The sequence below is a fragment of the Microbacterium sp. NPDC056003 genome (assembly GCF_042274785.1).
In the GTDB taxonomy this organism is placed as follows: Bacteria; Actinomycetota; Actinomycetes; order Actinomycetales; family Microbacteriaceae; genus Microbacterium.
In genome coordinates this window covers 798916-856586 of the sequence record NZ_JBHJXQ010000001.1, presented here as the reverse complement: position 1 = coordinate 856586, position 57671 = coordinate 798916, and the positions used below count along the sequence as shown (strand labels likewise).

43 protein-coding genes (2 of these 43 only partly in view) are annotated in these 57671 nt (G+C 71.4%); 34 read left to right on the top strand and 9 right to left on the bottom strand.

Annotated features, from left to right (window positions below; genetic code table 11):
• Positions 1 to 1191: the 3' portion of an FtsX-like permease family protein gene (locus ACFC1W_RS03950; RefSeq protein ID WP_375988873.1), read on the top strand. Its footprint begins 279 nt before the window's first position; the window shows 1191 of its 1470 coding nt (coding positions 280-1470); its start codon lies beyond the left edge, outside the window; it ends in the stop codon at positions 1189 to 1191.
• Positions 1192 to 1271: 80 nt separating this feature from the next.
• Here ACFC1W_RS03950 and ACFC1W_RS03945 read toward each other — a convergent pair whose 3' ends face one another.
• Positions 1272 to 1796: a hypothetical protein gene (locus tag ACFC1W_RS03945; RefSeq protein WP_375988870.1), complete on the bottom strand. Its 525-nt coding sequence runs from the start codon at positions 1794 to 1796 to the stop codon at positions 1272 to 1274.
• A 75-nt stretch (positions 1797 to 1871) separates the two neighbouring features.
• On the opposite strand from ACFC1W_RS03945, the gene ACFC1W_RS03940 reads away from it, so the two are divergent.
• Positions 1872 to 2513 carry a 2-phosphosulfolactate phosphatase gene (locus ACFC1W_RS03940; protein ID WP_375988867.1) on the top strand — a complete coding sequence of 214 codons (642 nt, stop codon included), beginning with the start codon at positions 1872 to 1874 and terminating at the stop codon, positions 2511 to 2513.
• 57 nt (positions 2514 to 2570) lie between these two features.
• Here ACFC1W_RS03940 and ACFC1W_RS03935 read toward each other — a convergent pair whose 3' ends face one another.
• From ACFC1W_RS03935 to ACFC1W_RS03925, 3 genes are all read right to left on the bottom strand, one after another.
• Entirely contained in the window at positions 2571 to 3059 is a 489-nt protein-coding gene (locus tag ACFC1W_RS03935) for a SprT-like domain-containing protein (RefSeq protein ID WP_375988864.1), read from the bottom strand.
• A gap of 30 nt (positions 3060 to 3089) precedes the next feature.
• Positions 3090 to 3617 carry a tetratricopeptide repeat protein gene (locus ACFC1W_RS03930; protein WP_241112999.1) on the bottom strand — a complete coding sequence of 176 codons (528 nt, stop codon included), beginning with the start codon at positions 3615 to 3617 and terminating at the stop codon, positions 3090 to 3092.
• Between the two features lie 112 nt (positions 3618 to 3729).
• Positions 3730 to 4593: a spermidine synthase gene (locus tag ACFC1W_RS03925; RefSeq protein ID WP_375988861.1), complete on the bottom strand. Its 864-nt coding sequence runs from the start codon at positions 4591 to 4593 to the stop codon at positions 3730 to 3732.
• A gap of 256 nt (positions 4594 to 4849) precedes the next feature.
• On the opposite strand from ACFC1W_RS03925, the gene ACFC1W_RS03920 reads away from it, so the two are divergent.
• The 3 genes from ACFC1W_RS03920 to ACFC1W_RS03910 all read left to right on the top strand — a co-directional run bounded on the left by ACFC1W_RS03920 (position 4850) and on the right by ACFC1W_RS03910 (position 8633).
• A complete protein-coding gene (locus ACFC1W_RS03920) occupies positions 4850 to 6517 on the top strand; it encodes an ABC transporter substrate-binding protein (protein WP_375988859.1) in 1668 nt (555 codons plus the stop codon).
• A gap of 87 nt (positions 6518 to 6604) precedes the next feature.
• Positions 6605 to 7609, top strand: a complete 1005-nt coding sequence (locus ACFC1W_RS03915; protein ID WP_241113002.1) for an ABC transporter permease — start codon at positions 6605 to 6607, stop codon at positions 7607 to 7609.
• A 61-nt stretch (positions 7610 to 7670) separates the two neighbouring features.
• On the top strand, positions 7671 to 8633 hold the full coding sequence (locus ACFC1W_RS03910) for an ABC transporter permease (RefSeq protein WP_375988856.1): 963 nt from the start codon (positions 7671 to 7673) through the stop codon (positions 8631 to 8633).
• 63 nt (positions 8634 to 8696) lie between these two features.
• On the opposite strand, the gene ACFC1W_RS03905 is transcribed toward ACFC1W_RS03910, so the two are convergent.
• Complete coding sequence (locus ACFC1W_RS03905; protein WP_375988853.1) at positions 8697 to 10433, bottom strand: ABC transporter ATP-binding protein; 1737 nt, start codon at positions 10431 to 10433, stop codon at positions 8697 to 8699.
• A gap of 106 nt (positions 10434 to 10539) precedes the next feature.
• Here ACFC1W_RS03905 and ACFC1W_RS03900 point away from each other — a divergent pair, with 106 nt between their 5' ends.
• Entirely contained in the window at positions 10540 to 11295 is a 756-nt protein-coding gene (locus ACFC1W_RS03900) for a LamB/YcsF family protein (protein WP_375988850.1), read from the top strand.
• Positions 11289 to 12833 (top strand): 5-oxoprolinase/urea amidolyase family protein, encoded by a 1545-nt coding sequence (locus ACFC1W_RS03895; protein ID WP_375988847.1) that lies wholly within the window; start codon positions 11289 to 11291, stop codon positions 12831 to 12833. The genes ACFC1W_RS03900 and ACFC1W_RS03895 overlap by 7 nt, the downstream gene beginning before the upstream one ends.
• An 11-nt stretch (positions 12834 to 12844) precedes the next feature.
• Here ACFC1W_RS03895 and ACFC1W_RS03890 read toward each other — a convergent pair whose 3' ends face one another.
• The 3 genes from ACFC1W_RS03890 to ACFC1W_RS03880 form a co-directional block, all read right to left on the bottom strand.
• Entirely contained in the window at positions 12845 to 15484 is a 2640-nt protein-coding gene (locus tag ACFC1W_RS03890) for a DUF4062 domain-containing protein (protein ID WP_375988844.1), read from the bottom strand.
• A complete protein-coding gene (locus tag ACFC1W_RS03885; protein WP_375988841.1) occupies positions 15478 to 15603 on the bottom strand; it encodes a hypothetical protein in 126 nt (41 codons plus the stop codon). The genes ACFC1W_RS03890 and ACFC1W_RS03885 overlap by 7 nt, the downstream gene beginning before the upstream one ends.
• A gap of 93 nt (positions 15604 to 15696) precedes the next feature.
• Entirely contained in the window at positions 15697 to 18417 is a 2721-nt protein-coding gene (locus tag ACFC1W_RS03880) for a DUF4062 domain-containing protein (protein WP_375988839.1), read from the bottom strand.
• A 219-nt stretch (positions 18418 to 18636) separates the two neighbouring features.
• On the opposite strand from ACFC1W_RS03880, the gene rpoB reads away from it, so the two are divergent.
• The 3 genes from rpoB to ACFC1W_RS03865 all read left to right on the top strand — a co-directional run bounded on the left by rpoB (position 18637) and on the right by ACFC1W_RS03865 (position 26905).
• Positions 18637 to 22134, top strand: a complete 3498-nt coding sequence (gene rpoB / locus ACFC1W_RS03875) for a DNA-directed RNA polymerase subunit beta (RefSeq protein WP_375988836.1) — start codon at positions 18637 to 18639, stop codon at positions 22132 to 22134.
• A gap of 41 nt (positions 22135 to 22175) precedes the next feature.
• Entirely contained in the window at positions 22176 to 26066 is a 3891-nt protein-coding gene (locus ACFC1W_RS03870; RefSeq protein ID WP_241113011.1) for a DNA-directed RNA polymerase subunit beta', read from the top strand.
• Positions 26067 to 26287: 221 nt separating this feature from the next.
• Positions 26288 to 26905 (top strand): hypothetical protein, encoded by a 618-nt coding sequence (locus ACFC1W_RS03865; protein WP_375988834.1) that lies wholly within the window; start codon positions 26288 to 26290, stop codon positions 26903 to 26905.
• Positions 26906 to 27010: 105 nt separating this feature from the next.
• Here the strand turns inward: ACFC1W_RS03865 and ACFC1W_RS03860 are convergent, their stop codons facing one another.
• Positions 27011 to 27604, bottom strand: a complete 594-nt coding sequence (locus ACFC1W_RS03860) for a hypothetical protein (protein WP_375988831.1) — start codon at positions 27602 to 27604, stop codon at positions 27011 to 27013.
• A 173-nt stretch (positions 27605 to 27777) separates the two neighbouring features.
• On the opposite strand from ACFC1W_RS03860, the gene ACFC1W_RS03855 reads away from it, so the two are divergent.
• The 24 genes from ACFC1W_RS03855 to ACFC1W_RS03740 all read left to right on the top strand — a co-directional run.
• Entirely contained in the window at positions 27778 to 28713 is a 936-nt protein-coding gene (locus ACFC1W_RS03855) for an ABC transporter (protein ID WP_375988828.1), read from the top strand.
• The gene (locus tag ACFC1W_RS03850; protein WP_375988826.1) at positions 28714 to 29199 is read left to right on the top strand and encodes a hypothetical protein; all 486 of its coding nucleotides are present in this window, start codon (positions 28714 to 28716) and stop codon (positions 29197 to 29199) included.
• A gap of 61 nt (positions 29200 to 29260) precedes the next feature.
• On the top strand, positions 29261 to 29917 hold the full coding sequence (locus tag ACFC1W_RS03845) for a spermidine/putrescine ABC transporter substrate-binding protein (RefSeq protein ID WP_241113016.1): 657 nt from the start codon (positions 29261 to 29263) through the stop codon (positions 29915 to 29917).
• A gap of 136 nt (positions 29918 to 30053) precedes the next feature.
• Positions 30054 to 31190, top strand: coding sequence for a serine/threonine-protein kinase (locus tag ACFC1W_RS03840; protein ID WP_375988823.1), 1137 nt, complete (start codon positions 30054 to 30056; stop codon positions 31188 to 31190).
• The gene (locus ACFC1W_RS03835) at positions 31190 to 37138 is read left to right on the top strand and encodes an Ig-like domain-containing protein (RefSeq protein WP_375988821.1); all 5949 of its coding nucleotides are present in this window, start codon (positions 31190 to 31192) and stop codon (positions 37136 to 37138) included. The genes ACFC1W_RS03840 and ACFC1W_RS03835 overlap by 1 nt, the downstream gene beginning before the upstream one ends.
• Before the next feature lie 35 nt (positions 37139 to 37173).
• Positions 37174 to 38139, top strand: coding sequence for a MoxR family ATPase (locus ACFC1W_RS03830; RefSeq protein ID WP_241113018.1), 966 nt, complete (start codon positions 37174 to 37176; stop codon positions 38137 to 38139).
• Positions 38136 to 39509 carry a DUF58 domain-containing protein gene (locus tag ACFC1W_RS03825; protein ID WP_375988818.1) on the top strand — a complete coding sequence of 458 codons (1374 nt, stop codon included), beginning with the start codon at positions 38136 to 38138 and terminating at the stop codon, positions 39507 to 39509. The genes ACFC1W_RS03830 and ACFC1W_RS03825 overlap by 4 nt, the downstream gene beginning before the upstream one ends.
• Positions 39506 to 42025 carry a transglutaminaseTgpA domain-containing protein gene (locus tag ACFC1W_RS03820; protein ID WP_375988816.1) on the top strand — a complete coding sequence of 840 codons (2520 nt, stop codon included), beginning with the start codon at positions 39506 to 39508 and terminating at the stop codon, positions 42023 to 42025. The genes ACFC1W_RS03825 and ACFC1W_RS03820 overlap by 4 nt, the downstream gene beginning before the upstream one ends.
• The gene (locus tag ACFC1W_RS03815) at positions 42022 to 43518 is read left to right on the top strand and encodes a DUF5684 domain-containing protein (RefSeq protein ID WP_375988813.1); all 1497 of its coding nucleotides are present in this window, start codon (positions 42022 to 42024) and stop codon (positions 43516 to 43518) included. The genes ACFC1W_RS03820 and ACFC1W_RS03815 overlap by 4 nt, the downstream gene beginning before the upstream one ends.
• The gene (locus ACFC1W_RS03810) at positions 43515 to 44207 is read left to right on the top strand and encodes a hypothetical protein (RefSeq protein WP_375988810.1); all 693 of its coding nucleotides are present in this window, start codon (positions 43515 to 43517) and stop codon (positions 44205 to 44207) included. Before ACFC1W_RS03815 ends, ACFC1W_RS03810 begins: the two co-directional genes overlap by 4 nt.
• Positions 44208 to 44233: 26 nt before the next feature.
• On the top strand, positions 44234 to 45559 hold the full coding sequence (locus ACFC1W_RS03805; RefSeq protein ID WP_375988808.1) for an RDD family protein: 1326 nt from the start codon (positions 44234 to 44236) through the stop codon (positions 45557 to 45559).
• On the top strand, positions 45556 to 50043 hold the full coding sequence (locus tag ACFC1W_RS03800; RefSeq protein ID WP_375988805.1) for an FtsK/SpoIIIE domain-containing protein: 4488 nt from the start codon (positions 45556 to 45558) through the stop codon (positions 50041 to 50043). The genes ACFC1W_RS03805 and ACFC1W_RS03800 overlap by 4 nt, the downstream gene beginning before the upstream one ends.
• Positions 50044 to 50150: 107 nt before the next feature.
• Positions 50151 to 50438 (top strand): WXG100 family type VII secretion target, encoded by a 288-nt coding sequence (locus tag ACFC1W_RS03795; RefSeq protein ID WP_169580731.1) that lies wholly within the window; start codon positions 50151 to 50153, stop codon positions 50436 to 50438.
• A 59-nt stretch (positions 50439 to 50497) separates the two neighbouring features.
• Positions 50498 to 50812: a hypothetical protein gene (locus ACFC1W_RS03790; RefSeq protein WP_375988803.1), complete on the top strand. Its 315-nt coding sequence runs from the start codon at positions 50498 to 50500 to the stop codon at positions 50810 to 50812.
• Between the two features lie 7 nt (positions 50813 to 50819).
• Positions 50820 to 52172: a hypothetical protein gene (locus tag ACFC1W_RS03785; protein WP_375988801.1), complete on the top strand. Its 1353-nt coding sequence runs from the start codon at positions 50820 to 50822 to the stop codon at positions 52170 to 52172.
• Positions 52169 to 52879, top strand: a complete 711-nt coding sequence (locus ACFC1W_RS03780; RefSeq protein ID WP_375988799.1) for a hypothetical protein — start codon at positions 52169 to 52171, stop codon at positions 52877 to 52879. Before ACFC1W_RS03785 ends, ACFC1W_RS03780 begins: the two co-directional genes overlap by 4 nt.
• A complete protein-coding gene (locus tag ACFC1W_RS03775; RefSeq protein ID WP_375988797.1) occupies positions 52876 to 53466 on the top strand; it encodes a hypothetical protein in 591 nt (196 codons plus the stop codon). Before ACFC1W_RS03780 ends, ACFC1W_RS03775 begins: the two co-directional genes overlap by 4 nt.
• Positions 53463 to 54077 (top strand): hypothetical protein, encoded by a 615-nt coding sequence (locus ACFC1W_RS03770; protein ID WP_375988794.1) that lies wholly within the window; start codon positions 53463 to 53465, stop codon positions 54075 to 54077. The genes ACFC1W_RS03775 and ACFC1W_RS03770 overlap by 4 nt, the downstream gene beginning before the upstream one ends.
• A gap of 105 nt (positions 54078 to 54182) precedes the next feature.
• The gene (locus tag ACFC1W_RS03765; protein ID WP_191766954.1) at positions 54183 to 54470 is read left to right on the top strand and encodes a WXG100 family type VII secretion target; all 288 of its coding nucleotides are present in this window, start codon (positions 54183 to 54185) and stop codon (positions 54468 to 54470) included.
• Positions 54471 to 54530: 60 nt separating this feature from the next.
• A complete protein-coding gene (locus ACFC1W_RS03760; protein WP_191766111.1) occupies positions 54531 to 54860 on the top strand; it encodes a flagellar protein FlgN in 330 nt (109 codons plus the stop codon).
• Entirely contained in the window at positions 54860 to 56146 is a 1287-nt protein-coding gene (locus ACFC1W_RS03755) for a hypothetical protein (RefSeq protein ID WP_375988792.1), read from the top strand. The genes ACFC1W_RS03760 and ACFC1W_RS03755 overlap by 1 nt, the downstream gene beginning before the upstream one ends.
• A complete protein-coding gene (locus ACFC1W_RS03750) occupies positions 56143 to 56631 on the top strand; it encodes a hypothetical protein (protein ID WP_375988790.1) in 489 nt (162 codons plus the stop codon). The genes ACFC1W_RS03755 and ACFC1W_RS03750 overlap by 4 nt, the downstream gene beginning before the upstream one ends.
• On the top strand, positions 56628 to 57206 hold the full coding sequence (locus ACFC1W_RS03745) for a hypothetical protein (RefSeq protein WP_241112718.1): 579 nt from the start codon (positions 56628 to 56630) through the stop codon (positions 57204 to 57206). Before ACFC1W_RS03750 ends, ACFC1W_RS03745 begins: the two co-directional genes overlap by 4 nt.
• Positions 57197 to 57671: the 5' portion of a hypothetical protein gene (locus ACFC1W_RS03740; RefSeq protein ID WP_375988788.1), read on the top strand. 140 nt of this gene lie beyond the right edge of the window; 475 of the gene's 615 nt are visible here — the first part of the coding sequence; its start codon is at positions 57197 to 57199; its stop codon lies beyond the right edge, outside the window. Before ACFC1W_RS03745 ends, ACFC1W_RS03740 begins: the two co-directional genes overlap by 10 nt.

Genomic DNA, 57671 nt, shown 5'->3' with positions numbered 1-57671 from the left:
GCCAACACGTTCTCGACGATCGTGGCGGGCCGCACCCGGCGCATCGCCTTGATGCGTCTGATCGGAGCATCGGCGTACTCGCAGCGCAACGAGATCGCCCGTCAGGGTCTCGTCATCGGCGCGATCGGCGCCGTCGTCGGCCTCCTCGCCGGGATGCTCGCGGCGGCCGCGGGCATCGCGCTCGCCGAGGCGGTCCTCGGGGTTCCCGACGTCGGCTACTCGGTCGTGCAGGCGGTGCTCGCCATCCCGGCGATCATCGTGGTGCTCACCACGTGGGCCGCGGCCTGGGTGGGGTCGCGACGTGTGCTGACCGTGACGCCGCTGCAGGCGCTCGGTGGGTCGGTCGAGGCATCCCACGACTCGTACGCCCGCCGCAGGGGGCGCAACGGAGCCGCGATCGGCCTGTTCGCCTCGGGCGCTGCGCTGCTGGCGGCGGGCATCGTGCTCGGTCTGGTCTCGCCCCTCGGCGTGGTGGTCGCGTTCTTCGGCGGGCTGCTGTCGTTCACCGGCCTCGTGCTGGGTTCGACGATGGTCATGCCGCCGGTGCTGCGCCTGGTCGGCCGCCTGTTCGGCGACTCGGCGACCTCGCGACTCGCGGCCGAGAACGCCCTGCGCTACCCGGAGCGATCGAGCCGCATGGCGATCGGCGTCGTCATCGGTGTGACGCTCGTCACGATGTTCGCGGTGGCTCTCGAGACAGTGAAGGCGGTCGTCGCCGCGTCCGGCGGCGGCGAGATCGATCGCGACTTCGAGGCTCTGCTCGACATGTTCGCCGGCATCATGATGGGTCTCGTCGCCGTCTCGGCGGTCATCGCCGCCGTGGGACTCGTCAACCTCCTGACGATCGGCGTCGTGCAGCGCCGCCGCGAGCTCGGGCTGCTGCGCTCGCTCGGCGTCTCGACCAGTCAGGTGCGTCGCATGGTGATGCTCGAGGCCGCGCACATCACGATCGCGGCCGTCGTCACCGGGCTGGTGCTGGGCACGGTCTACGGATGGGCCGGAGCGCAGTCCGTGCTCGGCTCGGTCGCCGTCCCCCCGGCGTGGCAGTCGCCCACGTTCGTCGCCCCGGCGGTGCCGTGGCTGCCCATCGCGCTCATCGTGGTCGCGACCGCCGTGCTCACACTCGTCGCCGCGGTCGTTCCGACGCGCCTGGCGACGCGGGTCGCCCCGATCGAGGCGCTCGCCGACTGAGCCGTCCGCGAGGGACCCCGGATGCCGCGGCCAGGCTTCGGCCGCGGCATCCGCTCGCCTCGTTCCGGGAGCCGGCGCTGTCAGATCGCGGCGTCGGCGTCGGCGTCGGCCTCGGCCTCGGGGTCGTGGGCCCAGCTCGGAGCGAGGGTGCGGATGCGGGCGGCGCGCCACTGCCACATGCCCCACAGAACCGGCCAGAGCGCGGGGGCCGTCGGCCCGCCGATCACGAGCCGGTCGCGCCAGAGTGTCTTGGACGGTTCGCCCGGCGCGGGCGAGACCGCCATCTGGTGGTCCCACACGTCGAGGCTGGCGAGGGGACCGGTGAGCGGGATGCCGCTGTCACGGAAGATACGCACCGGGCCCGCCGCCTCGTCGACCATGCGCTCGCTCACGTGGATCAGCTGGCGGCCGGACGGCACACCGAAGGCCGAGAGCTGCACGGGCACGTCGTCGCCCGGCGACCATGCCGTCGGCAGCCCGTCGGGTACGAGCGGCTCGAACCCGAGCGCGGGGCCGTAGAGCTCCGCCACCGCGCGGGGCGAGTGGAGGGCCCGCCACGCGGCGTCGGCGTCGCAGTCGATCACGAGCTTGAGCAGAATGCGCATGCTCCAGTCTCGCACCGTGCACCGCGGGCGCCCCGGCGGGCGGAGGTGCGACACGCGCCGCCGTACGCTGGAGGGATGCCCGGGCACCTGTTCGACCAGTCCTCCTACCAGGTGCGTCTCGATTGGGGCGTCGACGGTCTCGTGCGCGTCGCGCCCAGCGACGTCATCGTGGTGGTCGACGTGCTCCGGTTCTCGTCGACGGTCATCCAGGCCGTCGAGAACGGCAGGACGGTGGAACTGGATGCCGCGGCCCACGCCGTCTCCATCAACGGCGCGGCCGTCGCCGAGGCCGCGGCCGGATCGGGCGCCACCGTGCTCCTGGGCGGCCTGCGCAACGCGTCCGCCGTGGCGCGCGCGATCATGGCGATCCAGTACGAGCGCGGGGACCGCACGAGCATCGCCGTCATCCCCTGCGGGGAGCGGGTCTCGGCCGACGCCGTCGCCCCGTTGCGCTTCGCCGTCGAAGACCTGCTCGGCGCGGGAGCCGTCGTCGACGCGCTCGCCGACCTCGGCATCGATCACTCATCGCCCGACGCCGCGGTCGCGGGCGAGGGGTTCCGGGCGCTGCGCGGCGCCGCACGGCACCTCGTCACCGCGAGCGGCTCCGGCCGCGAGCTCGAGGCGGCGGGACGGCGGGACGAGGTGCTCGCCGCAGCCGCCGTGGACGCGGCATCCGTCGTGCCCGTCCTTCGCGAGGGCGCGTTCGGAGCCTTCTGACACCAGGACCCCGCGCCTGGGCGCCCGCCGCCGCGACTCCCGCCGCGCCCTCCCGGGTCAGCGCGGGGTCATCGCCGCCAGGCGCGTCGCGGGGGTGATCTCGCGCCGCGTCCATGTGAAGGCGAACCGCTCGTCGAAGCGCGGCGCGCACTTCGCGCACGAGGTCGGACGGGTGGCGCGGCGGTGCCGGTACGCGACGTGCCCGGCCGGGCACACGCCCACCCACGGCGCGAGCTCGGTGGCCGTCTCGCCGTGGTGGGTGGTGCCGCCCACATAGCCGAGGTCGCGGGCGACGGCCTTCCACTTGGCGCCGTGACCCGCGGCCGGCCCGGCGAGCGCGTGGGCCACCTCGTGCAGCAGCGTCTGGTGGTTGGTGTCGTCGTCGTGGCGTGCCGCGAGGTAGCGCGAGACGCTGATGCGACGGCTCGTGTAGTCGCACAGTCCGGCACGGCGCTTGGCGTTGTCGAACCCGAACGACCATGAGTCGTCGAGGTGGGTCGAGATGAGCGCCTCAGCCCAGAGACGCACGCGATGCAGGTCCGACATGAACGCGAGAGTAGGGGGTGGCTGCGACAGTCAGCTGGCGACGGATGCCGCGGCCCGGCGCCGGTCGGCGGCATCGATGGCGAGCAGCGTGGACTCGAGCTGGTCGTCGGGCGCTCCGGACTCCTGGCGCAGGAACAGCGCCCGCTTGAAGTCCCGTCGCGCCGACTCGTAGTCGCCGGCTTCGTAGTGCGTGCGGCCGCGGTGCTGGTAGGCGAACGCGGCGATGCCGGCCCAGCCCTGGCCGTCAGCCTCTTCGGCGCAGGTCGTGAGCTCCTGGTCGGCCGCGGCGTACGCACCGCGCGTCTGCAGCACCGAGGCGTGCAGGATGCGGGCGCGCAGGAGGTCCTTGCGGGTGCCGGCCATGCGGGCGACGCGCACCGACTGCTCCGAGACGACGAGGGCGTCCTCGGTGCGGTCGAGCACCTTCAGCAGCCACACGCGCTCGAGCAGGGCCGGAAGGCTGCGCTGCTCGCCGATCTCGTCGAGGCGCTCCTTGCACTGACGGGGATCCACCTTCTCGCGGAGGGTGTCGGGGTCGTACCCGCGGATGTAGCTCACAGCGACTCCCTTCGCACACGGTCAGCTCGCTGGATCCAGTGTGCCGCCGGGGGAGCGCTGTCCGGCCGTGCCACGCCGGGGCGCGGCATCCCACCGCCGTCGAAAGCGACGGTCAGCGGTCGAACAGCGACGACGACGGCTTCGGCGAGTCCGTCGCGTCGCCGTCGGTCGCGACCCGGGCGCCGCGGGCGAACTCGACGACCTCGGCGCCCTGTGCCACCTTCGCGGGGTGGGGACCGGCCGCCATGAGGCGCGGCAGCCACTCCGTGGGGAGGGGAGCTCGGGATGCCGCGATCACGAGGTTGCCGAAGCGACGACCCTTCAGCGTCTGCACCTCGGCGAGCACGATGACGTGATCGAGCACCGCCGCGACCGTCGCGACCTGGCGGCGGGCGAAGGCGAGCCCGGCGCCGTCGGCGACGTTGACCAGCAGCACGCCGTCGGGCGCGAGGAAGCGCGCAGCCTCGGTGTAGAACTCCACGGTGGTGAGGTGGGCGGGCGTCTGGGCGCCCGAGTAGACGTCGGACACGACGAGGTCGGCCGCGCCGACCAGCCCCGCGGGCAGGCGGCCCAGCACCGCGCGGGCGTCGCCGATCCGCACGCGGATCGATGCCCCGCGCGGGAGCGGAAGATTCTCGCGCACGAGGTCCCACAGCGCCGGCTCGAGCTCGGCGACCTGCTGCCGCGAGCCCGGCCGCGTCGCCTCGACGTACCGGGGGATCGTGAGGGCGCCGGCACCGAGATGGATCGCGGTGAGTGGCTGGCCCGGCATGCGCAGTCTGTCGATCACCGCGCCCATGCGCGCCACGTACTCGAAGTGCAGGTGGGTGGGGTCGTCGAGGTCGACATGCGACTGGGGCGTGCCGTCGACGTCGAGCTCCCATCCGCCGCCGAACGCCGAGGGGACGACCGAGGCGATGGTCCCGTCGAGCAGACGCGCCGAGGGAGCGGATGCCTCGTTCCCCCCGCGTGCCATGACCCTCACGTTAGCGCGGTCCGACCGCGGCTCCGGGTCCGGATTGACACATCTGCACCCACGACGGCGTCGCCCCCGAGCACATCGCTGAGCCGCTGGACGTCTGCGCGGTCGAAACATAATCGAGACATAGGTGTAATCGCCGCAGCGTCCGCGTCCAGGTAGCGTCGATGCATCACACCCCCTGAGGGCACCCCACGCCTCGCCTGCACGAAGTCGTGAGCGGCGCCCACATGACCTGGAAGGTGCACAGCACATGCTCCACACTTCGAAGAGGCGCCTTCTCGCGGGCGCCGCGGCGGTCGCCATCGGCGCCGTCGTCCTCACCGCCTGCGCCAGCGAGCGCGGCGGCGGCGGCGAGACCGGCGAGGCGAGCGACGTCGACTCGACGTTCGTCTTCGCGGCATCCAACGACCCCTCGGGTCTCGACCCCGCCTTCGCCAGCGACGGCGAGACCTTCCGCGTCGCGCGTCAGATCTTCGAGGGACTCGTGGGTGTCGAGCCGGGAACGGCCGACCCCGCCCCGCTCCTCGCCGAGAGCTGGGAGCAGTCCGAGGACGGTCTGTCGTACACCTTCACGCTGAAGGAGGGTGTCACCTTCCACGACGGCACCGACTTCAACGCCGAAGCCGTCTGCGCGAACTTCGAGCGCTGGTACAACTGGACCGGCCTCGCCCAGTCCGAGAGCCTGTCGTACTACTACGGCTCGCTCTTCAAGGGCTTCGCCGACTCGCCCGAGACCGCGGTCTACGAGTCCTGCACGGCCGACGACGAGACGCACGCGACGGTCACGCTCACGCAGCCGTTCGCCGGCTTCATCGCGGCCCTCTCGCTCCCCGCCTTCTCGATGCAGAGCCCGACGGCTCTCACCGAGTACGACGCCGACGGCGTGGGCGGCACCGAGGAGTCCCCCACGCTCAGCGAGTACGCCAACGCGCACCCGACCGGCACCGGTCCGTTCGTCTTCGACGAGTGGGCGCCGGGCGAGCAGGTCACCCTCACGGCTTACCCCGACTACTGGGGCGAGCAGGGTCAGGTGCAGGAGATCATTTTCCGCACCATCAGCGACACCACCGCGCGCCGTCAGGCGCTCGAGTCGGGCAGCATCGACGGCTACGACCTCGTCGCCCCCGCTGACACAGCCGCCCTCGAGGAGGCCGGCTACAACGTCATGCAGCGCGACCCGTTCACGATCCTCTACCTCGGCATGAACCAGGCCGTTCCGGAGCTCGCGAACCCGCTCGTGCGCGAGGCGATCCACCACGCCATCGACAAGGAGGCCCTGGTCACCCAGGTCCTGCCCGAGGGCACCGAGGTCGCGACGCAGTTCATCCCGCCGGTGGTCACGGGCTGGAACGAGGACGTCACGACGTACGACTACGACCCGGAGCGCGCCAAGGAGCTGCTCGCCGAGGCGGGCTACCCCGACGGTCTGACCCTCATGTTCAACTACCCGACGAACGTGTCGCGTCCGTACATGCCCAACCCGGAGCAGATCTTCACCAACCTGGCCTCGCAGCTCGAGGCCGTGGGCATCACGGTCACTCCGGCGGGCAACGAGTGGAACCCGGCGTACCTCGACCGCATCCAGGGCGGCGCGGACCACGGTCTGCACCTGCTCGGCTGGACCGGTGACTACAACGACACCGACAACTTCGTCGGCGTCTTCTTCGGACAGGCCTCGAACGAGTGGGGCTTCGACAACCCCGAGCTGTTCGATGCGCTCACCGAGGCCCGCGGCACAGCCGACATCGAGGAGCAGACGGCGCAGTACCTGGCCATCAACGAGATGATCGCGGAGTTCAACCCCGGCGTCCCGCTGGCCCACCCCGCTCCGTCGCTGGCCTTCGACCCGCGCGTCGAGTCGTACCCGGCCAGCCCGGTCAACGACGAGGTGTTCAACCAGATCGTCCTCACCGAGTGACGAACTGACGGATGCCGCGGGTCGGGCACACGCCTGACCCGCGGCATCCGCGTTCCCCTCTCATCCTGGAACCCGGAGTCTTGTGTAGTGCTGCGCGTCATCGGCAAACGAGTCCTGTATCTCATCCCCACCCTGTTCGGCCTGTCGATCCTGCTGTTCCTCTGGGTGCGCTCCCTCCCGGGCGGCCCGGCGGTCGCCATCCTCGGTGAGAAGGCGACGCCCGAGGCCATCGAGCGGATCAACGAGCTCTACGGGTTCGACCGGCCCCTGATCGAGCAGTACTTCACCTGGATCGCCTCGCTGTTCCAGGGCAACTTCGGCGCGTCGATCATGTCGGGCAGGCTCGTGCTCGAGGAGTTCGCGCTCCGTTTCCCGGCGACGCTCGAGCTCGCGATCGCGGCGCTCATCTTCGCCGTCGGGTTCGGCATCCCGCTCGGGTACTGGGCCGCCCGACGCCACGGCAAGGCCGCCGACCACTTCGCCGTCGTCGCGAGCCTCATCGGCATCACGATCCCGGTGTTCTTCCTGGCCTTCATCCTCAAGTACGTCTTCGCCGTGCAGCTGGGCTGGCTCCCGTCCGACGGACGCCAGAACCCCCGCATCGACGCGACGCATCCCACGGGCTTCTACGTCCTCGACGGCATCCTCACGGGAGAGTTCGACGCCGCCTGGGACGCGATCCTCCACCTGATCCTCCCGGCGATCGCGCTGGGCACGATCCCGCTCGCGATCATCGTGCGCATCACCCGCGCCTCGGTGCTCGAGGTGCAGAACTCCGACTACGTGCGCACCGGCCGCGCGAAGGGCGTCTCGCAGGGCACGATCCGCAATCGCTTCATCCTCCGCAACGCGATGCTCCCCGTGGTGACGACCGTCGGCCTGCAGACCGGCCTGCTGATCTCCGGCGCGGTCCTCACCGAGAAGGTGTTCGCCTATCCCGGCGTCGGGCAGTTCATGGCCGATGCGATCTTCGAGCGCGACTACGCCGTGCTGCAGGGCTTCATCATCTTCATCGCGATCGGCTACGCCCTCATCAACCTGGCGGTAGACGTGTCGTACAGCTTCATCGATCCGAGAGTGAGGGTCTCATGATCGCGCTCCATGGCGGGAGGTCCCGCATGACCACGATGATCCCCGCGGCGGGAGGTCTCGCATGACCTCCGCAATGCTGCCTCCTGCACCGTCCGGCGGTCCCGTCGACGACACTGCGATCACGGACGGTGAACTGCTCGGCGCCCGCACGGGCGGCGGTGGCTTCTGGCGCGACGTCTTCCGTCGCTTGATGCACAACCCCTCGGCCTGGGTCGGTGGGGTCATCGTCTTCTTCTTCGTCCTCGTCGCCGTCCTGGCGCCGTGGCTCGCCCCGTATCCCCCGAATGCGCTCCCGGGACAGGCCTACATCACGCCCACCCACATCCCGGGCCCGGGGGATCTGCCGCAGTTCCCGCTCGGCCTCGACCGCTTCGGCGGCGATGTGCTGTCGAAGCTCATCTGGGGTGCTCAGGCGTCGCTGATCATCGGCGTCGTGTCGACGACGTTCGGCCTGATCGGCGGCATACTGATCGGGTTCATCGCCGGTATGTTCGGCGGACAGGTCGACAACATCCTGATGCGCTTCGTCGACATCCTGCTGTCGGTGCCGAGCCTTCTGCTCGCCGTCTCCATCGCCGCACTTCTCGGCCAGACGCCGTTCTCGGTCATGATCGCCATCGGTGTCGCGCAGGTCCCCGTGTTCGCGCGTCTCCTGCGGTCGTCGATGCTGCAGCAGCGGAGCGCCGACTACGTGCTCTCGGCGCAGACCCTGGGTCTCGGCCGCGGCCGGATCACGATGAGCCACGTGATGCCCAACTCTGTAGGCCCCGTCATCGTGCAGGGCACGCTGAGTCTCGCGACCGCGGTCATCGAGGCGGCGGCCCTGTCGTTCCTCGGTCTCGGCGGCGGCCGCCCCGAGACGGCCGAGTGGGGACGCATGCTCACGTACGCGCAGGCGGAGCTCGCGATCGCGCCGTGGCTCGCCTTCCTGCCCGGCATCTGCATCATGATCACCGCGCTCGGCTTCACGCTGCTCGGCGAGGCGCTCCGCGAGGCTATGGACCCCCGCACCCGCAAGCGCTGACCCCGACGCGAACGGCCCCCGGAACCGCTGCGGTTCCGGGGGCCGTGTCGCAGGCGAGAGGCGTCAGACGGCGATGTCGAGCTCGTTGCCGGGGATCGACGCGAGCAGCCGGCGCGTGTACGGGTCGCGCGGGTTGGTGAAGATCTCCTCGCTGGACGCGGCCTCGACCAGCGCGCCGTCCTTCATGACGCAGACGTAGTCGCTGATCAGGCGCACCACCGCGAGGTCGTGCGAGATGAACAGGTAGCTCAGGCCGTACTCCTGCTGGAGGTCGCGCAGCAGGCGCAGGACCTGGTCCTGCACGAGCACATCGAGGGCCGACACCGGCTCGTCGCACACGATCAGGTCGGGCGAGAGCGCGAGTGCGCGGGCGATCGCGACGCGCTGCCGCTGGCCGCCCGACAGCTCGGACGGGTACCGCCGGAGCATCGACTGCGGCAGCGCGACGTCGTCGAGCAGCTGACGCACGCGCGCCGCCCGCTCCTTGCCCGACCCGCGCCGGTAGAACTCGAGCGGCTCGGAGATGATGCGCTCGATCGAGAACATCGGGTTGAGCGAAGAGTACGGATCCTGGAAGATCGGCTGCACGCGCTGGCGGAACTGCCGCAGGTCGCGGCCCTTGAGCGCGGCGACGTCCTGGCCGTCGAAGCGGATCGACCCGCTGGTCGGCTCGACCACCTTGAGCATCATGCGCGCGGTCGTGGTCTTGCCCGAGCCGGACTCGCCCACGATCGCCACGGTCTCGCCGCGGGGGATCGCGAAGGACACGTCGTCGACGGCGGTGAAGTCGTCCTTGCTGCCGCGCACCTTGTAGACCTTGGTCAGTCCCTCGACCTCGACGATGTTGTCGGGGGCGGATGCCGCGGCCGCGGGCTCTTCCGGACGGCGCGGCTCGGTCGTCCCGGCGGGCGCGGCATCGGGCCCCGCGGTGTCGGCGGGCGACGTCGTCGTCTTCCGGAACACCTCCGGCCGCAGTCGCACGGCCGCCACGGAGGGTGCCGCCTTCACGAGCGCCTGCGTGTACGGCTGCTGCGGATCCTCGAGGATCTGACGGGCGGGGCCCTGCTCGACGATGCGGCCGCGGTTCATCACGACCACGCGCGAGGCGCGCTCGGCGGCGAGCCCCAGGTCGTGGGTGATGAGCAGGACGGCCGTGCCGAGGTCGCTCGTCATGCGGTCGAGCTGGTCGAGGATGGTCTTCTGCACCGTCACGTCGAGGGCGCTCGTCGGCTCGTCGGCGATGAGCAGCTTGGGGTTGCAGGCCAGGCCGATCGCGATGAGCGCGCGCTGGCGCATGCCGCCGGAGAACTCGTGGGGGTACTGCTTCGCCCGGTCGGCGGCGTTGGGCAGGCCGGCGGCGGCGAGGGTCTCCACGACGCGCTGGTCGACGTTCTTGCGTGTGGCGAGCCCGTGGGCGAGAAGCGTCTCGGCGATCTGCGTGCCGATCTTGACGACCGGGTTGAGGTTCGACATCGGGTCCTGCGGCACCAGGCCGATCGAACCGCCCCGCACGGTGCGCATGACGCTCTCGGGCGCCCCGACGAGGTCTTCGCCCTCGAACAGGATGCTGCCCTTGGTGACCTTGCCGTTGCCGGGGAGGAGTCCGATGATCGCCATCGCGGTCGTCGACTTGCCCGATCCCGACTCGCCCACGATGGCGAGGGTCTCACCTGCGGCGAGGTCGAGGTCGACCTCCTCGACGGCGTGCACCGGGCCATCGATGGTGCGGAACTCGACGCCGACGTCGCGGACCTGGAGGAGCGGCGTCCCGGCCGCGGGACGTTCGGTGGAGCGGGCCATTCGTCCATCCTGCCTTCCGCGGGCCCGTCGTGCACGCGTCCGTGCACAGCCTTTACGGAGTCGTAACGCCCGGCGCGGCGGGATCCGGCGGGGTTACCGTGGAGGCATGGCGGCCATCGACCTGAACGCCGACCTCGGCGAGACCGTCGACGGCGTGCCCACTGCGGACGACGAGGCGATGTTCGCGGTGATCTCGAGCGCGAGCGTCGCCTGCGGCGGGCATGCGGGGGATGCCGCCTCCATGCGCGAGGCGGTCGTGCGGGCCGCTCGCTTCGGCGTCGCCGTCGGCGCACATCCGGCCTACCCCGACCGCGCCGACTTCGGTCGCACGGCGATCGCGATCGCCCCCGACCTGCTCGCGGCGGAGGTCGCCGTGCAGCTCGGCGCGCTCGTCGCCGCCGGTGCCGACGTGCGGTACGTCAAGCCGCACGGCGCGCTGTACCACGCCGTCACCGCAGACCGCCGGCAGGCCGATGCGGTGGTCCGCGCCGTCGCCGACCAGTCCGACCTGATCGGGCGCGCGCTGCCCGTGCTGGGTCTGGGTGGCGAGATCGCGACGGCCGCGGCATCCGTGGGTCTTCCGTTCGTCCGTGAGGCGTTTCTCGACCGCGGCTACGCGCCTGACGGCGGGCTCGTCGCCCGCACGTCGCCGGGCGCCCTGCTCGACGACGCCTACGCGGTCGCCGATCGCGCCGTCCGCCTCGTGCGTCACGGCGTCGTGCAGGCCGTCGACGGCTCGCTCATCGAGGCGGACGCCGTGTCGCTGTGCCTGCACGGCGACTCGCCGTCCGCGGTCGAGATGGCCCGGGCGGTGCGGGCCGCACTCGACGACGCCGGCATCGAGGTGCGCGCGCCGTGGTGAGCGTGCGGGTGCGGCCGGTCGGCGAGCGCGCGTTCCTGCTCGAGACCGCGACACTCGACGACGTGCTGGCCCTGCACGCCGGGCTCGAGGCATCCCGTCCCGACGGCGTGATCGACCTCGTCCCCGCCGCCCGCACCGTGCTGGTGCGGGTCGACCCCCGCGCGATCCCCCTGTCGGCAGCGCGGGCGTGGGCCGAGCGCACCGCCGCGGCCGCGGAGCATCGCACGGCGGGGGACGGCCCGACCGTCGAGATCGACGTCGCGTACGACGGCGACGACCTCACCGGCACCGCCGCCCTGCTGGGCCTGACGGCCGATGAGCTCGTCCGCCGGCACACGGATGCCGCCTGGACCGTGGCCTTCACCGGCTTCGCGCCGGGATTCGGGTACCTCGTCAGCGACGACTGGCCGTACGACGTCCCGCGCCTGGACACTCCCCGCACGCGCGTGCCCGCCGGCGCGGTCGGCCTCGCCGCGGGCTTCGCAGGAGCGTACCCGCGCGAGACCCCCGGCGGCTGGAGGCTGATCGGTCGCACGGCAGCACCGCTGTTCGATCCGGATGCCGCGTCCCCCGCGCTGCTCACCCCGGGCATGCGCGTGCGGTTCCGCGCTGCGCCGGACGTCCCGCCCGCAGCGTCGCGCGCGACAGCCCCGCCGGAGGCGGTGGCCCCCGGCTTCGTCGTCACCGAGCCGGGACTGCTGGCGACCCTGCAGGACGCCGGCCGATCCGGCGCCGCGTCGCTGGGCGTCGCGGGCTCGGGCGCGCTGGATCGCACTGCGCTGCGGACCGCGCATCGGCTGATCGGCAATCCCGAGGATGCGACCGGCATCGAGATCACGATGGGCGGCTTCCGCGCGGTCGCCCGGCGGGACCTGTGGTTCGCGGTGACGGGCGCATGGGGACCCGTCTTCCTGGACGGGCGCGAGGTCGATCCGTACGACGCGCATGAGTGGCCGAGCGGCGCCGAGCTGCACCTCGACTGGTTCGCTCACGGCGCGCGGGCGTACCTCGCCGTCCGCGGCGGGCTGGAGGGTCGCACCGTACTCGGCTCCCGGTCGACCGATGTGATGGCCGGGCTCGGGCCCGAGCCGCTGCGCGCGGGGACCGCGGTGGGCGTCGCGGACGCGGCATCCAATCCGATCCCCCCCAGCCTGGTCGCACCCTGGGGCGCGCCGCACGACGATGAGCTGGAGATCGAACTCGCGCCCGGGCCGCGCGAGGACTGGTTCACGCGCGATGCGCTGACGACGCTGTACGAGTCGGTCTGGACGGTGTCGAACCACGCCGACCGCGTGGGTGCGCGGCTCGACGGTCCCGAGTTGGTGCGTGCGCGCACGGGAGAGCTGCCCAGCGAGGGCATGGTCACGGGGGCGCTGCAGGTGCCGCCGAGCGGCCGGCCGACGGTCCTCCTCGCCGATGGTCCGGTCACGGGCGGCTACCCCGTCATCGCGGTGGTGACGGATGCCTCGCTCGACCTCGTCGCGCAGGCCCGGCCCGGAACCCGTATCCGCTTCCGCCACGCACGTCGAACCGAGTAGCGGCCCCCGCGTCACCAGTGACGGAGCGCGTCGGCCACGCCCTGGTGCTCGCTCTGGGGGAGGGCGAGCCGCACCGCCTCGGGCACGCTCAGCTCGGCCCCCGCCGCCTCTCCGGCGGCGACGCTGTCGGGATCGCGACCGCGCAGGATGTCGAGGTACGGCGTGTGCACCGTGAAGGCGCCGACGTCGAAGATGCCGATGCGCCGGCGGATCACCCCGGCGGCGACGGCCAGGGCGGACGCGCGCCAGGCCTCGCCATGGGCGGCGGCCACCGCGCAGATGCCTTCGAGGCTGTACGCGACGCCCTCCTCGTAGTGCAGGCGCACCGACAGCAGGAGCGTCAGGATGAACTCGCGCTCGGCCTCCTCGATGTTGCCCAGCTGGAAGTTCAGGCGGGACCGGAGATTGCCCGCGACGGAGGTCGTGAAGATGTCGCCGCCCGCCGAGGCGAGCTCGGTCGCCCGGTCGAAGTGCCCGAGGGCGGTGTCGGTCTCTCCCCGCACCCAGGCGAGGCGGCCGAGGGACACCTCGGTGATCGCCTCCGCCCAGTCGTTGCCGAACTCCCGCAGCTTCGCGACCGCCTTGCGGAGCTCCTTCTCGGCCTTGGCGATGTTCGGGTCGCGCAGCTGCACGCGCGCCGTCGCCCGGGCGGCGAGGGCCATCGCCGCAGCGCCTTCGTCACCGCTCTCGGTGAAGAGCCGCACGCACTCGCCGAGCCCGGCGACCACCTGCTCGCTCGGCCGCTGCCACATCTCGCCCCACAGCGCGAGGAACCACGCCACCGCGCGCGTGTGCTGCGTGATGGGGCGGTCATGCTGCTTGTCGAGCAGCTCGAGCATCCACAGTCTCACCTCGGCGAAGAACCCCGAGATCCACCAGTAGATGAGCAGGCACCACGCGAAGTCAGCCGCGTCGTCGAGGCGGTCGGTGTAGATCAGATGCCGCACGGCGGCCCGCAGGTTGGGCAGCTCGAGGCCGAGCTGCACGACCGCCTCCGCCTGCGCCTGGCCCCCCAGGCCGGGAGCCACGCGGCGCACGAGGTCGAAGTAGTAGTCGGCGTGTGCGGCGCGCACCCGGTCCGCTTCACCGCGCGCTTTGAGGCGTCCGAGCGAGTACTCGCGCACGATCGCGAGCAGCGAGAACACCGACCGACCGCCCATCTCGGTCTGCTTCACGAGCGACGCGTCGACCAGCGCCGCCAGGGCGTCGATCTCGAGCCCTTCCCACGACCGGCCGACACCCAGCGCCTCGACGGCGTCGAGCGTGAAACGCGTCGCGAACACCCCGAGATCCTCGAGCAGCTCGCGCTGCTCGTCGGGGAGCAGGCTCACGCTCCAGTCGATGGTCGCCCGCATGGTGCGATGCCGTTCAGGCAGATCGCGCACGGCGGCGGTGAGGAGGGGGAGGCTCTGCCCGAGCCGCTGGGAGATGCCGGCGGGTGTGAGGATGCGCACCTTCGCGGCCGCGAGCTCGATCGCCAACGGCAGTCCGTCGAGCTGCCGGCAGATGTCGGCGAGGTCGGCGGCATTCTCCTCCGTCACCTCGAACCCGGGCTTCACGGCCTGGGCGCGATCGAGGAAGAGCGAGACCGCGGCGGAGCGGGTGGCGCGGTCGACGCTCGCAGGGTTGTTGCCGGGCGGGGTCGAGAGCGGTGGCACCTCGTACACGCGCTCGCCGCGGATGCGCAGGACGACACGGCTCGTCACCAGGAAGGTCGCCGTCGGCGCGACCGTGTACAGCCGCACCAGCACCGGCGCGGCCTCGACGATCTGCTCGAAGTTGTCGAGCACGACGAGCACCTTGCGCTCCTCGAGCGCATGCGAGATGCGCTCCTCGAGCGCCGCTTCGCCGTTGTCGCGGATGCCGAGGTGGTAGGCGATCGTGGGGAGCAGCAGGCCCGGCTCGAGCACGCCCTCGAGCAGCACGAAGTAGATGCCGTCGGGGAAGAGGTCCTCGGTGGCGAGCGCCGTCTCGATCGCCAGACGGCTCTTGCCGATTCCGCCGGGACCGATGAGGCTCACGACCCGGTCGGTGCCGCGGGCGAGCAGGTCGCGCACGGCCGCGATGTCGTCGTCGCGTCCGATCGTGGTCGTGTACGGCACGGGGACGCGCGCGACGAGCGCGGCCGCGGCCGCCTCCGGGTCGATGTCCTCCGCGATCTGCGACTCATCGAAGCGCTCGGCGAGGAGCATGGCGAGGTCGTCGGCGACCTGGTCTTCGAGGTCTTCGGGTGAGTGGAAGTGGAGGTAGGCGGCGGTGTCGTCGGCTTGGATGCGCGCGATGAGGTCGGCGAGGCGTTCGTCTCGGGTATCGGCGTTCTTGATGTAGATGAGCTTGGGCATCGTCTTGGGGGCGAGGTTGTACTCGTCCTCGAGGCCGGAGATCTCTTCGTCGGGCGCGACCCAGCCGTAGCTGGAGCCGTAGATGCCGACGAACACGTCGCTCTGGGAGAGGTAGGAGCGGTAGAGCTCGCGGGGAGGGTGGGGGCGTGCGCCGAGTTCGAACATGACGGGGGCGAGGCGCATCCGCTCGATCGCGGCGCGGACCGCGCGACGTTCGTCGGCCAGCTCGCGCAGGGTCGAACTGACGAACACCCGGATCCGCTGATCGGGAGTGCGGATGACGGGATGCGGCTGCTGCAGGTTCACCATCGCTGCAGGGCCTCTCCCGCGGCGCGACGTTCGTCGGTCAGTTCGCGCAGGGTCGAACTGACGAACACCCGGATCCGCTGATCGGGAGTGCGGATCGCGGGGAACGACTCCCCAGTCATGACGACATCTTGGACCCTGAACCGCCGGTCGCGCCAGACATTCGTGCGGTGCCGCAGCCGGGCCTTCGATCTGCGCGCACCGGCCGGATCGCGCTATCCGGCTTCCGCGGCAGCCCGCGCAGACTCGGTGCCCGACTCCCGGCCGGTGGGCACGACGGCCGGCACGCGGCGCACCGCGAACGAGGCGGCTTCGCGGGCCGACCAGGTGCGTCCGCGCGCGACCGCCTCGTCTACCTGCGGCCCTTCGCCGCCGGCGGCGGCGAGATAGCGCAGGTGGAAGACGAACTGGGGTGCGTCGAACATCGTCAGCCGCTCGCGCGTGCTCTCCGCGGCGCCGGCGAGCAGGGCGGCGGTCTCGACATCTCCGCGCAGGGAGGCGATCGCCGACAGGCCTTCGATGGCGTAGGCGATGCCCTCGTCGTGATCCAGCTCCATCGACATGCGCATCGCCTCCGTGAAGCCGAAGGCCGCGGCATCCGTCTCCCCCGCCAGCAGGCGCGCGCGGGCCAGATGGTGCGTGGCGACCGAGAGCCCGAAGATGCCTCCGCCCTCGCGCGCAGCCGTGGCTGCCTCGGCGAACCGCCGCGCCGCTCCCTCGGGGTCGTCCAGCGCCCACTCGAGCCGGCCGAGCGCGATGAGGGCGAGCACCTCGCCCCAGCGCTGGCCGCCCTCGCGGAACCGGCCGGCGCATCGTTCGAGCGTGACGGCCGTCGATGCCACGTCGGGATCGCCCATCGTGATCCGGGCGAGCCCCGCGGTCGCCTCGGCCATGGTCACCCCGAAGTCGTCACCGGCCTCGTCGAAGAGCGCGGCCGACTCGAGCAGGCCGCCCACGACGCCGTCGCGCTCGTCGGTGCGCCACATCTCCGACCAGAGGAAGTAGAAGCGGGCGACCGCTCTGGCGTGAGGAGACATATCGGATGCTGCGCCCAGCAGCTCCTCCATCCACACCCGCACCTCGTAGAAGTACCCGCGCAGCCACCAGTAGATGTAGAGCCGCCACGCGATCTCGGTCGCGGCGTCGGCGTCGCCGACCGAGATCAGGTGGCGGACGGCGGTGCGGAGGTTGCCGCGCTCCAGGTCGAGCCGGCGGGTCGCGCTGCGCTGATCGGCGCCCCCGAGGGAGGGGGCGACGCGTCGGGCGAGCTCGAGGAAGTACCGGGCGTGCGAGTCGCGCATCCGGCGCTCGTCGCCCGTCTCGCGCAGGTGGTCCACGGCGTACTCGCGCACGGTGACGAGCATCGTGAAGACCGCATGGCCGTCGACCTCCGACTGGGCGACGAGCGAGTTGTCGATGAGGACTTCGAGGGCGTCCACGGCGCGCGGCTCCCAGGGGCGGCCCGCCGCCACCGACTCCACCGCCTCGAGCGTGAACCCCGCGGAGAACACCCCCAGATCGCACAGCATCGCGCGCTCGTCCGGCTGCAGCAGCCCCGCCGACCAGTCGATCGTGGCGCGCAGCGTGCGCTGACGCTCCGGCACATCGCGCGCCGCATCGCGCAGGACGGAGCGGGGGCCGTGGAGACGCTCCAGCACGATCTCGGGTGTCAGCAGGCGCATGCGGGCGGCGGCGAGCTCGATCGCCAGCGGCAGGCCGTCGAGCGCCCGGCACAGCGAGACGACGGCCGACGTGCTCTCGTCGGTGAGGGCGAAGTCGGGCTTCACAGCGCGCGCCCGCTCGACGAAGAGCTGGACCGCGGCGGAGCGCGCCGCCCGCGTGATCGAGCGCGGCGCGCCCGCGTCGGCCGTCTGCAGCGGCGGCACGTCGTAGACGCGCTCGCCGCGCACGCGCAGCACCGCGCGGCTGGTGACGAGGAACGTCGTGTGCGGTGCGACGGTGTAGAGCGCGACCAGCTGGGCGGCCGCATCCACGAGCTGTTCGAAATTGTCCAGCACGAGCAGCATGCGCTTCGTCGACAGCGCCCGCGCGAGCCTCTCCTCGACGGGGAGGTCGCCGCTGTCGCGGATGCCGAGCGCGTACGCGATCGTCGGCAGGAGGAGGCGCTCCTCGAACACGTTCTCGAGGGCGACGAACACGGCGCCGTCGGGGAAGTGCGCGCGGGCGGCCTCCGCCACCTCCAGCGACAGGCGGCTCTTTCCGATGCCGCCGGGACCGAGCAGCGTCACGACGCGGTGGGCGCCCGAGGCCAGCAGCTCGACGACCTCCGCCACTTCGCGCTCGCGGCCGATGATGCGCGTGTAGGCGGCGGGAATCGGCGTCGCCGGCGTCGGCGCGGGGGAGGGCTCGCCGCGCCGCGACGCGTCGAACCGCTCGGCGAGAAGAACGGCCAGGTCGGCCTCGACCAGCCGCGCGAGCTCGTCGGGTGACGAGAAGCCCTTGTACGAGGCGGTGTCGTCCTCCTGGATGCGCCGGACGAGCTCGGCGAGGCGCTCGTCGCGGCCCGCCGACTCGCGCAGGTAGATGAGCTTCGGCATGCCGGGCGGGGCCAGCCGGTACTCGTCCTCGAGTCCCGAGATCTCCTCGCCCGGCGCCACCCAGCCGTAGCTGTCGGCGTAGATGCCGACGAACACGTCGCTCTGCGCCAGGTACGACCGGTAGAGGTCGCGCGGGGGATGCGGGCGGGCGCCCAGTTCGAACATCACCGGGGCGAGGTGGAGCGCTTCGACGGACGCGCGGACGGCACTCCGCTCGTTCTCGAGCTCCTTGAGCGTCGAGCTCACGAACACGCGCAGACGCTGGTCGGGCGTGCGGATCGCCGTCCCCGAGCCCCCTCGACTCCCCAGCGTCATCCGCTCATTGTGGGGGTGGGATGCCGCATCCGTCCACCGTCCGGCGCGGTTATACCGCAGCATCCGAAGCTCGTCAAGGATCCGGCTGGACATGGCGCGTCATCCGGCGTATAGTGGGTCCTTGCGCTCTTGGATTCCCCCTGCCCTCATATGGTGGTCGGCTGTGCCTGCGCGCCCTCGCTTCACGGCGAGGCGTGACGCGCGGGCAATCGGGGACGACTGAGCACTCCACACCTGACGACAAGGAAACGAGCCCTACCCGGGCCCACGGAGGTAATCCCCTTGGCTGCTGCGCGCAACGCATCCACCACCACCACCCCCAAGAACGGCCGCGGAGCATCCCGCCTCTCGTTCGCCAAGATCTCCGACACGCTGACGGTCCCCGACCTGCTGGCGCTTCAGACCGAGTCCTTCGACTGGCTGGTCGGCAACGACGCGTGGAAGACGCGCGTCGCCGAGGCCCAGGCGGCCGGTCGTGCGGATGTCCCCGAGGTCAGCGGCCTCGAGGAGATCTTCGAGGAGATCAGCCCCATCGAGGACCTGAGCGAGACGATGCAGCTCTCGTTCACGAACCCGTACCTCGAGCCCGAGAAGTACTCCATCGAGGAGTGCAAGGAGCGCGGCAAGACGTACGCGGCCCCGCTCTACGTCGAGGCCGAGTTCATGAACCACCAGACCGGTGAGATCAAGACCCAGACGGTCTTCATGGGCGACTTCCCGCTCCAGACCGACAAGGGCACGTTCATCATCAACGGCACCGAGCGCGTCGTCGTGTCGCAGCTCGTCCGTTCGCCCGGCGTCTACTTCGACAAGACCCCCGACAAGACGTCCGACAAGGACATCGTGTCGGCGCGCGTCATCCCGAGCCGCGGTGCGTGGCTCGAGTTCGAGATCGACAAGCGCGACCAGGTCGGTGTGCGCATCGACCGCAAGCGCAAGCAGTCGGTGACCGTCTTCCTCAAGGCGCTCGGCCTCACCAGCGAAGACATCCTCACCGAGTTCGCGGGCTTCGAGTCGATCGAGGAGACGCTGTCGAAGGACACGATCCTCACCAAGGAAGACGCGCTCCGCGACATCTACCGCAAGCTCCGTCCGGGCGAGCAGGTCGCCGCCGAGGCCGCCCGCGCGCTGCTCGACAACTTCTACTTCAACCCGAAGCGCTACGACCTGGCCAAGGTGGGTCGCTACAAGATCAACCAGAAGCTGGGCCTCGACAAGCCGCTGACCGACTCGGTGCTCACGGTCGACGACATCGTCGCGACCATCAAGTACCTCGTCCGCCTCCACCGCGGCGACGTCACGTTCGACGGCATCCGCGCCGGCAAGCCCGCCGAGATCCGGCTCGACGTCGACGACATCGACAACTTCGGCAACCGTCGCATCCGCGCGGTCGGCGAGCTCATCCAGAACCAGGTCCGCACCGGTCTGTCGCGCATGGAGCGCGTCGTCCGCGAGCGCATGACCACGCAGGACATCGAGGCGATCACGCCGCAGACCCTGATCAACGTCCGCCCCGTCGTGGCAGCGATCAAGGAGTTCTTCGGAACCTCGCAGCTCTCGCAGTTCATGGACCAGAACAACCCGCTCGCGGGCCTGACCCACAAGCGCCGCCTGTCGGCGCTCGGCCCTGGCGGCCTGTCGCGTGAGCGTGCCGGCGTCGAGGTCCGTGACGTCCACCCCTCGCACTACGGCCGCATGTGCCCGATCGAGACGCCGGAAGGCCCGAACATCGGTCTGATCGGCTCGCTCGCATCGTTCGCGCGCATCAACGCGTTCGGCTTCATCGAGACGCCGTACCGCAAGGTCGTCGACGGCAAGGTCACCGACCAGATCGACTACCTCACTGCCAGCGAGGAGAGCGACTACATCGTCGCTCAGGCGGGCGTCGAGCTGAAGGCCGACGGCCACTTCGCGCAGGACCGCATCCTGGCCCGCCGCGGCCAGGGTGGCGAGGTCGACCTGTTCCACGCCGAGGAGATCGGCTACATGGACGTCTCGCCGCGCCAGATGGTGTCGGTCGCGACCTCGCTCATCCCCTTCCTCGAGCACGACGACGCCAACCGCGCGCTCATGGGTGCGAACATGCAGCGCCAGGCTGTTCCGCTGCTGCGCTCGGAGTCGCCCGTGGTCGGCACCGGCATGGAGGGCTTCGCGGCCATCGACGCCGGTGACGTGGTCACCGCCGAGAAGGCCGGTGTGGTCCTCGAGGTCTCGGCCGATGTGGTCACCGTGCAGCTCGACGAGGGCGGCACCCAGGACTACTTCCTGCGCAAGTTCGACCGCTCCAACCAGGGCACGAGCTACAACCAGCGCGTCGTGGTCTCGGCCGGCGACCGCGTCGAGGTCGGCGAGGTCATCGCCGACGGCCCGGCGACGGAGAACGGCGAGCTCGCGCTCGGCAAGAACCTCCTCGTCGCGTTCATGACGTGGGAGGGTCACAACTTCGAGGACGCCATCATCCTCAGCCAGGACCTCGTGAAGGACGACACCCTGTCCTCGATCCACATCGAGGAGTACGAGGTCGACGCCCGCGACACGAAGCTCGGCAAGGAGGAGATCACGCGCGACCTCCCCAACGTGAGCCCCGACCTGCTGAAGGACCTCGACGAGCGCGGCATCATCCGCATCGGCGCCGAGGTGCGTCCCGGCGACATCCTCGTCGGCAAGGTCACGCCCAAGGGTGAGACCGAGCTGTCGGCCGAGGAGCGTCTGCTCCGCGCGATCTTCAACGAGAAGAGCCGCGAGGTGCGCGACACGTCGCTGAAGGTCCCCCACGGTGAGCAGGGCACGATCATCGCGGTCAAGGAGTTCAACGCCGAGGACGGCGACGACGAGCTCGGCTCGGGCGTCAACCGCCGCGTCGTGGTCTACATCGCCCAGAAGCGCAAGATCACCGAGGGCGACAAGCTGGCCGGCCGTCACGGCAACAAGGGCGTCATCGCGAAGATCCTCCCGATCGAGGACATGCCGTTCCTCGCGGACGGCACCCCGGTCGACGTGATCCTCAACCCGCTCGGCATCCCGGGTCGAATGAACTTCGGCCAGGTCCTCGAGACCCACCTCGGGTGGATCGCGAAGCAGGGCTGGAAGGTCGAGGGCACCCCCGAGTGGGCCGCCCGTCTGCCCGAGCAGGCGCTCGAGGCTCCGGCCGGCACCAAGGTCGCCACGCCGGTGTTCGACGGTGCCTTCGAGGAGGAGATCGCCGGTCTGCTCGACTCGACGACCCCGACCCGCGACGGCGTGCGCCTGATCGACTCGAGCGGAAAGACGCAGCTGTTCGACGGCCGCTCCGGCGAGCCGTTCCCGGCGCCGATCTCGGTGGGCTACATGTACATCCTGAAGCTGCACCACCTCGTGGACGACAAGATCCACGCGCGGTCGACGGGCCCGTACTCGATGATCACCCAGCAGCCGCTCGGTGGTAAGGCCCAGTTCGGCGGTCAGCGCTTCGGTGAGATGGAGGTGTGGGCCCTCGAGGCCTACGGCGCCGCGTACGCGCTCCAGGAGCTCCTCACGATCAAGTCCGACGACATCCTCGGCCGCGTCAAGGTGTACGAGGCGATCGTCAAGGGCGAGAACATCCAGGAGCCCGGGATCCCCGAGTCGTTCAAGGTCCTCATGAAGGAGATGCAGTCGCTCTGCCTGAACGTCGAGGTGCTCTCGGCCGACGGCACGGCGGTCAACCTCCGTGACACCGACGACGACGCCTTCCGCGCCGCAGAAGAGCTCGGTATCAACATCTCCAGCCGCTTCGAGTCCTCGTCGATCGACGAGATCTAAGCGCGCCAGGTAACGAACGAATTTCCGACACAGGAGAACCAGTGCTCGAATCAACCACTTTCGATCAGCTTCGCATCGGCCTGGCCACTGCCGACGACATCCGTCGTTGGTCGTTCGGTGAGGTCAAGAAGCCCGAAACCATCAACTACCGCACGCTGAAGCCCGAGAAGGACGGCCTCTTCGGAGAGCAGATCTTCGGGCCCTCGCGTGACTGGGAGTGCGCGTGCGGCAAGTACAAGCGCGTGCGCTTCAAGGGCATCGTCTGCGAGCGCTGCGGCGTCGAGGTCACCAAGTCCTCGGTCCGCCGCGAGCGCATGGGCCACATCGAGCTCGCCGCGCCCGTCACCCACATCTGGTACTTCAAGGGCGTCCCGTCACGCCTGGGCTACCTGCTCGACATGGCGCCGAAGGACCTCGAGAAGGTCATCTACTTCGCCGCGTACATGGTGATCTCCGTCGACGAGGAGGCGCGCCACCGCGACCTCCCGACGCAGGAGAACAACATCCGTCTCGAGCTGAAGACGCTGGCCGACCGCCGCGACTCGCGCATCGCGACCCGCCTCCAGAAGCTGGAGGAGGAGCTCGCCGCGCTCGAGGAGGAAGGCGCCAAGGCCGACCAGAAGAAGAAGGTCAAGGACGCCGCCGAGAAGGAGATGGCCTCGATCCGCAAGAACGCGGACGACCAGATCGCCCGTCTCGAGCGCGTGTGGGAGGACTTCCGCACGCTCGAGGTCGGCGCGCTCAAGGGCGAGGACGAGATCTTCCACGAGCTTCAGGACCGCTTCGGTCAGTACTTCGAGGCCCACATGGGCGCCGAGTCGATCAAGCGCCGCCTCGAGGCCTTCGACCTGGCGGCCGAGTCCGAGAACCTGCACCTGCAGATCTCGGAGGGCAAGGGTCAGCGCAAGATCCGTGCGATCAAGCGTCTCAAGGTCGTCAACTCGTTCCTGCAGACCGGTATGAGCCCGGCCTCGATGGTGCTCGACGTCGTCCCGGTGATCCCGCCGGAGCTGCGCCCGATGGTGCAGCTGGACGGTGGCCGCTTCGCGACCTCCGACCTCAACGACCTCTACCGTCGCGTGATCAACCGCAACAACCGCCTCCGTCGCCTGATCGACCTCGGTGCTCCCGAGATCATCGTCAACAACGAGAAGCGGATGCTGCAGGAGGCCGTCGACGCGCTGTTCGACAACGGCCGCCGCGGTCGTCCCGTCACCGGCACCGGCAACCGCGCCCTCAAGTCCCTGAGCGACATGCTCAAGGGAAAGCAGGGCCGGTTCCGCCAGAACCTGCTCGGCAAGCGCGTGGACTACTCGGGTCGTTCGGTCATCATCGTCGGACCCCAGCTCAAGCTCCACCAGTGCGGTCTGCCCAAGCAGATGGCCCTCGAGCTGTTCAAGCCGTTCGTGATCAAGCGCCTGATCGACCTCGGTCACTCGCAGAACATCAAGGCCGCCAAGCGCGCCGTCGAGCGCACCCGTCCCGAGGTGTGGGACGTGCTCGAGGAGATCATCCGCGAGCGTCCCGTGCTGCTCAACCGTGCGCCCACGCTGCACCGTCTCGGCATCCAGGCCTTCGAGCCCCAGCTGGTCGAGGGCAAGGCCATCCAGCTGCACCCGCTCGTCTGCGCGGCGTTCAACGCCGACTTCGACGGTGACCAGATGGCCGTGCACCTGCCGCTGTCGGTCGAGGCCCAGGCCGAGGCACGCATCCTGATGCTCGCCTCGAACAACATCCTGAAGCCGTCGGACGGCCGCCCGGTGACCCTGCCCTCGCAGGACATGATCATCGGTCTGCACCACCTGACCACGGTCAAGGAGGGCGCGAAGGGTGAGGGCCGCGTGTTCGGCTCGGTCGGCGAGGCGATCCTGGCCAAGGACGAGGGCACCCTCGACCTGCAGGCCAAGGTCCGCATCCGCATCCCCGGCATGACGTTCCTCGAGTCCGAGGGCGAGACGGCCGAGAGCATCGCCGCGTACGAGCGCAACGGCCTCGTCGAGACCTCGCTGGGTCAGGCGATCTTCAACGACACGCTCCCCAAGGGCTACCCGTTCGTCCGCGAGCAGGCAGACAAGGGCAAGCTGTCGCAGATCGTCAACAAGCTGGCCGAGGAGTACCCAAAGGTGGAGGTCGCTGCTTCGCTCGACCGCATCAAGGACGCCGGCTTCTACTGGGCCACCCGCTCGGGTGTCACCGTGGCGCTGAGCGACATCCTCACCCCGCCGAACAAGGGCGAGATCGTCGCCGGCTTCGAGAAGCAGGCCGCGAAGGTCCAGGCGCAGTTCGAGAAGGGTCTCACGACCGACGCCGAGCGTCGCCAGGAGCTCATCAAGATCTGGACCGAGGCGACCGACGCCGTCCAGAAGGCGATGCGCGACAACTTCCCGGAGGACAACACCATCAACCGCATGGTGTCGTCGGGTGCTCGTGGTAACTGGCTGCAGATCCGCAACATCGCGGGCATGCGAGGCCTGGTGAACAACCCCAAGGGTGAGATCATCCCCCGTCCGATCATCTCCTCGTACCGCGAGGGTCTGTCGGTGGCGGAGTACTTCATCGCGACGCACGGTGCCCGCAAGGGTCTGGCCGACACGGCCCTCCGTACGGCCGACTCGGGTTACCTCACGCGTCGTCTCGTGGACGTCTCGCAGGATGTCATCATCCGCGAGGAGGACTGCGGCACGACCAAGGGCCTCGAGCTGCCGATCGCGGCTGTGGGCTCGGACGGCACGCTGCTGCGTGACGCGAACGTCGAGAACTCGGTGTTCGCCCGCACGCTGGCCGCTGAGGTCGTCAGCCCCCAGGGCGAGGTCCTCGCCGCGGCGGGCGACGACGTGGGCGACGTGCTCATCGACAAGCTGGTCGCCGGTGGCGTCGAGTCCATCAAGGTGCGCTCGGTGCTCACGTGCGAGTCCGCCGTCGGCGTCTGCGCGAAGTGCTACGGCCGGTCGCTGGCCACCGGCAAGATCGTCGACATCGGCGAGGCGGTCGGCATCATCGCCGCCCAGTCGATCGGTGAGCCCGGTACCCAGCTGACGATGCGCACCTTCCACACCGGTGGCTCGGCGTCGGCCGACGACATCACGCAGGGTCTGCCCCGCGTGCAGGAGCTGTTCGAGGCGCGCACCCCGAAGGGTGCCTCCCCGATCGCCGAGTCGGACGGCCGCATCACGATCGACGAGACCGACAAGGCGAAGAAGGTCATCCTCACGCCCGACAACGGCGACGAGCCGCACGTCTACCCGGTCCTGAAGCGCGCGACGCTCCTGGTCGAGGACGGACAGCACGTCACGGTCGGTCAGCCGATCCTGGTGGGCACGCTCGACCCCAAGGAGGTCATGCGCGTCATGGGCGCCCGCGAGGTGCAGCGTTACCTCGTGAACGGCGTGCAGGGCGTGTACCGCTCGCAGGGTGTGCCGATCCACGACAAGCACATCGAGGTCATCGTCCGCCAGATGCTGCGCAAGGTCACCGTGGTCGACCACGGCGAGACCACGCTGCTCCCGGGCGAGCTGGTCGACTTCAAGCGCTACCAGAGCATGAACCGCGAGGCCGTGGCCGAGGGCAAGCGCCCCGCGTCGGGTCGCCCGGAGCTCATGGGCATCACGAAGGCGTCGCTTGCGACGGAGTCGTGGCTGTCGGCCGCATCGTTCCAGGAGACGACCCGCGTCCTGACGCAGGCCGCCATGGAGGGCAAGAGCGACCCGCTCCTCGGCCTCAAGGAGAACGTCATCATCGGAAAGCTCATCCCCGCCGGAACCGGACTTGCGAAGTACCGCAACGTCTCGGTCGAGGCGACGGAGGAGGCCAAGAGCGAGCGGTACCCCAACCGCATCTTCGCCTCGGACGGCGCCTACTCGGACGCCGACCTCAGCTACGTCGACTTCGACAGCTTCTCCACGGACGGCGACTTCAGCGGCAACTACAACTGAGTCGATGCGGATCAATGCGAGCGAAGCCCGCGTTGATGCGCGATCGACTCAGATCGAGTAGGCGCTCCAGCGCCGTATCGAGATCTAAACGCTGAGTGGTAGCGAAGGGCCCCGGTTCGCCGGGGCCCTTCGTCGTTTCCGGGGGCTTTGACGTCCGCTGCGCGCCGCGCCGCGGCATCCGTCCCCCGGCGCTTACCGTGGACAGGGAGGTGGTGGGGGCCATGGCACGGGTGGGTGGACGCAACTCGTGGATCGCCGTGCCCGTCGGCCTCGGGTGCGCGGCGATCGTGGGCGCGCTGGTCTGGCTCTCTCTGCCGATGGTGCCGGTCACCGTGGCGTGGGCCGGCGACATGCTCCGAAACGCGACCTCGCCGCGCCCGCAGCCGACGCAGGTCGACACGCCCGCGCGACAGGCGGCGGAGGGGAACCGCCTGGACTGTCGCACGCTCTACTCGGACAGCCTGTGGAACGAGATGACCTGGACCGGCCGCACGGTCCTCGACCAGGACCTCGACCCGCCGTCGACGACCGTGCCCACGCTCCTCGAGGTGCTCACCCCCGACGTGCGCGTGACGTGCCACTGGGCTGCGCCCGACGGGGGCACGGTCGTGTCGACGCTCGCCGCCGTCGACGAGGCGGCGCCCGCGCTCGCCGAGGCGGCGCTGCGAGGGCAGGGCTTCTCGTGCGCGATGAGCGACGCGGGGCTCCACTGCGCAGGACGCGCCGGGCGCGAGACGGAGACCCACGTCTTCCGCGACGGGCTGTGGCTGGCGAGCGTCGAGTCGGCGTGGCATCCCGAGGACTACGGTGCCCGCTTGGAGCGCCAGGTCTTCGGGTGACCGGCGCGAGCCGAGCACCCGAAGCGGTTGTCGAGTGGGCGCTCAGCGGCGTGACGAGACACGGGTGACCGGCGCGAGCCGGATCGAGACACGGGGGAGCGGGGGTCAGCCGAAGATGCTCGACACGATCGCCGAGGTGTAGCCCGCGGGCGCGAGGTTGGAGAACTGCGTATCGATGAGGATGCCGTCGCGCCAGAACAGAGTGCGGCCGTCGGTCACCGGATACGTCTCGTTCTCCCACGTCTTCTCGCATCGCGTGCCGCCGTCGGGGGTGTAGCAGGTGAAGTCCTCGTCGTCGGCGAGCCCGTTCAGAAGGTCGAGCGCCGGGCCCCGCGAGACGTAGGCGACCGTCGTGATGAGGCCGGTCGTGTCGGCGGCCGGGTCGCGCCACACGCAGATCAGGCTGCCGTCGCTCTGGAGGCCGGAAGGGCCGAACGCAGGGTCGTTCAGCGGCACATCGGCGAGCTCGGCGAGCACCGAGGCGTTGAGGATCGCGCGGCAGTCGTCGGGGATCTCGACCTGCGCCGCCGTGGGACTGGCGGTGACCGTCGGAATGGGGGTCGCGTCCGTCGTCTCGGCCTGCGTGGTCGGAGTCGGGTCGGCGCCGCCGGTCGTCTCGGCGGCGCAGGCGGAGAGCGCGGCCATCGCGAGGAGGAGGGATGCCGCTGCGGCGGCGAGCCGCGACGTTCGGTGGGCCATGCGCCCACCCTAGGTCGTCGTCCCGGCGTGCGACGGCCAGCGCGCCGACCAGGCGCCGTCACCGGAACCGTGTGAAACAGTGCGGAATCGCGTCGGCATGGCTTCCGGCCGCGAGGCGCACCCCGGGCTACTCTCGCTGTGCGGGACCGAACCCCGCGTGAGGAGTGCCTGCGATGAGTGACTCGAAGTCGACCTACGGCGAGCCGGTCGAAGAGCCCACGCCCGAGGGTGATGTCGTCGGCCGTGCGCATGAGGGGCTGGCAGAGGCGGAGGCCGTTCGGGCCGAGTCCGCCGATCCCGGCGTGGCCGCACCGGCTGTTCCACCGTCGGACGCTCCCGCCGAGCCGGCCGCGGCGGCCGCACCGGCCGAGCCCGACCCGTGGGACTCCGCCGAGGCGGCGTCGCTGCAGTACGACCGGGCTCCCGCGCCGGCAGCCGATACCGCCGTCTACGACTCGAGCGCCGAGACGGTCGCGGTGGCCCCTGCGGTCACCCCGAGCGAGCCCGTCGCCGAGACCGTCGTCGCCTCTCCGGTGGCACCGCAGCCGATCTTCGTCCAGGCGCCGGAGGCGCCGCGCCCGCGCGGCAACCGAGCCGCTGCGGGAGCGATCGGCCTCGTCGCCGCGCTCGGGTTCGCTGTGCTCTACTTCGGGGTGTGGCTCGCACTGGCGGGCATCGCGGGCGAGCTGAACGTAGACGACATCGCCGGGCACGCGCTCGCCGCACTGTCGTCCTGGGTGCTGTGGGTTCCCGTCATCGTCTTCTTCCTCTCGTTCTGGCTGCTCGGCGCGATCATCAACCGCGGCCGCTGGGGCTCCTGGGTGATCTTCGGGCTGCTCGTCGGCTTCGCCTCGTGGGGCGGATACCTGCTGGGCCAGCTGTTCCAGGAGCAGTTCTGGAACATCACCGCCTCGCAGGGGGCGGAGCTCATGGAGCAGCACATCCTCGCCCCGCTCGCGATCGCCGCCTTCATCATCGGTCGGGAGCTCACGATCTGGTTCGGCGCCTGGGCGGCCTCGCGCGGCAAGCGCGTCACCGAGCTCAACGTCGAAGCCCAGCGCGAGTACGAGCGCACCCTCGAGGCGGGGCCACAGCTCGTCCGGCAGTAGATGTCCACTGAGCCGCAGTCGACGGGCGGTCCGGTCCGCCCGGTGACGGCGCTCGTCTTCGCGACCGTCGGCTACATCGCGCTCCTGATCTTCGGGCTCGGGATGACCAGCCTCGCGACCGGACAGGACGTCATCGCCACGCCCGGACTCGGTCAGGCTCCGGGCATCGTCGCCAGCCTCGTGTCGACGGCGGCGTTCGCCGGAGCACTCTGGGCGACGGTGCGTCGTCGGCCCGCCTCGTTCTGGGGCGCGGCCTGGACCGCGATCGCGTGCTTCGCAGGCTATGTGGGCGGGGTGTGGATCGGGGCCCTCGCGACGGGGACGGACCTTGCGATCGCCTCCGCCGTCGCCGGCCGCATCGCCACCTCGTGGTTCGGACTCGTCATCGGGGCGGCGGGATTCGTCGCAGGGTGGGCGGGTATCGCGCTCGTCCGCACGCGCGCACAGCGTCCGCGCTGGCCGTGGGAGGACGAGTTCGACGAATGACCGGCTACACGGGATCCGCGGAATCCCGGCACAGGCGGTCGTGCGGTACTACCGTGGACTCGTGGAGCGCTCGCTCGAGACGCAGGTCAGCCAGGCGGTGGACGCCTGGCTGGCGTGGCTGCCTCGGTGGGAGCCCGCCACGCACCGCGGCCGGGTCGCCCCGTGCCGCCGCTGCTTCGGGTCGCCGGTGCTGTCGGCTGCGGGTCTCGGGGCCGACGTCCCGCACGGGGTGCAGCACGGCCTTTCGACGCGCATCAAGACCATCGTCGACCGCGCGGTGGCGGAGTACACCTCGCTGAACCTGCCGATGCTGCAGGCCGAGCTCGACCAGCAGGCCGCGCGCAACCGATCCCGCAGCTATCGGCCGGCCGAGAACCTCGAGCCCGAGTACGAAGGACTGCCGCTCGACCCCGACCCGGTGCCCGGTGCCCCCTTCCTGTTCACGATCTCCGGGCTGGCGGAGGAGGCGGACGCGCACATCCCGGCGCTGCCACCGCTGAGCGATGAGGCGAAGGCTGCTCTGCGGCAGGAGGTCGGACTCGCCGACGACTACGCCAACATGGTCGGCCGCGAGGTGTGCACGATCCTGCTGCACCACCGCCTGCGCATCCAGGCGGCGATCACCGAATACGTCGAGCCGCAGATAGAGGCGATGCTCGAGGACCTCGCGCGGTCGCTCGACGCGCCGTTCGACCCGCACGATCCGTCGACGGGCTAGCCCCGCAGAGACCGTCTGCCGTCCACAGCATCAGGGTGTGCACAGGCTCATGGAGACGACTTTGTTAGCATGGCCGAGTTTGCTGTGCGATCGGCATGCCGGCTCTTTCGGCGGCAGGACAACCGAAGGAGGGGTCGTGGCCACCAGGCTCCCCTCCGCGCCGCCGATTCTGCCGGGACTCGCGTACATCCGTCCCCTCGGTTCGGGCGGTTTCGCCGACGTCTTCCTCTACGAGCAGGACATGCCCCGCCGCAACGTCGCCGTGAAGGTGCTGCCCAGCGACGTGCGCGATCCCGACCTGCGTCGCATGTTCAACGCCGAGGCCGACGTGCTCGCGCACCTCTCGGCGCACCCCTCCATCGTGACTGTCTACCAGGCGGGGATCTCGGCCGACGGCCGTCCCTACATCGTGATGGAGTACTGCCCCGGGTCACTGGCCCAGCGGTACCGCATCGAGCGCATCCCGGTCGACGAGGTCCTCACGATCGGCGTGCGCATGGCGGGTGCCCTCGAGTCGGCGCACCGCGCCGGACTGGTGCACCGCGACGTCAAGCCGAGCAACATCCTCATCACGACGTTCGGCACGCCGGTGCTGGCCGACTTCGGCATCTCGTCGTCGCTCATCCAGAAGAGCGCCGACGAAGTCCTGGCCATGTCGATCCCGTGGAGCGCGCCCGAGGTCGTGGCCGAGCAGACAGCCGGCTCCATCGCCAGCGAGGTCTGGAGCCTGGGCGCCACGGTGTACTCCCTGCTCGCCGGGCACAGTCCGTTCGAGCGGCGTGAGCGCGGCCAGAACACGAAGGACCTGCTCCGCCGCCGCATCGCACGCGCAAGCTACACCGAGATCGCGCGCGCCGACGTGCCGGCATCGCTGCAGACGGTGCTGGCGACTGCGATGAACCGCGACCCCGCCCGCCGATACGCCTCGGCGCGCGCCTTCGCCGAGGCGCTGCGCGACGTGCAGGCGGAGCTGGGGCTGTCGCCGACCTCACTCGAGATCCCCGAGGAGGAGTGGGCGCCCGCATCCGCCGGCGTCGACTTCACCGATTCCGCACTCCGCGGTCCCGCGCGCTCGCACCTGGAGCGCGACTCGGTGCGGAAGCGCCGTGCCACGACGGGGGTCTCGGGGCTCGCCCGCGACGAGGACACCGAGTTCTCGGCGCCCGGACCCGCGCGGCGCAGCGCCGTGCCGTGGATCGTCGGCGGAGTGTTCGGACTCACCGTGGCGGGTGCCGCCGTGCTCGTCGCGCTGTTCGCGACGGGGGTGCTGTGATGCGCCGCCGCACGGTCGCCGGTCTGGTCGCTTCGGTCTCGGTCGCCGCCGTGGTCATCGGGGCGAGTGTGATCTGGCCCGGTCTCGATGCGCAGGAGACCCCCGACGTCGACACCGCCGTGTGGGCGCTGCAGACGGGCGACGGTCGCCAGTACGCGCGCGTGAACACCTCCGTGCGGGAGCTCGATACCGTGCGCGGGATCAGCAATCCCGACCGCGTCGTGCAGAGCGGCGATGCCGCCTACATCTTCAGCGACAGCCTCAGCAAGGTCACCCGCATCGACGAGTCGCTGCCGACCGATCTCGATGACGAGGCCCTGCGCGCGTCGGCGTCCACGCCCGCAGGCACGACCGAGGTGGCCACCGCGGGCGACTTCGTCGCCTACCGTACCGACGCCGGCGTGGTGTTCGCGGGGCTGCTGTCCGCCGGGGACCCGGCCCGGCTCGACCCCTTCCCCTCGGAGGACGAGGATGCGCCGCAGTACAGCGCGGACGCGATCGTCGTCGACGACCGCGGCATCCTCTTCGCCTACTCCCGAGAGGACGCCTCCGTGCTTCGGTACGACATCGAGGCCGGCGAGGTGGCGGGCCGCGACCCGATCGAGGCAGACGACATCGCCGCGCCGGCGATCACCGCGGCCGGAGACGTGTGGGCGGTCGCCGACACCGAGAGCGGCGACGTGTGGCTGCGTGGAGCGGAAGGCCCCACGCAGACCGTGGCGAGTGGCGGTCTGATCGTCGGCGAGCCCGATCCGGCCGGCGAGAGCGTCTACCTCGCCGACGACTCGGTGCTGGTGCGCGTGCCCGCCGACGGCACGGCCCCGCAGACCGAGGCCGGCGACCCGGACGCGCCGCTGGGCGTTCCGGCGCGGCCGATCGTCCAGGACGGCACCGTCTATGCCGCGTGGCTCGGGGCGGGTGCGGAGGGCGGGTCGCTGTGGAGGTCGGACGGCGGGTCCACCACGCTGGACTACGGCGGCGAAGAGCTCGCCGACGAACGGCGCCCGACGTTCGTCGCGAGCGACCGCGCCGTCATCCTCAACGACACCCGGTCGGGCTGGGCGTGGACCGTCCCCGACGGCCGGCTCATCGAGTCGAGCCAGGACTGGTCGCTCGACGACCGCACCGAGTCCGACGCCGTGCCGAGCGACGATCAGCTGGCGGTCGTCATCGACCCGAAGCCCCCGATCGCCGAGCCCGATGCGTTCGGGGTGCGCGCGGGGAGCCTCACCACTCTGCCGGTGCTGATGAACGACCACGACCCGAACGAGGACGTGCTGAGCATCGACCCCGCATCGGTCTCGGGCCTCGATCCCGCCTTCGGCACGGTGTCCATCACCGACAACGGGCAGCGGCTGGCGGTGCGCACGACGCCGGAGGCGACCGGCTCGGCGACATTCTCATATGCGGTGACCGACGGAACCGCCACGTCCGGTCTCTTCTCCGACGCGACGACGGTCACGCTGACGGCGGCCGCGGCATCCGTCAACACGGCTCCGCAGTGGTGCGGCGTCGAACGCTGCCTCGTCGAATGGCCCGAGCCCGAGGTCGCGCGCGGAGGCACCATCACCGTGCCGGTGCTGCCCGGCTGGGTCGACCCCGAGGGCGACCCGCTCCTCCTGCTGTCGGTCGAGAACACGAGCGCGGTGGGCAGCGTGGCCGCGACGCCGTCGGGCGACGTCGTCTACCAGCACAGCGACGACGGGAGCGGGGCCGAGCAGCAGGTCGAGCTCGTCGTCACGATCGCCGACACCGAAGGGGCGACCACCCGGAAGTCCCTCGTCGTGACGGTGTCGCCCGAGCCGTTGCTTGAGGTGCACTCCTTCGCGGTCGTCGACACGGTCGACACCGCGCTGACCGTCGACATCGCGCCGCACGTGACGGGCACGGCCGGCCTGCTGAGGCTCGACTCGGTGCGCGTGCTCGACGACGCGGAGGCCACGGCCACGGCGGCCGACGGCACGACCGAGTTCGACTTCTCGGCGAAGGAACCCGGCACCTTCCGCGTCGACTTCACCGTCACCGACGGCACGAGCGAAGCGACCGGCACGGCCCGCATCACCCTGCTGCCGGCGGATGCCCCGGCCGACCTGGCGACGTCGCCCGTGGTCGCCTTCGTCCACCCCCAGCAGGATGCGACGCTCGACGTCTTTGCGGCGGTCTCGAACCCCACGCGGCGCGTCCTGCTGCTCAGCGATGTCGTCGCGGATGCCGAAGAGGGTGCCTCGCTGACCGTCGACACCGTCGGTCAGAGCAACCTCCGCGTTTCGGGCACGACGGTGACCGGCGAGCCCGGCCGCCTCGGCACGGTGAGCTATGTCGTCAGCGACGGCACCGAGGACGCCGGCTCACGAGTCGTGGGCGAGGCGACCGTCTATCTGCTTCCGCTCGCCCCCGAGCTCGCGCCCATCGCCGTCGACGACACCGTCGTCGTGCGTGCCGGCGCCCAGATCGACATCCCCGTCCTGGAGAACGACATCTCGCCCGCGGGCGGACGCCCCACGCTGAACCCGGCCTCCGTCGTCTCCTCGACCGACGATGCGCTCGCGTTCGCCTCCGGCGACCTGCTGCGCTACCTCGCGCCCGACGAGCCGGGCGAGTACGCGGTCGACTACAGCGTCTTCACGACCGGCGCTCCGGCACTCGCCGACGACGCGGTCGTGCGCATCCGCGTGCTCGAAGACGAGGTGAACCGGGCGCCCGTTCCCGACCGGCTCGAGGGCCGCGTGCTCAGCGGGGCGTCGGCGCTCATCGAGTTCGACGGCTTCGGCATGGACCCCGATGGCGATGTCGTCACGCTGGACCGCATCGTCACGCAGCCGGAGCGCGGTGCGGCGACGATCTCGGCGGACGGCAAGTCGATCGTCTACTCGAGCGTTCCCGGCGACAAGGGTCAGGTGACGTTCCGGTACAGCGTCGTCGACGCCTTCGGGGACACCGGCGAGGCCCGAGTGCGCATCGGCGTGCTGGACGGCGAATCGAACCCCAGCCCCGTGACATTCACCGACTACGTCCAGGTGCAGGCGGGCGACGGCAACACCATCCGAGTCAGCCCGCTGGCCAACGACGTCGACCCGACTCTCGGCACGCTGTCGGTGACCGCGGTGCGTCCCGACCTTCCCGAGACGCTTCTGGACGGCACCGACAACCCCGAGTTCGACCGGCTCGAGGATCGCGTCCGCCGCACCGACGGCGCGACCGTCGTCATCGAAGCAGGCGAGGAGCCGACGACGATGTCGTTCCTCTACGACGTCGAATCGAGCTCCGGCAACACCGGTCGCGGTCTGATCGTGGTCAAGGTCGTCCGCGAGAACGTGCCCGATTACCCGGTCGTCGCCGACACGATCCTCACCGCCGAGACGCGCGAGGACTTCCCGGACGGCGTCGACGTGCTGGACGAGAAGGCCACCTGGTCGGGCGGTGACGTCTCGGACCTCGAGGTGTCGCTGTGGGGCGATCCGCCCGGCATCGACGTCGACGGCTGGGACATCAGCGGCGCGCTGCCTGCGAAGACCCGCCTGATCCCCTTCGCCGTGACCGGCGAGGGCATCAACGGTCCAGTGACCACGTACGCATTCCTGCGCGTGCCGGGCGACGACGACCTGGCGCTCTCGATCCGCTCCGGGGCGGCCGCGCCGGAGGTGACGGAGCTCGAGTCGGTGACGTTCGACATGGCCGACCTGGTGGCCAAGCCCCGCGGCACCACGCTCGAAGTCGGCCGTGACGTGCGCGCGTCGGGCGCGCGCGCGGAGGCGGCGTGCGTCGCCGAGGACGGCACGTCCGTGCGGTACGACTCCGGTCCCGGCGGTCCGTGGGCCGACTCGTGCCAGGTGCCGGTCAGGCTCGAGGGTCAGGACGACTGGACCTATCTCTCCGTGCCCATCGTCGTGAACGCGCTCGACCCGCAGCCGGTGCTGAGGGCCGGCTCGATGACCGTCGGGCCGGGCGAGACCTCGACGTTCGACCTGCGCGACATGACCTCGTGGCAGCTGCGGCAGGACTGGGAGGGCATCCGGTACGACCTCGACTACCCGGACGCGACGTTCGACGTGTCGCTCGAGGGATCGATCGTCACGGTGACCGGACGCGACACCGCGGTTCCCGGCTCGGAGGAGGCGGCGATCGTGTCGGTGACGAGCCACGAGGAGGTCGCCCCGGTGCGACTCATCCTGCGGGTCGGCGCGGCTCCGTCGACGCTCCCGCAGGGCGGCTCGACCACCCAGCAGTGCTCGCAGGCGAGCGGCACCTCGTGCACCATCTCGGTGGTCGGCGTCGGCGGCGAGGTCAACCCGCTGCCGCGCACTCCGCTCGAGGTCGTCGATGTGCGTGCGACCGGCGCCTGCGTCGGTGTGACGTTCGAGATCGCCTCCCCGACGTCCGTCGTGGCGTCGTGGAGCGGCGACGCCCCCGGTGCGACGTGCTCGGCGACGTTCTCCGTGCGCGACGCGCAGAACCGCACCACGAGCGGCGAGCGCGACGGCCGGCTGCTCCTCGACCTGCTCGGGTACCCCAAGGCGCCGGCGAGCGTCGTGCAGACCGCCTACGCGGACCAGACGGTGACGCTGCGCGTCGACCCGGGCGAGTCCCGCCTCGCGTACCCGGCGCTGTCGGGCTTCGTCGTCCGCTGGAACGGGCAGAAGGTCAGCGACTGCTCCGCCGACGGCGTGTGCGCGCCCATCACCGCGCCCAACGGCGAGGAGCGCACGTACGAAGCGATCGCGGTCAACGGCGTGGGCGAGTCGCGCACCGGCGTGCGCACCGTCGCGTGGGCGTACGACACCCCGTCCGCGCCGACGCGGATCACCTGGGCGCCGGTCGCGACGGCGACGGGAGAGGGCGGCATCATCTCGCTGCTCGTCGAGGGTGTGGATGCCGCAGAGACGGGCACTCTCGAGATCGTGAGCGCGGTCGGCGAGACGCAGCGCGTCGCCGTCGGCCGTAACGACGTCACCGTGCGCGTCCCGAGCTTCCGCGTCGGATCGAATGCGGCCAACCCCGTCACGATCACGCCCCTCTCTCGTTTCGCACTCCCGCCCGGGCTCGGCGGACAGCCCAACGGCACGGCGACGACGATCACGGCCAACGGCGTGGGCGCGCCCCTCAACGTCACTCTTTCGCTCGTCTCGCGGTCGACGGGCGACGGACGGTCGACCATCGACGCCGTGGCGACGGCCCAGCCCAACGGCACCGGGTCGCAGCTGCGCTTCGGCATCGTCCCCTACGACGAGCGGGGGTCCTGCACCCCGGTCGCGGGCGGCGACCGCGCCTCGTTCGCCGGTATGGAGGACGGCCGTGACTACCGCTACTACGTGTGCGTGGAGTCCTGGTACGACGGCTCCTCGTTCGGCGCGGCGTCCGCCGACGAGACGGTGCGCGCCCAGCAGTCCGGCGCGGCCCCGCAGGGCTACACCTTCCGTGTCGCGCCCGACCCCGTGGTCGAGGGTCAGGCCGCCCGCTGGCGGATCGTCGACGACCCCGCGCCGGGTCAGGCCCCGCCGCGCTTCAACGTGGTGGTGTACGAGCGCTGGGGTCCGGGAACGTCGGTGTACGACCGCGATCCCGGCATCCGCGTGTTCTTCCGTCATCGGATCTGGGGCACCGAGTCCGACCGCGGGCCCGTGGTGCCCGCGCCGGGCAGCGCGCCGTACCAGGTGCAGGCGCGCTGGGCCGTCGGCTCCTGCGTGGCGGGAGCGCCCCTGTCGCTGACGAGCTCGTCGAGCAACGGCGAGGCCGGCATCGCGTGGTCCGACGCCGGCGCCGTCTTCTACGATGCGGCGGGTGCGGCTCTTCCGTACACCGCGGGAACCTGGACCGTGCCCGCGGGAGCGACCCGCGTGGAGGGCCTCCAGGTGACGGTCTCGTGGAACGCCGCGTGGAACCTCGCGCCCGCGTCGCAGACCCTCGGCGCCGACTGCGATCCCGGCGCGCCGCCGGAGCCCACGCCGTGACCCCTTCGACCCAGTCAGATGAACGAGGACAGCACATGACGATCACGCAGGAGCAGGCGACCTGGTTCGCCCAGACGTTCGGGCAGCTCGCCGACAACGTGGAGCGCGCCGTGCTCGGCAAGCGGCACATGGTCGAGCTGGTCCTGACCGCCATGCTCAGCGAGGGTCACGTGCTGCTCGAAGACGTCCCCGGCACGGGCAAGACGTCGCTCGCGCGGGCGATGGCGCAGTCGGTGCAGGGGACGAACACGCGCATCCAGTTCACCCCCGATCTCCTGCCCGGCGACATCACCGGCATCAGCGTGTACGACCAGAAAGAGGGCGTGTTCGAGTTCCATGCCGGACCGATCTTCGCCAACATCGTGCTCGCCGACGAGATCAACCGCGCGAGCCCGAAGACGCAGTCGGCGCTGCTCGAGGTGATGGAGGAGGGCCGGGTCACGATCGACGGCGTCACCCGCCAGGTGGGGGTGCCGTTCCTGGTGCTGGCGACGCAGAACCCGGTGGAGCAGGCCGGCACCTACCGCCTGCCCGAGGCCCAGCTCGACCGCTTCATGATGCGCACCTCGCTCGGCTACCCCGACCACGCCGCCACCGTGCGCATCCTCGACGGCGCCGCGGTCGCGACGGCCGACCTCGCGCCGATCATCACCCCGCAGGCGCTCGTGGGCATGGCCGACCTCGCCGCCCAGGTCTACGTCGACGCCCTCGTGCTCGACTACATCGCCCGCCTCGTCGACAGCACCCGGTCGGCCGACGAGGTGCGCCTGGGGGTCAGCATCCGCGGCGCCCTCGCCCTCACGCGCGCGACCCGCACGCGCGCGGTGTCGCAGGGACGCACCTACGCGACGCCCGACGACGTCAAGGCGCTCGCCGTGCCCGTGCTCTCGCACCGCCTGATCCTCCACCCCGAGGCCGAGTTCGACGGCGTCACGCAGGAGGCCGTGATCGGCCAGGTCCTGCTCGACGTCGCGCCGCCCAGTCGCCGCGAGGCCGTATGAGCCTGACCGAGTCCCGCCTCACCCGGACCTCCGTCTCGACGGGGTCGTCGGGCCGAACGACCGTCACCGCCACCTCGGTGGCGTCGGACGGGCGGTCGCGCGCCCTCGTAGGGGTCGTGGTGTGGTTCGTCGGCGCATGGACAGCCCTCACCCGCGGGATCGCGACGGCGGCCGGGTGGGCCGCGCGGACGATCCGGCCGGCCGGGGTGCTGGTCGTGCTCGCCGCGACGGCGGGACTCGCGGTGGGCATCGTCTTCGGCTGGGTCGAGTGGATGGTGGCGGGCGTGGCCGCGCTCGTGCTGGTCGCAGCATCCGTCCCCTTCCTCTTCGGCGCCCGCTCGTACGACGTCGACCTGTCGCTCACACATGAGCGGGTCGTCGCCGGCGACGGCGTGACCGGTGAGATCGTCGTGCGCAACGACGGGCACCGCATCGCCCTGCCGGGTCGCCTCGACATCCCCGTCGGCGCGGGTCTCGTGGAGTTCGGCGTTCCGCTGCTGCGCCCCGGCCACACCGTCTCGCAGCCGCTCGACATCCCCGGCCTGCGTCGCGGCATCGTGACCGTCGGACCCGCGACGACCGTGCGCAGCGACCCGATCGGCCTGCTGCGCCGCGAGCACGCGTTCGAGGACGTGCACGACGTCTATGTGCACCCGCGCACGACCTCCCTCCCCTCCACGAGCGCGGGCCTGATCCGCGACCTCGAGGGCAGCCCCACCCGCCGGCTCGTCGACTCCGACATGTCGTTCCACGCGATCCGCGAGTATGCGCCCGGAGACTCCCGCCGGCAGATCCACTGGAAGTCGACCGCCAAGACCGGGCGGCTGATGGTGCGCCAGTACGAGGAGTCGCGGCGTTCGCGCATGGCGGTCGTGCTGGGCGTCGCAGAGCACGAGTACGCCGATCCCGACGAGTTCGAGCTGGCCGTCTCGTGCGCCGCCTCGCTCGGCCTGCGCGCGGTCCGCGACGCGCGCGATGTCGAGATCGTCACGGGGTCGGAGATCCCGCGCGTGGTCCGCGGTCGCCTCCGGGCGATCCGGCACATCCCGGCCGGCTCCCCACGCCCCATGCTCGACGGCTTCAGCGGCGTGACGATGCTCGAGAGCACCATGCCCATCGCGGACGTCTGCCGGCTCACCGCCGAGTCGGGGGACCGCCTGTCGATCGCCTTCGTCGTCGTCGGGTCCCACGTCACCCTCACGCGGCTGCAGCAGGCCGCCCTCGCCTTCTCGGCGGACACGAGCGTCGTCGCGGTGATCTGCGACGAGCGGGCGCACCCGCGGATGCAGCCGCTCTCCGCCCTGACCGTGCTCACCGTCGGCACCCTCGATGACCTGTCGGGTCTCCTGCTGCGCGGAGCGACGGCATGAGCGCGAATCGGGATGCCGCGCCCGCGGCCGAGCGGCGGCCGGTCCTGGTCCCGCGCATCGTCGTCGGGAGCCTGTTCGCCCTCGTGGTCGTCGGTGTGGCAGCGGCGGCCGCGTGGCCGATCTACCACTCGGCCGCGTTCGGGCTGCTGGTCGCAGTCGCGGTGTCGATCGCCGCGGCGCTCGCGGCGGTGGCCGCACGGCTGCGGTGGAGCGGCTGGATCGTCGCCGGAGCGCTGGCCGGCGTCTTCCTCGTCGTCGGCGTCCCACTGGCGGTGCCGTCGCGGCTCGGCGGCCCGAGCGACCTCCTGCGCGGATTCAGCGAGCTCGCCTCGGGTGCGCTGCTGGGCTGGAAGGACCTCGTCACCGTCGAGCTGCCCGTCGGCTCGTACCGCAACCTCCTGGTCCCGGCGCTGATCGTCTTCCTCGGGGGGACCTGCCTCCTGCTTCTGCTCGCGTGGCGCGAGGATCGCATCGCCTATGCGGCCGTCCCCGTCGCGCTGGGGATGGTCTCGTTCGGGCTCTTCTTCGGACGCACGACGGTGAGCACGCCCATCGAGATCGGGCCGCTCACGCTCTACGCGCCCGCCGAGACTGCACTCGGCGCGCTGAGCCTGCTGTCGTGTCTGCTGTGGCTGGCCTGGCGCACGCACGACGAGCGCCTTCGCGCGCTGCAGCGCGCCGCAGCGTCGAGCGGCGTCCGCATCTCGCGTCGCCCGTCACGGGCCGACCGGCGGCGCTCGGCGCTCGGCGCGGGCATGGTCGCGGCGGCGCTCGTGCTCGCCGTGGGCGTCGTTCCCTTCGCCGCGCGAGGGGCGGAACGCGAGGTGCTGCGCACGGCGGTCGGACCCGAGGTCGACCTCTCGGCAGCCGTGAGCCCGCTCGCCGAGTACCGCGCTCTGTTCGAGGACGACCGCGTGCAGCAGGTGCTGTTCACGGTGGCGACCGGAGCCGCGACGCCGGAGCGCGTGCGCGTCGCCACCCTCGATTCCTACGACGGCGAGGTGTTCCGCAGCGGCGGGGAGGGGGCGGCCGACGCCGGACGCTTCGTGCGCGTGCCCTCGTCGCTCGATGCCGGACCCGGCACGCCGGTCGAAGCCACCGTGGAGATCGACGCTCTGGGCGGGATCTGGATGCCGACCGCCGGGCGGCTGTCGGGCGTCGCGTTCCGGGGGCCGCGCGCCGCGTCGCTCGCCGACCGCTTCTACTACAACGCCGCGGCGTCGGCCGGCGTGCAGACCGCGGGCGGAGGGCTCGCGTCCGGCGACCGCTACACCGCCTACGGCGTCGAGCCGGAGGTCCCCGCCCTGGAGGAGCTGGAGGCCCCGGGTGCGACCGCGGGCGACGTGGCCGCGCCGGACAGTCTGCGCGCGTGGGTCGAGAACCACGTCTCGGGCACCGGGGGAGCGGCCCTCGCCGACCTCGTCGCGCTGCTGCGGGAGCGCGGCTATCTCAGCCACGGTCTCAGGGGTGGCCAGGGCGAGCCGCTCCCCGTGTGGGCCGAGCAACTGCCCGACTACGCGTTCCAGCCGAGCGCGTCGGGGCACTCGCTCGCCCGCATCGATGCGATGTTCGACCGGCTGCTCGAGCGCGAGGGCGACCCGCGCGCGCAGGCCTCCGGAAACTATGTCGCGGCCGTCGGCGACGACGAGCAGTTCGCGGTCGCCGTGGCGCTGATCGCGCGCGAACTCGGCTTCCCGTCGCGGGTCGTGCTCGGCGCCCGCATCGGCGAGCCCCAGCCGGGCCTCGCGTCGTGCGGCGACGGCGTGTGCCGGGCGCGGGACCTGTCGGCCTGGACCGAGGTGCAGTCGGCCGAGGGGGACTGGGTGGCGGTCGACGTCACCCCGCAGTGGGCCGAGTCGCCCAGCCTCGACGTGACGGAGCAGCGCGACCCCGAGGTCGTCACGGAGGTGCTGCCCGACACGGTGGAAGAGGTCCTGCCGCCCGATCCGCTCCAGGAGGACTCGGCCTCCGGCGATCCCGCCGCCGACGACGCCGGGGTCGGCCTCGCGTGGCTGTGGCCGATCCTGCGCACCGCCGGCGTGGCACTGCTCATCCTCGGGCTCGCGCTCGGGCCGTTCCTCGTCGTCATCGCGGCGAAGGCGGCGCGCCGACGCGGACGACGCCGCGCCCCCTCACCCGCTGCCCGCATCGCCGGTGGCTGGGAGGAGTACGTGGACGCCGCGCTCGACGCGGGCCGTGAGGCGCCGCGCACGCACACCCGACGGGAGCTCGCGACGGGCTTCGGCTCCGACACGGGGCTGCAACTCGCCGACACCGCCGATCGCGCCGTATTCTCGTCCGGAGATGAGACGGACGCCGACGCCGCGCAGTACTGGCGGGTGGTCGACGAGGAGCGTCGCCGCCTCGCGCAGGAGCGAGGGTTCTGGAGAGGGCTTGCCGTGACCGTATCGTTGAGATCGTTCGTCCGACACCTCGCACCCGCCACGGGTGCCCGCACGCGTTTCGCCGAGAGGGGGAGGCGCCGGGTCGTCCAGCCCGTGCGCCCCATGCCATGAATGCCGAAGCATCCGCCACCGTCGCCGGGATCCTGATCTCGCTGCTCGCGGTCGCCGCCGTCTACGTCTGGACCGCGATCGCGCTGTCCGCCGTGTTCCGAAAGTCGGGCGAGGAAGCCTGGAAGGCGTGGGTTCCGGTCCTCAACGTGATCGTGCTGCTCCAGCTCGGCGGTCTCTCGCCCTGGCTCGTGCTGATGGCCCTCGTCCCGGTGCTCGGCGGCATCGCGCTGTGGGTCGTCGTCGTGATCGCCTGCTACCGCGTCAACGTCGCGTTCGGGTACGGCGCGGGGATGACCGTGCTCGCCGCGCTCCTCTTCCCGGTCTGGGCCACGGTCCTCGGCTTCGGCTCGGCCCGCTGGGTCGGCGCCGAGCCCGCACCGGGGGTGCGCCGATCCATCGCCCCCACCGACGCGCCGGTTCCCGGCACCACTCCGGCGGACGCCGGCCCGCCTCCGCCGCCGCCCGGCGCCGCCCCGCTGCCGCCCGCCTCCGCCCCGGCCGGCAACGCGTGGGCCCCCACCGCGCCGGCCACCATGCGGCCCGCGCCGCCCGTGCCGCCGGTGCCGCCCGCACCTTCGCCGGACGCACCTCGCACCGCTCCCGCCGCCGCGGAGGAGCCGATCTCCTTCGTGCCGGTGACCGGCGCGTCCCGGCCTGTGCCCCCGGCATCCTTCGACTTCACCGAGCCCTCACACCCCGGCGCGCCCCACCGACCGGCCGACCCGTCGCCGGTGCTCGACGAGGAGTCCGCGCCCGCGCCCGCATCCTCTGCGCGCGCCAACCAGAACTGGGGCGGCTTCGACCTCGGTGCCGTCGTCGAGCTGACCGGAGAGGTCACGGCGGCCGTCAGCGGTGCTCCGCAGCCGATCGCCGCGGTGCCCGGCGTCGCTGCCGAACGGCCCGAGGAGTCCGACCAGCGTCCCGCGGTCACTCGGGTGCCCGCGGCGCGGCCGACGCCCGAGGTGGAGCCGTGGGCTCCGGCGCGATCACCGCTGCCGGAGGGCGACGCCTTCCCGGAGGCATCCGGTGAGGTGTCCGCGGTCGCGGGTGCACCGGATGCCGGCACCCCGCGCTCGGCGCGCACGTCGGTCTCGGCGCAGCACGTGCTGCCCGAGATTCCGGACGGCGTCGACGAGACCGTGATCGCGAACCGCCGCAAGGCCAAGTGGTCGATCGTGCTGCCCTCGGGCGGTCTGGTCGAACTGGCCGCCGACATCGTGCTCGTCGGTCGCCGGCCGGCACCGAGTACGGCCTACCCGGACGCGCAGCTCGTCGTGATCGATGACGGCACGGTGTCGAAGACCCACATGCGTCTGGAGCGCAACGGTGACGAGTGGTCGGTGACCGACCTGCACTCGACCAACGGCACGATCCTCATCGCGTCGGACGGGGCCGAGCGGGAGATCCCGCCGGGCGCCGCGCACCGTGCACCGGCCCGGCTGCTGCTCGGCGACGCCGAACTGCGGCTGCTGGCCGACGATTCGAGCCGATGACGCCGGCCGACCCCGCGAACCCGCCCGTCCCTGCGGCGGATCCCGCCCACCCCGGCGACGATGGCGCCGTCGACGAGGCGACGGTCATCGGGGCCCGCCGGCGGGCTGCGGCCGAGCCGGTCGACGAGGCGACGGTGATCTCCGCGCGGCGCCGTCGCGGGCCGGACCCGGTGGGCGAGGAGACCGTGGTGTCGGTGCGCCGCCGCGGTCGGTCCGAGCCCGACGGACCCGGCACGTCGGACGACACGATCCCCTCGACTCGGGGCCGCAGCCTCGCCGGTCCTGCGGTGGCGGACGACGACACCGTGCTCTCGCGCAGGTCCGCGGCGGCGACCGACACTGTGCCGGAGGTCGAGGAGACCCTGCTCCGCCCGCCGGCCGCGTCGCGTGACGCCCGCCGGGGGCCGGGTGCCGTCGACCGCGCGCCCGGCGCTCGGGACGCGCGCATCCCCGACGCAGACGCGCTCCGCACCCCCGTCCCGCCGCGCCCGGTTCCCCCGGTGACCGCCGTCCGCGGCCCGGCACCGGTGCGTCCTCCGAGCGTCGAGCGCACGGGCCCGGTCCCGGATCATGAGAGTGTGGAGCGTGCGGCACGAGCCCGTGACCGACGGCGCACGATCGTCGTCGTGCTCGTCGCGGCGGCCGCGGTGCTCGGATCTGCGGCTGCGCTCGTGCTCCTGCTGACCTGACGGCGACCGGTGACCTGAGGATGACGATGACCGACACTGCCGCTCCCGCCCGCCTCACGCGGGATGAGCCCCTCGACGACGGCCCTGTCGCGCCTGAGACGGCGGCGATGCTCGGGATCGTGCCGGCCGGGCTCGGCTACCGCTCGCTCGCGTTCGCGATCGACGTGGCCATCTGGCTGGTCCTCGCCGGGCCGCTCATCGCCGGCATGATCATGCGCGCCCTGGACGACACCTCACTGCTGTCGCTGCTGCTCATCGCAGGCGGCTGGTTCCTCTCCGGCCTCTTCGTGCTGATCCAGCTGATCCTCCACGGCCGACGGGGCGTCACGACCGGCAAGGCTGCGTTGCGGCTGCGCTCGATCTCGGCGACCGACCTCGGTCGCCCCGGCTTCTGGCGTGTGGTGCTTCGCGCGCTCGTCCTGGCGGCGAGCACGCTCGTGCTGGTCGTCGTCGGCCCCGCCGTGCTGTTCGCGTCGAGCCTCGCCGACCCGCAGCGGAGGGGCCGCAGCATCCTGGACCGCATCGGCGGGTGCTGGGTCATCGACGCGCGCGCGGGCCTCGACCCGTTCGACGCCAAAGCGCTCCGCCACGCGCGCCGAGCGCTGCGCGGTCGGCCCGACGACACCGAGGAGCTGCCCTCGATGGCGAGCGGTGCCCCGGCGGAGTCGTCTCTGCGCATCCCCGACGCACGCTCGCGCGCGGGCGTCGTGGGCCCCGGCGGCACCGGGGCGCAGTGGGCGCTCGCCGCGTCGGGCGACGACAGCGTCATCGACGGCGTGCCCGGAGCGGAATCCCCGCCTGCGGTCCCGGTGGCGCAGAGCTTCGCCCCCGCGGCGCAGAGCTTCGCACCTCCTGCAGCCGGAGCCGCGGCCCCCGCCGCCGCCGCAGGGCACGCCACCCCTGCCGCCACCCCGACCCCGTTGCGAACTCCGGCGCCGGCAGCGCCGACGCCCACGCCGGCCGAAGTCGTGCAGGCGGCGGGCGCTGCGCCCGCCACCGGGCTGCGCCGGGCGCAGGCCATGATCCGCTTCGACGACGGCTCGGTGCTGCGCGTCCCCGTGCTGGGACTCATCGGTCGCGACCCCGAGCCCGCCGCGGGGGAGACGGCCGACGCCGTGGTGCGGCTCGACGACCCGCAGCGACTCATGTCGAAGACGCACGCGGCGTTCGGGCAGGACGCCGAGGGGGTGTGGGTCGGCGATCGCGGCTCGCGCAACGGCACGCAGCTGCTGTCGCCCGGCGGGGATGTCGTCGACGTTCCGGCGGGCGAGCGCATGCGGGTCCCCGTGGGCTGGACCGTGCAGATCGGCGGCAGGACGTTCGAGCTCGTTCCGAGAGGTGCTGATTCGTGAAGCTGAAGCTGGGTCTGCGTCGAGGCGTCGGATCCACCGTCGACGTGCTCGTGACCGCCGATTCGACGGCGACGGTGCAGGATGTGGCGCGCGCCCTCGCCGAGGGTGACGCGCTCGCCGCGCCGGGCGGCGTGAATGCGAGCGACGTGCCCACGCTGCTCGTCGCCTCGCCGGCAGGTCGCCCCGTCCACCTCGACCCGTCCGCGTCGATCGCCGACGCGCCCATCGGCTCGGGCTTCGACGCCTCCGTCGTGCCCGCCGTCCACGGGGCGGGCACCGACGGCGCGGTGACCGCGGCCGTGATGCGCATCCACAGCGGCCCCGACGCCGGCCGGACGATCCCGCTTCCGGCGGGCTCGACGGTGATCGGGCGCGTCGCTCCCGCGCAGGTGCTGCTGGACGACCCGCTCGTCTCGAAGCGCCATGCGCGCGTCGAGGTCGACCAGTCCATCGAGCTCGTCGACCTGAATTCCGCGAACGGCCTCATCGTCGACGGGGGACTCGTGCAGCGCGTCCGGGTCATCCCGGGCCAGAAGATCACGATCGGCGCGACCGAGGTGTCGTTCTCGCTCGTGCCGCGCGTCGAGACCGACGCGTCACTCGTGCTGGAGCGCGGCGGGGCGCTCATGTTCAACCGCTCGCCGCGCGTGGAGGACCGCTACGCGGGCCAGGAGTTCCGGCATCCGATCATCCCCAACGAGGCCGACCCGCGCATCTTCCCGTGGCCGATGATCATGGCCCCGGTGCTGCTCGGCCTCGCCATGTTCGCCGTCACGCAGCGCCCCACCTCGCTCCTGATCGTCGCGATGGCCCCGCTCATGATGCTCGGCAACTTCATCGGCCAGCGCACGCAGCAGGGCAAGAAGCTCCAGCTCGAGATCGAGACGTTCGAGACGCAGCTCGACGAGCTCGAGGAGCAGCTCGAGATGGAGGAGATCGTCGAGCGCGAGCGCCGGCGGGCCGAGGCCCCGGCGACGGCGACCGTCTACGAGAACGCCATGGCGCTCGGGCCGATGCTGTGGACGCGCCGGCCGGAGCACTGGAACTTCCTCGGGCTGCGCCTCGGCGTCGGGGCGGGGCACAGCCGCAACACCATCCAGGAGGCGAACGACCAGCGCGGCATCGCGCAGTACTCGCAGCAGGTGCGCCGGCTGCGCGAGCGGTTCGCGCACATCGACGACGTGCCCGTGATCGAGCTGCTGCCGTCCGCCGGCGCGATCGGCATCGCGGGACCCCGCGAGCTCGCGGCCGACGTCGTGCGCGGCCTCGGAGTGCAGCTGTTCGGGCTCCATGCCCCCAACGAGGTGGTCACCGCCGCCATCGTCGACCCGGGCTGGACCGGCGACATGGAGTGGATGAAGTGGCTGCCCCACACCACCAGCCCGCGCTCGCCGTTCGCCGAGATGGCGCTCGCCGACAGCCAGTCCGCGGGCACCGCCCTGCTCAACGGACTCGAGGAGGCGATCCTCGAGCGCCTGTCGGGATCGGCGACGCATCGCGGTCCGCTCGCCGCGAGCGAGGTCTCGATGGCCCTCGGCAAGCACGTCGGCGAGCAGCGCGGCGGCGGCGGGTCGGCCGCCGGCGACGTCTCGCTCGTGCTGTTCGTCACGCACGACGCGCCCGTCGACCGTCCGCGCCTCACCCAGGTGATCGAGCGAGGGCCGGATGCCGGCGTCTACACCGTCTTCGTCGCCCCCACCGTCGAGTCGCTCCCCGCGTCGTGCCGCACGTTCATCGACGTGAGCCACGGCCTCGACGAGGCCACCGTCGGCTGGGTGCGTGCGGGCGATCGCGCGCAGAGCGTCGCGATCGAGGGGGTCTCGCGCGAGTACGCCGAGATCTTCGCCAAGCGCCTGGCGCCCGTCGTCGACTCGAGCTCGGTCGCGGCCGACTCGTCGGACCTGCCGAACAGCGTGTCGCTGCTGCGCCTCATCGGCACCGACATGGCGGCCGAGCCGCAGGCGGCCGTCGAGCGGTGGCGTCAGAACAACTCGGTCATCGACCGCACGCGCGGCCCGCGTCCGCGGCTCAAGCGCGCCGGGACGCTCAAGGCGTACGTCGGGCAAGGGAGCCCCGACGCGATGTCGCTCGACCTGCGCACCCAGGGCCCGCACGCGCTCGTGGGCGGCACCACCGGCTCGGGCAAGTCGGAGTTCCTGCAGGCCTGGGTGCTCGGCATGGCAGCGGAGTACAGCCCCGACCGGGTGACGTTCCTCTTCGTCGACTACAAGGGCGGTTCGGCGTTCGCCGACTGCGTCGAGCTGCCGCACACCGTCGGCCTCGTGACGGATCTGAGCCCTCACCTCGTGCGCCGCGCGCTGACCAGCCTGCGCGCCGAGCTGCACCACCGCGAGCACCTCTTCAACCGCAAGAAGGCGAAGGACCTCCTCGAGCTCGAGAAGCGCCAGGATCCCGAGACCCCGCCCGCGCTCGTGCTCGTCATCGACGAGTTCGCCGCGCTCGCGACCGAGGTGCCGGAGTTCGTCGACGGCGTCGTCGACATCGCCCAGCGCGGCCGGTCGCTCGGCATCCACCTGATCATGGCGACGCAGCGCCCGGCGGGCGTCATCAAGGACAACCTGCGCGCCAACACGAACCTCCGCGTCGCGCTGCGGATGGCCGACGCCGCCGACTCGAACGACGTCGTGGGCGACCCGGTCGCCTCGACGTTCGACCCGTCGATCCCGGGCCGCGGCATCGCCAAGACCGGACCCGGCCGCCTGGTGCCGTTCCAGTCCGGGTACGCCGGCGGCTGGACCGCGGAAGAGCCCGATCGCGCCCAGGTGCGTGTGGCCGAGCTGCGCTTCGGCTCGGTCACCCTGTGGGAGGCCGAGGGCGACAGCGAGTCCGACACGCACGACGAGGACCTCGGACCCAACGACCAGAAGCGGCTCGTCGCGAACCTGGTGGCCGCGGCCGCCGAGGCGGGCATCCCCGCCCCGCGCCGGCCGTGGCTCGATGACCTCGCCGGCACGATCGACCTGCGCGATCTGCCGTTCGAGGGCGACCAGCGCATCCCGATCGGCCTCGCCGACATCCCGCAGCGGCAGCTGCAGGAGGCGGTCTACTTCCAGCCCGACACCGACGGGCACATGCTCGTCTACGGCACGAGCGGCGCGGGCAAGAGCGCCGCGCTGCGCACGATCGGCATCGCAGCGGGCGCACGGCCCGACCTCGGACGGGTCGCCGTGTACGGCATCGACTTCGGCACCGGCGCGCTCCGCTCGATGGAGATCATGCCCCACGTCGGGTCGATCGTCTCGGGCGACGACGTCGAGCGCGTCCAGCGCCTGCTGCGCACGCTGCGGGGCGTGCTCGACGACCGCGCGAAGCGGTACTCCGACGTCAACGCCGCCACCCTCACCGAGTACCGGCAGATCACCGGCGACGCCGCCGAGCCCCGCATCATCCTGCTGCTCGACGGATTCGGCGTCTTCAAGCAGGACTGGGAGACGTCGTCGACGCGCGCACCGTTCTACGGCATCTTCATGCGTCTCCTCGGCGAGGGCCGCCCGCTCGGCGTGCACGTGGTCGCGACCGCCGACCGCTACGGCGCCGTACCCACCGCGGTGAGCGCCAACGTCACCAAGCGGATCGTGCTGCGGATGTCCGACGAGGGCGCGTACGCGATCCTCGGCGTCGCGAAGGACGTCCTCAACGAGCGCAGCGTGCCCGGCCGTGCGATCGTCGACGGACTCGAGACCCAGGTCGCCGTCATCGGGGGCACGACCAACGTCGCCGAGCAGAACACCGCGGCCGAGGCCTTCGCCGCGGCGCTGCGGGCGGCGGGCGCCGTCGAGGCGAAGAACATCGGGTCGCTTCCGGTCGAGCTCGACGTCGCCGAGCTGCCGGCGCGCGTGGGGGAGTTCCCCGCGCTCGGCATCGGCGACGACACGCTCGGCCCCAAGGGCTTCGAGCCCGTCGGCACGTTCGTCGTCGCGGGTCCTCCGCAGAGCGGCAAGACCACCGCCCTGCGCGGCATCGTCTCGTCGCTGGAGCGCTTCGACCCCGATGTCGAGCTCTTCCACGTCGGTGGGCGTCGCGCCGCGCTGCGCGACTACCGTCCGTGGCGGCAGGCGGTGTCGGCCATCGAGGACGTGCGCGCGCTCGCGAAGGAACTCAAGGACGTCGTTGGCGACGAGTCGACCTCGAAGCGGATCGCGGTGGTGGTCGAGAACATCACCGAGTACGGCGACACCGACGCCGAGCGCCCGCTCAAGGAGCTCTTCCAGGCGATCAACCGCAGCGACCACTTCCTCGTCGCCGACGGCGACGTGTCGCAGCTGAGCAGCGGCTACGGTCTGATCGGCGAGCTCAAGGGCGGACGCCACGGCATCGCCCTGCGGCCCGAGACATACGACGGCGACTCGCTGTTCAAGGTCCCCTTCCCGAAGGTGCAGCGGCACGAGTTCCCGGTCGGCCGCGGCCTCTTCGTCGAGAACGGGCAGGTCGTCACGGTGCAGCTGCCGCTGGTCGCGGAGTAGGACGAGCGGATGCCGCGGATGGGGAATGATCCCCATTGGGAAGCGCTCACCCGCTCGGTTAGCCTGACGTGGGGCCAGAGCGGTCCGAGGTTTCGAAGGGAATGACGATGGCGGATTTCAAGGCTTCTTACGGCGAGATGGAAGCGATGTCGGGCAAGCTCGACAGCGGTCGCGAGGAGATCGGCGACATCCTGCGTCGCCTGAAGAGCGATGTGGACCGTCTGCTCGGCGATGACTTCAAGACGCAGCACGCGTCGGGGAAGTTCGGTGAGGGCTACACCGAGCTGACCACGGGTCTGGAGAAGGCCATCGAGGGCATCTCCGACATGGGTGAGTCGCTGCGCAAGATGCAGCAGGCGATCAAGGACACCGACCAGGCGCTCGCCGGCAACTGACGACTTCGCGGCGGTGGCGGCCATCGGCCGCCCCGCCGCGCCATGCGGGGGGCGAAGAAGTGCCAGACATCTACCTCAACATGCAGGAGCTCGACGAGGTCCTCGCCGGGCTCGACGCGTCGATCGACGAGTTCGACTCCGCGACCGGTGTCGCAGACGGCATCGCCGAGGCCATCGGTCGCCCTGACGGCCGCGGCTCGCTCCACGGCAAGGCGAACGACTTCGAGGACGACTGGAACAACACGCGCGGCGAGTTGAAGGACAACCTCGACAAGATCCGCACGCACCTCCAGGACGTCATCGACGGGTGGCGGAACTGGGATGCCGAGGCTGCCGCCGCGATGCAGTCGTCCGCCCCCGACAACGCGGTGTGAGGACACGATGACACTCCGTTCCCCCGAGAACAATCTGCTGCGCCGCCTGGAGGGCAACCCCGGCGATGTGCGCCGCTACGGCCAGGATCTCGTCGACGCGGGTGCGGTCATGCGCCGCACGGCGACGCAGCTCAAGCGGATCAGCGAGGGCACGCGGCAGATCGCCGAGTCCGTCGATGCCGTCCGCGAGGTCGCGGGCGAGACGTATCCCGACCTCGAGAAGGCCGCGACGCGGTACGAGCGCACCGGCGAGGTGCTGAAGACCTACGCCGTCGAGCTCGACACGGCGCAGACCGGGATCCACCCGCTCATCCCGCAGATCGAGGACGCCCATCGCGACCTGGCGACGGCGCGGACGGACGAGGCGGACGCCGACCGGCTCGTGCGCGACCACCGCTATCAGATGCCGTGGGAGGACGACGTCTCCGACTCTCAGAAGCAGGCGGCGCTCGACGCGCAGACCAGCGCCGAGACGGCGCGGGAGAACGCCGAGAGCAGGCTCGCGTCGCTGTGGGGCACGTTCGACCGCAAGTTCTCGACGTGGTCGGACGCCTACGACGACGCCGTCGACGGGATCGAGGACGCCTTCGACGCGGCCGACAACAACGACGCGTGGGGCGAGGACCTGCTGCCCGTCCTGGGCTGGATCGCGGTCGGCCTCGCGGTGGTCGCGATCTTCGTGACCGGGCCCATCGCGCTGGCCATCGCCGCCATCGGCGCGGTCATCGCCCTCGTCATGGTCGCGATCAACGTGCTCAAATACGCCAAAGGCAGAGGCAACTGGCTCGATCTGACGCTGTCGATCGTCGGAGTCATCCCGTTCGCCCGGCCGCTCATCACGGGTGCGCGGGGCGGCATCGCCGCGCTGCGGGGCGTCTCGGCCACGTTCTCGGCAGGTCGCGGCATCATGCGCGCCTCCGTGCGGTCGACCTTCCCCCGCTTCGGCTACGCGCCGATGTCGGGGGGACCGTTCTCACGGCTGGCCGGCCTCGGGAACAACGCGTGGGCGGGCACGCGCAACGCGTACTACGCCGTGCGGTCCGGCATGCGGTCGTCGGCCTTGCTCTCGCGCTTCTCGATGCGGGACTTCTTCATCGACCGCCCGGTGATGAACCTGTGGCGCGGCGGGCACAACTCGGTCACGACCTTCTCGAACTTCCTGCTGCGCAACGGCTCGCGCGTGGGTGACGACGCGGTCGCGTGGGCCAACTCCGCCGAGGTCGCGTCGTTCGCGCCGTCGCAGTTCGCGCAGGCCGCCTCCGTCTTCGAGTCGTCGGTCACGTGGATTGTAAACTCCGACTTCATGGCCACGCAGAACTCCGAACGCTACAGCGGCTGGCGAGCGAGCCTGGTGTCGTGACCTCGCCGCACTCGCCCTTCGCCTACGCCATCGGCGACGAGGCCGACGCCGCGCGCGAGCGCAGCATCGGCCCGCGCTGGATGCCGATGAGCATCGGCCTCATCGCGTCGGCGGTGTTCATCGTCGTCACGATCGTGAACATCTTCGCGTCGGGCATCCCGAACCCCGTCGACGGCACGTCCGCGTGGGACTCCGACGTGCCCTTCCCGCTCATCCCGCTGCCCAGCTGGCTGACGGTCCCGGTCGCGCTGGCCCCGCTCCTCACCGCGGTGCTGCTGTGGCGGGTCGTGGACGCCCGGCACAGGGCGCTGCTGACCAACACGATCGTCTACGCGCTCACGGTCTTCCTCCTCCTGCCGATCCTGCTGTCGTGGGTGTACCCCGAGCCGGGCGGCATTCCCGACGGCGGTCGCACGATGGGCTGGCACTGGCTCGGCGCCCCCCTCGCGCTGATCGGCGCGATCGTGCTGGTCATCCGCCGCGTCACGCTGCCGGGTTCTCCGGTGCCCGCCGTCGAGCGCGACGCGTTCTTCCTCGAGGAGGTCGAGCTGCGGCGCAAGGCGCGCCACGACAAGAAGGCGCGCGCCACCCTCGAGGCCGACCTCGCCGACCTTCGCGCCCGCCAGGCCGCCGCGACCGCCGCCTCCCGGAAGGCGTCGGAGCCGCACTCCCACGCCACCGACGATCACCCCGGAGGCGCCGCATGAGCACACCGACCGCGCCGGCATCCGGACTCGGCTTCTCGATGCTCTTCCCTCCCGGCTGGCGGGAGTTCCGCACCGACGTCGAGAGTGAGCGCGAGCTCACCGAGCTGGCGACCCGCGGTGCCCGCGACGCCGGACGCGCCGACGTCGCGCTCGCGATCCGCCAGCATATCCACCGCATGTTCGAGGGGCTCCGCCGGCGGCGCGCGCTCGGCGTGCACCTGCCCGTCGTCACCATGGACGACTCCGTCCTCCCGGCCTCGCTCACGGTCGTGCCGCTGCGGTTCGCGCCCGGTGGCCTCGCGCGGGCGGTGGCCGACCGGGCCGGCGATGCCGCCGTCGAAGAGGTCGATGCGACGGGCGCCCGCTGGTACCGCTGGTACGACCGCGCCGACCAGCTGGAGGGGCAGGATGCCGCGGCATCCGTCACCCTCCACTACGTGATCCCGCGTCCCGATGACGCCGGAGCCCTGCATCTGCTGTACGCCTACACCGTCCTCGCCGAGGACCGTGGCGAGGAGCCCGACCGCTCGCTCGAGACGCTCGGGCACGGGATCATCGGCACGTTCGAGTGGGGGCGGCCCGCATGACGGACTACGTGATCGATCTCGACGACCGCGAGTGGATCGGCGTGCCGCCTGCCTTCCCGTATCTGGAGTGGCCGGATGCCGCGGCCTGGGCCGCCGCGATCGCGGACGCCGCGATCCCCGGCGATCCGGAGCGCCGGGCCGCGTTCGAGCGCGCCGCCCTCAACGTCGCCTCCGATCGGCCGCAGGACGTCGACCATGTGCTGTGGTTCGCCCCCGAGGACGGCCGCACGATGGGGGTGGCATTCCTCAGCGTGTACGACGAGGTCCCGGCCGACGTCGACCTCGAAGCGGTCGCGATGCTCGGCATCGACTCGCCCACGGCGCCGCAGATCGCGTCGCACGCATCCGACCGCTTCGGCACCGTCGTGCAGTCGGCGGCGACCGTGCGCCTGTCCGACGTCGCGGCCGAGCCCGAGGCCGCGCAGGGCGTCGCCGGCAGCATCCGCACCGTGGCCGCGGCATCCGATCTCCTCTTCGTCCTCAACGCGGTCGACGAGGACCTCGTCACCCTCGCCGTCATGCAGCAGCCGATGATCGACCTCTTCGAGCGCATCGAGCTGCTGACGGACGACGACGCCGTGACCGACGCGGTGCGGCGTCTGGTCCAGTAGCGGCCGACGTCCGCCATGGGGAATGGTCCCCATGGGCACTCCGGCGGTCCCGGGTTAGCGTGGAGTCACCGGGCCGGACCCGGTCCACGGACGAAGGGAATGACGATGGCGGATTTCAAGGCTTCTTACGGCGAGATGGAAGCGATGTCGGGCAAGCTCGACAGCGGTCGCGAGGAGATCGGCGACATCCTGCGTCGCCTGAAGAGCGATGTGGACCGTCTGCTCGGCGATGACTTCAAGACGCAGCACGCGTCGGGGAAGTTCGGTGAGGGCTACACCGAGCTGACCACGGGTCTGGAGAAGGCCATCGAGGGCATCGCCGACATGGGTGAGTCGCTGCGCAAGATGCAGCAGGCGATCAAGGACACCGACCAGGCGCTCGCCGGCAACTGACCGTCTTCCGGCGCGCGGCGGCACTCCCGCCGCGCGCCGTCCTAGCTGGAGGATCACCCCGTGGCCGACATCATGCTGGACCTCGAACGCCTGCAGACGGCTCGAGAGGGCCTCGCCGCCGCGATCGCGGAGTTCGAGGAGGCCTCGAAGATCAACAGCGGTCTCGAGAAGGACATCGGCCGTCCCGACGACCGCACCGCCCTGCGCGACAAGGCCTCGGACTTCGAATCGAAGTGGGACGGCAAGCGCGGCAAGCTCAGCGAGAACCTGTCCAACATCCACGAGCAGCTGTCGTCGATCGTCGACGGCTGGCAGGAGTGGGATGCCGAGACCGCGGCCGACATCGAGGCGGCACGCGATACGAGCACGACGAATGTGAGAGCGGTCTGATGCGGTCACCCCACGGCGGTCACGAACTCCGGCAGCTGGAAGGCGAGGCCGAGGAGATCTGGAACCGCGGCGACGCCTGGGTCAAGCTCGGCGACGTCATGAAGCACACCGCGGCCGAGCTCACGGCGATCGGCGACTCGTCGATCCACAAGAGCAAGGGCACCGAGAAGCTCGCCGAGATGGCGAGCGAGAGCGCCGACGATCTCGAGGCGGCGGGTGTGCGCTATCGCGAGACCGGACGCGCGCTGCGCACTTACGCGAACGCCCTCGAGACGGCCCAGACCTGGCTGCGGCGCAACCTCGAGAGCGTCGAACAGGCGGAGCTGGCATACCAGTCCGCGCTCGACGCCAAGGCCGATGCCATCAGCGCGCAGAACGCGCTGACCACCGTGCCCGGGGCTGACGACCCGACCGAGGCGGAGAAGAACGCGGCCGACGCCGAGGTGTCGTCGGCGACGACGGCGCTCACCAGCGCCACCACCACCCGCGACGGCCTGTGGACCGAATTCGACCAGGTGTTCACGAAGTGGTCGGATGCCTACGACGACGCCGTCGACGACATCCAGGGCGCGATGGACTCGGCCGACAACAACGACGGGTTCTGGGAGTTCGTCGACAGCGCGCTCGACGTGATCGGCATCGTGCTGATCGTGCTGAGCGTGATCGCCCTCATCATCGGAGCGCCGCTGACAGGTCTGCTCGGACTGGTGATCCTCGGGCTGACGCTGCTCGTCGTCGGGCTCACCCTCCTGCAGTTCGCGTTCGGGAAGGCGACGTTGAGCGACGTCGCCTGGAGCCTCGTGGGTCTGCTGCCGTTCGGCATCGGCAAGGTGCTGTCGCGTGGCGCCCCCGTGCTGTCGACCGTCGTCCGCGGGGGCCGAGGCGTGACGACCGCGGCGATCCGCTCCGGGCTGCCGCGTCTCAGCCTGCTCCGCCCGACCACCTGGACATCGCCGTTCCGCTCGCTCGTCGCGCCGGTGCGCTCCTGGCTCGCGCTGCCGCGACCGGGCATGTTCGTCAACCCGTTCCGCTCGATCACCATGGGCGGCCCGGAGGCCGTGCAGGTGCAGAACTTCCTCAACACGATGCGCACGACGCCCTGGGCGAACAACCCCGGGGTCACGGAGTTCATCACCCGCACCGCGGGCGCGCTGCCCGGCCGCGGCGAGCGTCTGCTGAACGTCGGGCTGTGGACGTCGTTCTCGGCCCTCGACGGACTCGGCGTCGCCGACGCCCAGCCCGACATCCCGGTGCTCGAAGATGTGCAACTACCCTGGGGACGATGAGTACGCGCAGCGAGCGACGCATCCCGGTCGCCGGGATCGTCTGCCTCAGCGCCGTCCTGGCGCAGGCGGGCATTCTCGTCGCGTTCCTCGTCGGCTCCCTGGTGCTCTCCGGCGCGCAGGTCACGGCCGGCGGTGACCCGGCCTGGGATGCCGTCGTCCCGTTCCCGGTCTTCCCGGTGCCGCCCTGGCTCATGATCGGCCTCGCGGTGATCGGTCTCGTCGCCGGGATCGTGTGGGCGGCGACGGCCCGTCCTGCCGATGCTGCGGTGCTCACCGGCGGCGTCGGCCCCGCGGTCGCAGGCGCCTTCGCGTCAGGATTCTTCATGTTCGCCTTCGCCGACGACGGCGTGCCGCTGGGCGATTTCGGCATCGCGCTCGCGATCGGCACGGTCACCGTGGTCGTGCTCTTCGCTGCGGCCGTGATCCACGGTGCGCGAGCCGACCGGGCGGCGGCAGGCGACAGCATCGAGCAGGGGACAGCATGACCGGGCAGACGGCGACGCAGAGGCCCACGGGCTTCCACATCATGATGCCGCCCGGGTGGGTGCGCTACCTCGTCGACGACGAGGGCAAGCGCGCGCTTCTCAGGCAGACGTCGGCGCGCATGCGCGACCTGTCACGGCCCGACCTGGACGCGCAGGCCCGCACGCTCGTCGAAGGGCAATGGCGCAAGCTGATCACGTCCGGGGTGACGGCGGTGTACCTGCCCGTCGAGACGACCGAGATCCTGCCGCCCGCGAGCATCGCCGTGCGCCAGCACGTCGCCCAGCCCGGCCGCACCTTCGAGGAGTCCATCCGCGCGCTCGCCGGCGCCACCGTCGAGTCGTTCGACACCCGGATCGGCCGCATCCTTCGCTGGCGCTCCGAGGCGCAGGGCGCCGGAGAGCTGTCGGCGATCCGCACGCGCCAGGTCGGCTACGCCTTCGCCCTGCCCGGCAGCGACCGCCGCGGGCTCGTGTTCGTGTCGGCGATCCCCTTCCCCGACGGCGCCGACCCGGCGATGGTCGAGGCGATGACCGAGCTGTCCGACACGATCATGGAGACCTTCCGGTGGCGATGAACGTCGAGTACACGATCGAGCTCGACCACCGCGTCTGGATCCCGGTGCCGCTCGTCTTCCCCTGGAACGGGTATGCGGATGCCGCCACCTGGGCTCACGATCTGTCGACGAGCCTGATGTCGGGCATCGACGCGCCCGAGGAGGTGCGCGCCGCGCTCGAGCAGGCCGCGGTCGCCATGGCCGACGTCGATTCGCCTCTGCCGGGCGCACTCGAGCGGTTCTGGCACCTGCCCGTCGAGGGCGGGCCGGAGCGGCTCGTCCACCTCTACGTCACCGAGACCGAGGCCCGCACCGCCGAGGAGCTCGCCGAGCTCGCCCGAGCGGGCGTCGGCGGATTCGTGCAGACGGTCACGGTCCTCGAGGGCACGGCGTTCGACGTCGCGCTGCGCGCCGTCGTGCTCACCGACCTGCCCGATCGCCGCATCGCCGTGCTGCGCACGCTGGGAATCCGCGGTGGCCACGTGT

What these genes read in the sequence shown, in the direction of transcription:
- ACFC1W_RS03945 (WP_375988870.1), bottom strand. Translation starts at nt 1,796, where the DNA reads ATGCGCATTCTGCTCAAGCTCGTGATCGACTGCGACGCCGACGCCGCG.
- ACFC1W_RS03940 (WP_375988867.1), top strand. Translation starts at nt 1,872, where the DNA reads ATGCCCGGGCACCTGTTCGACCAGTCCTCCTACCAGGTGCGTCTCGAT.
- ACFC1W_RS03935 (WP_375988864.1), bottom strand. Translation starts at nt 3,059, where the DNA reads ATGTCGGACCTGCATCGCGTGCGTCTCTGGGCTGAGGCGCTCATCTCG.
- ACFC1W_RS03925 (WP_375988861.1), bottom strand. Translation starts at nt 4,593, where the DNA reads ATGGCACGCGGGGGGAACGAGGCATCCGCTCCCTCGGCGCGTCTGCTC.
- ACFC1W_RS03920 (WP_375988859.1), top strand. Translation starts at nt 4,850, where the DNA reads ATGCTCCACACTTCGAAGAGGCGCCTTCTCGCGGGCGCCGCGGCGGTC.
- ACFC1W_RS03910 (WP_375988856.1), top strand. Translation starts at nt 7,671, where the DNA reads ATGACCTCCGCAATGCTGCCTCCTGCACCGTCCGGCGGTCCCGTCGAC.
- ACFC1W_RS03905 (WP_375988853.1), bottom strand. Translation starts at nt 10,433, where the DNA reads ATGGCCCGCTCCACCGAACGTCCCGCGGCCGGGACGCCGCTCCTCCAG.
- ACFC1W_RS03900 (WP_375988850.1), top strand. Translation starts at nt 10,540, where the DNA reads ATGGCGGCCATCGACCTGAACGCCGACCTCGGCGAGACCGTCGACGGC.
- ACFC1W_RS03890 (WP_375988844.1), bottom strand. Translation starts at nt 15,484, where the DNA reads ATGGTGAACCTGCAGCAGCCGCATCCCGTCATCCGCACTCCCGATCAG.
- ACFC1W_RS03885 (WP_375988841.1), bottom strand. Translation starts at nt 15,603, where the DNA reads ATGACTGGGGAGTCGTTCCCCGCGATCCGCACTCCCGATCAGCGGATC.
- ACFC1W_RS03880 (WP_375988839.1), bottom strand. Translation starts at nt 18,417, where the DNA reads ATGCTGCGGTATAACCGCGCCGGACGGTGGACGGATGCGGCATCCCAC.
- ACFC1W_RS03865 (WP_375988834.1), top strand. Translation starts at nt 26,288, where the DNA reads ATGGCACGGGTGGGTGGACGCAACTCGTGGATCGCCGTGCCCGTCGGC.
- ACFC1W_RS03860 (WP_375988831.1), bottom strand. Translation starts at nt 27,604, where the DNA reads ATGGCCCACCGAACGTCGCGGCTCGCCGCCGCAGCGGCATCCCTCCTC.
- ACFC1W_RS03855 (WP_375988828.1), top strand. Translation starts at nt 27,778, where the DNA reads ATGAGTGACTCGAAGTCGACCTACGGCGAGCCGGTCGAAGAGCCCACG.
- ACFC1W_RS03850 (WP_375988826.1), top strand. Translation starts at nt 28,714, where the DNA reads ATGTCCACTGAGCCGCAGTCGACGGGCGGTCCGGTCCGCCCGGTGACG.
- ACFC1W_RS03835 (WP_375988821.1), top strand. Translation starts at nt 31,190, where the DNA reads ATGCGCCGCCGCACGGTCGCCGGTCTGGTCGCTTCGGTCTCGGTCGCC.
- ACFC1W_RS03830 (WP_241113018.1), top strand. Translation starts at nt 37,174, where the DNA reads ATGACGATCACGCAGGAGCAGGCGACCTGGTTCGCCCAGACGTTCGGG.
- ACFC1W_RS03825 (WP_375988818.1), top strand. Translation starts at nt 38,136, where the DNA reads ATGAGCCTGACCGAGTCCCGCCTCACCCGGACCTCCGTCTCGACGGGG.
- ACFC1W_RS03820 (WP_375988816.1), top strand. Translation starts at nt 39,506, where the DNA reads ATGAGCGCGAATCGGGATGCCGCGCCCGCGGCCGAGCGGCGGCCGGTC.
- ACFC1W_RS03815 (WP_375988813.1), top strand. Translation starts at nt 42,022, where the DNA reads ATGAATGCCGAAGCATCCGCCACCGTCGCCGGGATCCTGATCTCGCTG.
- ACFC1W_RS03810 (WP_375988810.1), top strand. Translation starts at nt 43,515, where the DNA reads ATGACGCCGGCCGACCCCGCGAACCCGCCCGTCCCTGCGGCGGATCCC.
- ACFC1W_RS03805 (WP_375988808.1), top strand. Translation starts at nt 44,234, where the DNA reads ATGACCGACACTGCCGCTCCCGCCCGCCTCACGCGGGATGAGCCCCTC.
- ACFC1W_RS03795 (WP_169580731.1), top strand. Translation starts at nt 50,151, where the DNA reads ATGGCGGATTTCAAGGCTTCTTACGGCGAGATGGAAGCGATGTCGGGC.
- ACFC1W_RS03785 (WP_375988801.1), top strand. Translation starts at nt 50,820, where the DNA reads ATGACACTCCGTTCCCCCGAGAACAATCTGCTGCGCCGCCTGGAGGGC.
- ACFC1W_RS03775 (WP_375988797.1), top strand. Translation starts at nt 52,876, where the DNA reads ATGAGCACACCGACCGCGCCGGCATCCGGACTCGGCTTCTCGATGCTC.
- ACFC1W_RS03770 (WP_375988794.1), top strand. Translation starts at nt 53,463, where the DNA reads ATGACGGACTACGTGATCGATCTCGACGACCGCGAGTGGATCGGCGTG.
- ACFC1W_RS03765 (WP_191766954.1), top strand. Translation starts at nt 54,183, where the DNA reads ATGGCGGATTTCAAGGCTTCTTACGGCGAGATGGAAGCGATGTCGGGC.
- ACFC1W_RS03755 (WP_375988792.1), top strand. Translation starts at nt 54,860, where the DNA reads ATGCGGTCACCCCACGGCGGTCACGAACTCCGGCAGCTGGAAGGCGAG.
- ACFC1W_RS03750 (WP_375988790.1), top strand. Translation starts at nt 56,143, where the DNA reads ATGAGTACGCGCAGCGAGCGACGCATCCCGGTCGCCGGGATCGTCTGC.
- ACFC1W_RS03745 (WP_241112718.1), top strand. Translation starts at nt 56,628, where the DNA reads ATGACCGGGCAGACGGCGACGCAGAGGCCCACGGGCTTCCACATCATG.